We start from the raw sequence: 57,671 nt of genomic DNA, 5'->3' as shown, positions 1-57,671 counted from the left end.
TGCGCGGCCGCGACATGGGCGGCGTCGTCAGCGAGCTCCAGAAGCGGGTCAAGGAGGAGGTGGACCTGCCCGCCGGCTATTTCGTCGAGTACGGCGGCCAGTTCGAGAACCAGCGGCGGGCCATGGCGCGGCTGTACATCGTGGTGCCCATCACCCTGGCGCTGATCTTCCTGCTGCTGTTCATCGCCTTTTCCAGCATCCGCTACGCGGCGCTGATCTATCTCAACGTGCCGTTCGCCATCACCGGCGGCATCTTCGCCCTGTGGATCTCCGGGCTGTACCTGTCGGTGGCCGGCGCGGTGGGCTTCATCGCCGTGTTCGGCGTGGCCGTGCTCAACGGCGTGGTGCTGGTGTCCTACATCAACCAGCTCCGGGGCCGGGGCATGAATCGCGACGAAGCCGTGCGCACCGGCGCCGAGCATCGTCTGCGGCCGGTGCTGATGACCGCGTCGGTAGCCATCCTCGGCCTCCTCCCGCTGCTACTGGCCGACGGTATCGGCGCCAACGTCCAGCGGCCGCTGGCGGCCGTGGTGGTCGGCGGGCTGATCACATCGACCTTGTTGACCTTGCTGGTATTGCCCGCGGTTTATCGGTGGTTCGCCGAGCCGCGGCGCGAGGTGAAACTGTAAGAGAGGAGGATATTCGCCATGCGTTATCGGACATTGACATTGAGCCTGGGGGCGCTGGTTCTCGTGTCGGGCTGCAGCGCGTTCTGGAATGACGAGGTCGGCCATACCGGAACCCCATCGTTCATGGTCGCCGACCAGAACATGGACGGCTACGTCAGCCGCAGCGAGGCGGCGAGCCGCGCCTCCCTGTCCGCGATATTCGACGATCTCGATGCGGACGGGGACGGGAGGATCAGCCGAGAGGAATATCGCTGAACCGTTTGATCGCAATCTAATCGAGGGTCATGCCATGAAAGAGATCAAGGCCTATGTGCGCGAGCACATGTTGGACCAGGTCATCGATGCGCTGGCGAGGGTTCCGGAGTTGCCCGGCATCGCCATCGTCTCGGTGCGCGAGTTCGGTCATGCGGTCGAGAACGGTCGGCTGATCAAGACCGAGATGGTCAAGCTGGAGATCGATGTCCCGGACGAGCTGGTCGCGCCGGTGGTCGAGACCATCGTCGAGCATGCCCGCACCGGCGAGGGCCATCCCGGCGACGGCAAGGTGTTCGTCTCCGAGCTGCGCGAGGCCATCCGCATCGCGGATGGCACGCGCGGTGACACCGCGGTGCGCCGATGAGCGGCTTCCGTCCGTGCCGGCGTGGCGCATTCGCCGTTCTCTTGTCCGCGGCCCTGGCATTGGCGGCGTGTTCCGATGGCGTAGCCCCTTGGGCGCAGACCGAAATCTGCTATGAGCTGACACCGGCGACCTTGGAGGTTTTGCGCCGCGCCCAGGACGGCGACGCCGAGTCGCGGAACGAGATGGGGGTGGTGTACGCCACGGGCCGAGGAGGACTCCCACAGGACTACCGGCGGGCTGCCGAATGGCTTGAGAAAGCGGCAGCGCAGGGGCTGCCCGAGGCGCAATACAACTACGCGCTGTTGTTTGAACTGGGCAAGGGCGTCAAGAAGGACCCGGTCGAGGCGGCCGAGTGGCTGGAGAAGGCCGCGAATCAGGGGCTTGCCGAGGCGCAGTTCGAGCTCGGCAATCTCTATCGTCGCGATGTCGGCGTGCCGCAGGATGTTCGCCATGCCGTGGCGCTTTACTTGCGTGCCGCCAAGCAAGGGCATGCGCCGGCCCAATACAACCTGGGCTTGTTGTACGACTACGGGCGCGGCGTGCTGTTGGATACGGAAGAGGCCGTCAAATGGTACCGGCGTGCCGCCGAGCAGGGCCTGGCGGTGGCGCAGGTCAAGCTGGCCAACAAGTACGAGCAGGGCCGCGGAGTCCCCAAGGACGACCAGCAAGCCTTTGCCTGGTTCGAGCGCGCCGCCCGCCAGGGCTTGTCCATGGCGCAGGTGAACCTGGCGGTGATGTCGTTCAAGGGCATCGGTGTCGAACGGGACCCGGTCAGCGCCTATGCGTGGTTCAGCTTGGCCGCGGACCAGGGCGTCGGTCGGGCCATGCGTTACCGCGAGGAGGTCCGTGGGATGTTATCGCCCTCGGAACGAGAGAGGGCGGAATCGCTGGCCGAGCGTCTGGCCGGCCTGTATGAGTCGGCCGCACAGCAATCCGAAGGCCCGAGGTTTGTCTTGCGAGACGCGGCATCCGATTAGCGGCGTGCGCTGGTATTGGATCGTGCTGAGCATCCTGGGCCTGTGGGCGGTTTCGATGCTTATGAAATGGGCGGTTTTCGCATGGCTGTTGGCCCCTTCTTAGGCGCATGTCGGCGTTGATGGGGGCAATAGCGTTCGCGTTGGCCGGGGCCGCGGCCTTCCTGTCGCTGCGCTGGGTCGAACGTCAAGCAGGGCGGCCATCCGCCGTGTCGCCACGCACCACGGCCCTGTTATGGCTGGCCTGGCTGGCCCATGGCGCATTGACGCTGTCGGCCGCGTCGCAAGGACTGGCCGAGATGCCGTTGGCCGCATTCCATAGCCGCCTCTTCGGCTATGCCGCGATGGCCGTGGGTGGGGGTGTCTTGATAGCCGCTGCCGTAAGCACGACTTCCTGGCAGCAATTCCTGGGCATCGAACCGAGATCGATCCAGGTCCGTGGCGTCTATCGATTCAGCCGCAATCCGCGGTTGGCGGGATGGGGGCTTTATCTCCTGGGTGCGGCATTCGTCAACCGCTCCGGGATCGCCTTGTTGTTGGTGCTCGGATATTGGGTATGGCTCATCGCATATCTGCGTCTGGATGAGCGGCTCTTGGCGCGAAACGAAGGTTCGTCTCGCTGGTCGTCCTATCGCGACAGCGTGCCCCGTTTCTTCGGCCGCACGCCGAGGGGACGACGTTGATTGATCCGCTGCACCGGATTCTTCCGCAATGACGGGCAAAACCGGGTACCACTCATGCCGAATCGCTTCGATTTCTCGCTGATCATCCCCACCCTCAACGAGCGCGACAACATCGAGTCGCTGTTGGCTGCGGTGATCGAGGCATGCCGTGTGCGCTTATTGCTTCCGGAGATCCTGGTCGCGGATGGTGGCTCCAGTGACGGTACCGTGGAAACGGTGAGCGCGCGATTCCCGACCGAAGTGGTTCGTGTGATCCGGGCCGCAAGCCCACGCGGTCTGGCCGGTGACGTGCTGGCGGCGGCCGAAGCGGCGAATTGCGAGGTGGTGGCGGTGATGGATGCCGATTTCAGCCATCCGCCGGAGGCCTTGCCGGACCTGCTCGCGCCGGTGCTGGCCGGGCAATGCGATATCGCCCTCGGCAGTCGCTATTGCCGCAACGCCCGCGTGTCCGACTGGCCTTGGATGCGTCGTCTGATATCGCGCCTCGGCACATGGATCGCGCTGCCCCTGGTTGGCATCAATGACCCCCTGAGCGGGTTTTTCGCCGTGCGTCGCGATACCTTGCTGCGACTGGGCGGGCAGGTGCGGGGCTTCAAGCTGGCGCTCGAGGTGCTGGCACGCAGCGACGATTGCTTGCGGGTCCGCGAGATACCGATCCACTTCCGGGACCGGCGGGCGGGACGCTCCAAGCTGGGGTGGCGCGAATCGCTACGAACACTGGGCCAAGTCATGGAACTGGCTGGGGGATCGGTCCGCCGTGCTAGCGCCGTGCGTTTCGCTCTGGTCGGCCTGCTCGGCGTCGGGGTTGATCTGGCGGTCTTCCGCGGGATGGCGGCAGCCGGGTACGGAATCGATGTGGCCTACCTGGCCGGGTTCCTGGTCGCCACGGTGTGCAATTATCTGCTGAATTCGCGCTGGAGCTTCCGCAACCTTCCAGGTCGCGGATGGCGCGTGGAGCTGCCCGTTTACAGTCGTTATCTGCTTTCCTGCGTGTTCGCGCTGATCATGCGCGAGGCGGTATTCAACGCTTTCGCCGATGGCGCGGGCTGGGGCATGACCGTCGCCGGCTTGGCCGGCATCGCCGCCGGCGCGGGGGTCAACTACATCGGCGCGGCGTTCTTTGTCTTCCCGCAGCCCAGCCAACGCAGCGTTCCCGCCATCCGCTGGCGCTCGCTGGCGTTGGCGTTCCTGCTGTATTCCGTCGCCCTGCGGCTGTTCACCGCCGGCGGGATCGATCTTATCCCCGAGGAGGCCTATTACTGGAATTACGCCCAACGCCTGGCGCCGGGTTACCTGGACCATCCGCCGATGGTGGCCTGGATGATCGCCGTCGGCACTGCGCTATTGGGCGACACCGAGATCGGCGTGCGTGCCGGTGTCCTGGTGCTCTGGGTCGTGGCGGGCGGTTTCGCGTTTGCCCTGACCCGACAACAGTACGGTCGTAACGCTGGTATCTTCGCGCTCATGTTGGTCGCCACCCTGCCGGGATTCTTCGGCTTCGGGCTGTTGGCCACGCCGGACGCGCCGGTATTCGCCGCCTGGTCCGGGGCCCTGTATTTCCTGTATCGGGCATTGGTCGAACAGCGTGAGCGGGCTTGGTATGGCGTCGGTCTGTTTGTCGGACTGGGGATGCTGTCGAAATACACCATCGTGTTGCTCGGTCCGGCAGCGTTGGCGTACCTGCTGCTCGCTCGCGACGCTCGTTTCTGGCTGCGTCGTCCGCAGCCTTATCTGGCGGTCCTGCTGGCGCTGGCCCTGTTTTCGCCGGTGATCTACTGGAACGCGACGCACGATTGGGCCTCCTTCTGGTTCCAGGGTGCGCGTCGCTGGAGCGGATCGGTCGAGTTCGGCGCGGACGAGCTGGCTTTGCACATCATGATCTTGCTGACGCCGATGCTCGCGCTGGTGACGCCGGTGCTGTTGTGGCCGCAGGCTCGGTCCGACGCGCGCCACCGGTTTGCCTACTGCTTCACGTTGGTGCCGTTGGCGGTATTCGTTCTGTACAGCATGCAAGGCGAACCCAAGCTGAACTGGACGGGACCGCTCTGGCTGGCGTTCGTGCCCTGGCTTGCCGCCGGGATCGCCTGCCCCGGCTTTCACCGTTTTCAGGATCTGGCACGAGGGGTCTGGCAGGCGGCGGCGGTGTGTTCGTTGCTGCTGTGGGGTGGACTGGTTTCGACCAGCGGGGCTGCCTGGTCACCGGATCGCGATCTCTCCCTGCCCGTGGCCTGGGAGGAGTTTGCTGCCTCGGTGGCCGATCTGGAGGACACCTGGGCTACGGACGCTCATGGACCGGTCCGGCTGGTGGGCATGGACAAGTACTTCATAAGCAGCGAACTGGCCTTCTACGACCCGCATCACGACAGCTTGTCGGAGGTCACTGGCCAGCATCTGTTCGGCGCGGACAGCCTGATGTGGCGATGGTGGGCGCCCTGCGCTGCCGTGCGCGGCCGCGACTTGCTGCTTATCGCCTTTGAATGGGATGAGTTGGTCAAGGACGACCTCACGAGTTATGTCGCCGAGCTTGGCCCCATACGGTCGCGCGAAGTCCGCAAGAATGGCCGGATAGTCGCGCGCTATTTTTATCGATTGGGGCATGGTTACAGGGGTCATGCCGCACATGGCGCTGGCGATACCGCGCCGCTCGCACGCGCCCCTATCACGATGTTTAGGGACATCTCCAGTCATCTTGAAGGCGCCGGTTAGGCGCAATCGCGGGCGACATGCCAACCGCAGGAGACACTTTGGCTGGGCGATTGGGGCGCCCGCTTCGGCGATTTGCCGCCTACGAGCCGTCCAGCGGCTTCCTCTTGGTTGCGGCCACCCTGGCGGCGCTCGTCTGGGCCAATCTCGAGTCGTTGCCCGCCTACGCCGGCTTCTGGGACACGGAACTGGCCGTCCGGCTCGGCGGCTGGACGCTGTCACTGTCGTTGCACGACTGGATCGATGACGCGGTGATGGTGATTTTTTTCTTCCAGGTCAGCCTGGAGGTCAAACACGAGTTCGTCCGCGGATCCTTGTCGTCGCCGGACACGGCAGCTTTGCCGGTCGCCGCGGCAGCCGGCGGCATGCTGCTGCCTGTTGCGGTCTATCTCGCCCTCAACGTGCCGGCTGGAGCGGCGAATGGCTGGGCCGTGCCGATGGCCACGGACGTAGCCTTCGCGATCGCCTTGCTGACCCTGCTCGGGCCGCGGGTGCCTGCGGGACTACGTGCGTTCCTGCTGACTCTGGCGGTGATTGACGATATTGGCACGATTGTAGTGATCGCGCTCTTCTATAGCAGTCAAATAGCCATCGGCCCTTTGTTTGTCGCGGGCGGTGGCTTGCTGGGGGTGTGGGCGATGCGAGCCGCCGGGGTTAGGGCTTTTCTGCCGTACTGGGTGGCGGGAGCGGCGATCTGGCTGGCCATCGAGAAATCCGGCGTGCACCCGACCGTTGCGGGTGTGTTGCTGGGGCTGATGACCCCACTTTCGGTCCCCGAGCACAAACGGGGACAGGATGAGCAAGCCGCTGTGCGCATCCCGCACCTGCTGCGTCAGCAGGCGCCGCCCGGCCGACGGTTGCTGCAGGAACTCGCTGTCGCCAAGCGCAGCGCCGTAGCGCCGCTGGATAGTCTGCGGTACCGGCTCGAGCCCTGGGTGCTGTACCTGATTATGCCCGTATTCGCCCTCGCCAACGCAGGCGTGGACCTGGGGGCGATGAATCTATCCGTGGGCGATGGCGTCTGGGTGTTTTCCGGTGTCGGCCTGGGTTTGTTGGTGGGGAAGCCATTGGGAATCGTGGCCTGCGCCTGGCTGGCCGCGCGCCTGTCGCGCGCCAAGCTGCCCGTCGGCGTCACCTGGCCGGCCATGATCGGTCTCGGCCTGTTGGCCGGAGTCGGCTTCACGGTGGCCTTGTTCCTGACCAGCCTCGCGTTCTCCGGGCAAACGCTTGTCGCCGCCGCACGGCTTGGGGTTATGGCCGGCTCGTTCGCGGCGGCGATAGCCGGACTGGCCGTGCTGTGGATGGTATTGCCTGCCAACGGGGAACGGGCGTGAGCATGGCGGCCCTCAGCCTTGCCCGCATACGTCCGGGGCCAGTGCATGGCCTTTATCCGCTAAAGGAGGGTTCTAGCCGATGCGTCAGTATGTCCTGTCGCTAATCGCATGGCTGCTTTATCGGTTGTTGTCCGCCAGTTGGCGCAAGTCCGTCATTGAGCATGCCAGCGTCACTCGCGCACGCCGGCAGGGCCGGCCTTGCGTTTTTGCGCATTGGCACGGTGACGAACTGGCCCTCGTGCACATGGTGGGCCGGCTGCATATCGTGACGATGACCTCCCGCAGCGCCGATGGCCGTCGAATGGATTTCGTCATCCGCAAACTCGGTGCGCGCACCGTGACCGGCTCGTCATCGCACGGCGGTGTGCAGGCGCTCAAGGGGTTGGTTCGTCATTGCCGCTCGGGCTGCAACGCCTCCATGGCGGTGGATGGGCCGCGTGGTCCCCGGCATGTGGTGAAACCCGGCGTCATACATCTCGCTCAACTAAGCGGCGGTGTCATCGTCCCTGTCGGCGTCGCCTGCAGCAAGCGGCATGTCTTCGAAAAGTCCTGGAATCGGGCGGTTCTTCCATGGCCCTTCGCCCGGGTGATCATCTGTTTCGGCCCCACGCAAGAGATTCATGCTTCGCGCCCACCAGACCGTGCGCTGGCAATCGAGACGCTCAACCAGGCACTCGACGACGTGCATGAGCAGGCTCGCCGCACGTTGACTATGAGCCGGTGACACGTCTGGTGGCGCATATGCTGAGGTAACTCTTATGTCCGATCACGATCACGGCCACGGCAGTGGCAAGACCCTTTTATTCAGTTTGGTCTTCACGACCGCCTTCGCGGTGGTGGAAGTGGTCGGCGGGATTCTGGCTGATTCCCTGGCCCTGCTCTCCGACGCCGGTCACATGCTCACTGATTCGCTGTCGCTGGGCGTCGGCGCCTTCGCTGCCTGGCTGGCGACCAAGCCGGCCTCGCACAAGCACTCCTTCGGTCTGCAGCGGGCGGAGGTGCTCGGTGCGCTGTTCAACGTGCTGTTCATGTTCGGCGTGATCGCGTTCATCGGCTACGAGGCGATCCGTCGGATGGCCGATCCACCACCGGTGGCGGGCGGCGTGGTGCTGTTCATCGGCGGGCTCGGCTTGTTGGTCAACATGATCGTCGCCTGGGTGCTGATGCGCGGCGAGCGGACTATGAATGTGCGTGGCGCACTGCTCCACGTGATGGGCGACCTGCTCGGCTCGGTCGCGGCGCTAGCCGCGGGCGCCATCATCTATCTCGGCGGGCCGTTGATCGCGGATCCGCTGCTGTCCCTGTTCGTGAGCCTGCTCATTCTTATATCGGCCGGCCGTTTGTTGCGGGAAGTGCTGCGCGTGCTCATGGAGGGGGTGCCGCGTGATGTCGACGCGCGGGAGGTGGGTCGGGCCCTGGCCGAGGTCGAGGGCGTGCGCATGGTGCACGACATGCATATCTGGAGCCTGTCCTCCAGGCGCTATGCCATGGCCGCGCATGTGGACCTGGACAGGATGACCTGCTGGGAACGAGTGCTTCCTCGCCTGCAGGCAATCTTGCGCGAGCGTTTTGGTATCGTACACAGCACCTTGCAACCCGAGGACACAGCTATACGGCGGGCTTGTGATGCCCAGGCGGGCTGCGGCATCGACGAATCAGCCCCGGCAGGTCAGTCCGAAACATCAAAGGGCAGCGATTAATGACGGAGCAGATAGCAAGTCGCGTTATGGACGAATCGGCACCGCAGGTCAGCGAGTTCTCAATGCCAAAAATGGACTGTCCCTCCGAGGAGGGGCTGGTTCGCATGGCCTTGGACGGCATGGAAGGAGTGCACGGCATGCGCTTCGACCTCGATCTGCGCCAAGTCCAGATTCTCCACAAAGGCAACCTGGAGGCTATTACCAGCAAGCTGGAAGCGTTGGGCCTAGGCGCGAACCTGACCCGGAACCGACAGGCTGATCCGGAAGATTGGCGAGCGCTGGCAGAGGCCGCGGAAGCGGACGCGCGTGAAGCCGGCACGCTCCGGTTGCTGCTGGGCATCAACGGCTTCATGTTCATAGCCGAATTCACGCTGGGGTGGCTGGCGCAATCGACCGGGCTGATCGCCGACTCGCTGGACATGTTCGCGGACGCCGCCGTCTATGCCCTGGCCTTGTATGCGGTCGGTCGCAGCCTGCATCTGAAGCGGCGGGCCGCCCATCTGGCCGGTTGGCTGCAACTGCTGATGGCGTTGGGCGTGCTGACCGAGGTCGGGCGGCGTTTCCTGTTCGGCAGCGAGCCGATGTCCCAGCTCATGATGGCCGTCGGCGCCGTGGCGCTGGTGGCGAACGTCGCTTGCCTGGCGCTGATCCACCGTTATCGGCACGGCGGGGCCCACATGAAGGCGAGCTGGATTTTCTCCGCCAACGACGTGCTGGCCAATCTGGGCGTGATCACCGCAGGCGTCCTGGTGGCCTGGACCGGCTCAAACTACCCGGACCTGATCATTGGCACGATCATCGGTCTTGTCGTGCTCTACGGCGCGCGCCGGATTCTAAGCCTCGAGCGGTGACACCCAAGACGCCTTGAGCCACCTTCAGGCGGTGTCCTCCAGCAGACGGCGCAAGTCGGCGGCGATATCCGCGACCGGTACCGACTGGTTGAACAGCAAGCGGACCTTGCCCTGAGGGTCGAATACGAAAACGGCGCCACTGTGCGATACCGCGTAGGCGCCATTCTCATCCGGCTCGGCGTAACCATAGGTTACCCGGTAACGCTTGCTCAGCTCGGTGAGCTGCGCCTGGGTTCCGGTAAGCCCGACGAACCGCGGGCCGAAGTAGCCGGTGTACTCGGCCAGCCGCTCGGGCGTGTCGCGTTTAGGGTCGACACTGACGAACAGCACGCGGACACGCTCGCGCTGTTGTGCGTCGAGCAGGGTCATGGCGGATTTGAGCCGGCCGAGCGTTGCCGGACAGATGTCCGGGCAGTGCGTGAAGCCAAAGAATAGCAGCCGGACTTTGCCAGAATAGGCGCCGGCGATCATGGTCTCGCCGTTCTCGCCAGTGAGCGTATAGCGCAGATCCGGCATGACGCCGGTGATGTCGTGGCCACGCCATTCAGGGGCGGTATCGCCACAAGCGGCGAGCACGGCCGTGAACAATGGCAACAACAAGGGCAGGCACAGGCGTCGACCCGTCATGTGGCCTCCGTGGTGGCAAGGGAAGAATCGGTTACGGTGCGCTGCGCGCGCTCGTATCGGAAAAGCAGACGCAACAGCGCCAACGTCGCAAGCACGCTCATCATGGCCGCCGGGATCCAGGTGAGCAGTCCGCCGAGCTGCTGGTCCAACATGGGCGGAATCGGCCAGGCCCGGCCGCAGACGGCATAGACATCGAACAGGATATCGCGAGACAGCGCGATCCAGGCGCCCAACACGATCTGAGGCGGCATCACCGCGCACAAGACCATAATGCGCACGCCGATGCTTCGCGTGACCGGGGTGGCGCCCGGCGGTCTCGGGTCGAGCATGAGCCACCAGAACAGCAGGCCGTCGATGGCCATGCTGAGGTTCATCACCCAGTAATAACGGGCGCTCAGCATGGCCTCGAAGTGCACCGACGGAATCAGCCAGAAGTAGATTAGGCAGACGAACAACAGGCCGGCGATCACCGGCTGTTGCACGACCCGGTAAATGGCACGTGCCGGCAGGCTGCCGGCCAGTCGCTGCCACGCAGTGCGCAGCCAATTCGGCGATCCCGCGGCCAGCACCGCCGAGGGCGCGCTCAAGGCGATCAGGAACGGGCCCACATGGTGCAACACCAAGTGCTGGCCGCGATGCACGAAGAACATGTACTGCGCCAGATAATCGAAATGCGTCTGCATCACCGCGTACATCATCGCCAGCCCGGTCAGAAAGCCGAGCGCGCCCGGTATGTCGCTAAGCTGCGTACGTCGGCCCAGACCGCGCAGATAAATCGCAAGCACTAGTATGAAAGCCGCGATCAGCGGCCACAACGGCTCCCACGGCAGTAGCAACCGCAACCACGACAGGAGACCCTCGTCCACCATGGCCGGGTTAACCGTCCCCGTTTTCCGGCGAGCAATCGCCGCGTTCGGGTCCGCGTTCCAGCAGCAATACGAATGCCACCACGCCCATGACTATGAACATATCGGCCAGATTGAAGGTGGGCCAGCGCAGGCTGTGTACGCCAACGTCGATGAAGTCGGTGACCCGGCCGTCGACTAGTCGGTCCAGCAGGTTGGTGATGCCGCCACCTAAAAACAGGCCGGCGCACAATCCGGCGCCAGGTCCCAGGGGTTGCCGCCGCAACAACAGCCCGAGCCAGACGCAAAACCCGGACAGCACCGCCAGATTCAGCAGGGGCACGAAAAGCCCGCCGCCGGCAAACAGGCTGAAGGCGACGCCGGTGTTAAAGCCCAGGTGCAGCCGGAGGGTCTCGCCGAGCAGCGGGACCGGCGGCTGACCCGCCAGCATGGCCTGCGCCCAGCTTTTGGTCACGAGGTCGGTGCCGGCGGCCAGCAAGGCCGCGGCGAGCAGCAATGGGAGGGTTCGACGCATGGGTCGGTTGTGGGGTGTCTCCGTCATGGCGCGTCGGCCTGCGCGCGGACGGTATCCGGCGTCAGGCAGCGTCCGCTGTCGTGGCACGCCTGTACCTGTACTTCAACGCTCAGAGGCTCGGTTGCACTTGCTTCGGGGAGGGTAGCGGTGATGACGCTGCCATTGTCGTATACAAGCCAGGGCGCATCGCCGAGCCCGCTGTCGATGTCGCGGCCGGCGGGGTAGTCGACCGTCAACGGCACGGGCGCCCCGGCGTCCGTGTCGGCGGAAAGCACCGTGGGGATCAGAAAGTCCAGCGAGGCCGGGTTGGCGTTGACGTGCCAATCGCCGACGATATCCAGCGTAACCCGCAGGGTGTGCGCATCCGTTCTCACGGCGCGGATAGCGACCAGATCGGCGGTGGTCTTGGCTGCCTTATCGTCCAGCCCAGACTGGGCAACACCCTCGCCGGCGTCAGGCGCCGGCCATTGCCATGCCAGCAGGACGCCCGCCACCGCTAAGGCGGCCAGACCGGGGATGACCCAGCCGAGAACCACTGACTTATTCATGGTTTGTCTCCCGCAGCGCGCAGCGCCGCTGCCAGGGTGTCCGCGGTGAACAGATCGGGCAGGCGCTTGTGGATACGTCCCTGACGGTCCAGCACCACCGCGAATGGCAGCCCGGCGCCGCCGAATTCACGCAAGTACGCTTGTAGGCGTTCGTCCGGCTGGCTCAGGTCGGCGCGCAAGGTTGCCGCCCGCGCGAGCCGGGCGGCTTCGATCACCCGGACATCCCGGTACACGGTTTGCTCCAGCACCTTGCAGTTGATGCACCAGTCGGCGGTGAATTCGATTAACACCGGGCGCCTGGCCGCCCGGGCGTCCTGCAAGCTCTGTTCGGTAAGCGGTTGCCACGCCAGGGAGGCATCGGTGTCGGCGCCGGGTTGCGGCCAGGCCGCAACCGCGCTCACCACGGTGCCCGCCAACACCAGCCCCGGCACCAGCCGCGCGCCCAGGTCGGGCCCGACAATCAACGCGCGCAGCAGCCAAAACGTCACTAGGCCGGCCCAGCCACTCCACAAAAATGCCGCCGCATGACCGGGCAAAACGGTGGCGGCGAAAAATGCCGCCCCGGCGAGCAGGATCAAGCCCAAAAACTGGTGGATGCGCACCAGCCAGGCGCCGCCGCGCGGCATTTTCGCGATCAGCCCCGGTCGCGCCAAAAGCACCAGATAAGGCAAGGCAAGGCCCAGCCCAACGGCCAGGAAAATGGCGACGATGGCGGCGGGCGACTGGGTCAGCGCGAAGGCCAGCACCCCGCCCAGAAACGGGCCGGTACACGGCGCCGAAAGCACCGCGGCCAACAGGCCGGCCAGATAGGGTTCGGCGTAGCCCGCGCCCTGGACTCGGTAGGCCCATTGCGGCGGCTGAATGCCGCGCGCGACCAGGCTCCACACGCCGAGGCCGCCCAACACCAGCGCCAATGCGACGCGGAAGCCGGGCGATTGGAAGATCGTACCCCAGGTCCAGTTGAGCCAAGCCGTGGCAATCGCCAAACCGCCAAAAAATGTCAGCGTGCCGGCAAGCAGCGCCGCGCCCGCCAGCAGCCGCCTGCCGTGGCCGTCGCCCACCACGCGGCCGATGCTACGCAGCTTGATCGGCAGCGCCGGCAGCACGCAGGGGGTGAGATTCAGCAGCACGCCGGCGGCGGTGGCCAGCAGCAGGTATTGCCACAGGGTCATACCGGACCTTCCCGTCTACGGGCTAATCCGAAGACCGCCAACAGTATGCCCAATACGAGTGCCTGGCCGGCTATGCCTTCCCAGGTTGGATACATTCCCAATATTTCCAGCCGAGGCAGTTCGGCGACAGGGTTGATGCTGAACCAGCCCGATTCCTGCAGGGCCGCGATGCCCTTGCCGGCGAGGACGACCGCCAGCAGCGCGATCATGATGGAGCTCCAGAAAAAGAACCGGGCAATCGGCAGACGCTTGCTGTGGCTCAAAAGCGCCCAGGCGCTTGCCGCAAGAACCGCCGCGGCGGCACCCACGCCGGCGACAATGGCGGATGCCTGGTCCGGTCTCCAGAGTGCGGCGAAGAATAAAATGGTTTCGAACACCTCACGGTACACGACGACGAAAGCCAGCAAAAACAACAGCCAAGCGGATCGGCGGGACAGCGCATGAGACATCTTTTGCTGAATATAGCGTTGCCAGGCACCGGCCTGGCTTTTGCCATGCATCCAGATGCCAACGCTGACGAGAACCACGGCCGCGAGCAGTGCCCCGATGCCCTCGCTAAGCTCCCTGCCGGCCCCGCTGATAGCCGACGCTGGTGGCGCGGTCCGCTTTGTCGAGAAGCGCAAGACGAAACACCGGATGCGCGGCAACGCCACTCTACTCGTTCCTTGGTAGTTCTCTGTGTATTTTGGCTAGGAGCAACCCAGCCAGGGCGCGGCGCGCGCCCTGGCTGGGCCGGTTGGCGCCGAAGCCTAGCGGTTCGGCTGCTTAGTCACCCGCAGGTAGGGCTTCAAGGTCTTCCAGCCCTCGGGGAAGTGCTGCTTGGCCTCCTCGTCGGACAGCGACGGCAGGATGATGACGTCGTCGCCGTCGCGCCAGTTCACGGGGGTGGCGACCTTGTAGCCGTCGGTGAGCTGGATCGAGTCGATCACCCGCAGGATCTCGTCGAAGTTGCGGCCGGCACTCTTGGGATAGGTGAGCGTCATCCGGACCTTCTTGTTGGGGTCGATCAGGAACACCGAGCGCACGGTCGAGGCGTCGCCCTCGCCCGGGTGCAGCATGTCGTACAACTCCGAGACCTTGTGGTCGGTGTCGCCGATGATCGGGAAATTCACGGCGCAGCCCTGGGTCTCGTCGATGTCGCCGATCCAGGCCTTGTGGTCCTCCACCGAGTCCACCGACACCGCGATCACCTTGCAGTCGCGCTTGGCGAACTCCTGCTGGAGCTTGGCGGTCTCGCCCAGCTCGGTGGTGCACACCGGTGTGAAGTCGGCCGGATGCGAGAACAGCACGGCCCAGCCGTCGCCGATCCAGTCGTGGAACCGGATGCGGCCTTCGGTTGTGTCCGCCGTGAAGTCGGGGGCGGTATCGCCTAAACGTAAACTCATGGTTTTCTCCTAGAGAGAGTGAAATGCTAAAGGAGTAGCGCACTGCACCGAATGAGTGGGTGCGCACTACTGACACGCGAGAATGTCGGTTTCCGCGAATGGGCATGCCTTCGCGGCAAATGCGATTCGCGCGTGCGGTCGAGTTTGTGGCTAGGCTACGTCCGGAGGACGGAGCAGGCCGGTATCATGGGGCGGGAGCGTATCGGGATTCTGCCGGCGGACCACGGGTTGCGGCCGCAAGATAAGGTCCATTGCCAAGAACCCGTTGCCAGGCGCCATCGTGCCGCAACTGGCGCATGGTGCCTGGCAGGTGGGGTCGATATCCAAACACCCGGTCTGCTGGCAAGACGATTGTGAGCCGGCCTGGATCGAATAGGCACTGGCTTGGCTTTCCTGCATGCAGGCCGACGTACCCATTGCGACGACGGCCGCCTCGACCGGCAAAGCCAGAGCCGCGCTAACCAGCATGATGACGCGCAGGTACCGCATGGGTGCGTATGTTAAGCCCTGAGATTCCGAATTCAAATGAATGTACCGGGCATTTGGCCGTTCGTACATGCCTGGACACCGCCAAGCCGGAATAGTTGCACGAGCCCCAGAATAGATCGAATTATGCGCTCGGGTTGGCGCCGTTCATCGCGGCAAGAATCCAGCGGTTCGCGACGCTTGTTTCGGGATAAGACTTCAACCCTCGATCACTGTCGCGGAGTCGATATTGCTGACATAAATCCAGCCGCTCTCGGTCTGACCGGTTCGTGCCTGTTCGCGGATAATTTCCACCGCCGCCGGGACACGCTCGTCCTGCATACACACGATCTCCAGCTTGACTTCGGTAATGACCGCCGCGCCGATTTCCACCGAATAACGTTGTTCCTCACTGCTCAGGGCGTGTAATAGCCCCTGCACATCGATGACGGAGAGCTTTTCGTAACCGGCGGCGTGCAGCGCGTGCACCACATCCGCTATCCGATTGCGGTGGATGAAGGCCTTGATCTCTTTCATGTCTGTCTCCTTGCGTTGTGGACATCCGGAATGAGGCGCGGGACCATCCGGATGTATACGAGTTCGCCGGCCAGTTCCACCAGGGTCTGGGTTACCACGACCGCCGCGACCAGTGCGCCCTGCTCAGGCACTGCCAGCGCCAGCGGCAATACCACCAGCGAGTTCCGGGTACCGGTACTGAACACCAGTGCGCGGCCCGAGGAAACGTCGAGCTTGAGACCGCGCGCGGCCACCGTGCCGAGCAGCGCGGCGCCCGCGCCCACCGCGCCACGGCCGGACGGCGCGCCGCCTCCCGCTCCGTCAGCGCGGCGCCGGCGAGCGGCAGCAGGATATAAAGGACGAAGGCTGCAACGAAGGGCGCCGGATCGATCACCGCCCCGAAATCGCCGCCCAGGAACAGACCCAGGTAGACCGGCAGCAGAACAAGCTGTACCAGCAGCAGTACCGGCGTGGCGGCGAGCAGGCCGGCCGCATCGCCGCCGCCCGACCGGGTGAAGGCGACCACGTAGTCGATGCAGGGGGTGAGCAGCACCAGCAGCACACCGAGGCGCACGGCCGGTTGGGCGGGCACGAGTGCCAGCAGCCCCCACACCAGCAGCGGCACCGCCAGGAAGTTGATCGCCAGCAGCCCCCCCAGGAAACGCTTCGCGCCCAGCGCCGCGCGCAGCCGCACCAACGGAACCTGCAGGAAGGTGCTGTAGAGCAGGACAACCAGCGCCGGGACGACGAGGGGATCGAGCCGGACCGCCGCCTGAGGTAGACCGAGGCCCGCCGCCGCCCCGAGCACGACGCCGGCGACGAGAAACCACGTTTGGCGCTGTTCGAGCTCGGCAGGCGTCACTCTTATTCGCCTCCTCCTCATTTGTTGTGCCGCGTTTCCATCCACTCGTAGATCACGGGCAGCAGAACCAGCGTCAACAGGGTTGAGGTAATCAGTCCGCCGACCACGACCGCGGCCAGCGGGCGCTGGGTTTCAGCGCCGACGCCGCTGGAGAGCAGCATCGGGATCAGGCCCAGAATGGCGACACTGGCGGTCATCATGACGGGTCGCAGGCGCAGCTCCGCGCCGCGGCGCACGGCTTCGCCCACCGGAAGGCCCTTGTCGCGCAATTCGTTGATGAAGCTCACCAGCACAATGCCATTCAGCATGGCGACGCCGAACACCGCGATGAAACCGATGGCCGAGGGCACCGACAGGTATTGACCGCTGATGAACAGCGCGACCAAACCGCCGATGGTGGCGAACGGCACATTGGCGATGATCAGGGTGGCGTACTTCACTGAACTGAACGCGGTATAAAGCAGCACGAAAATAAAGAAGATGGTCAAAGGTACGATCAGCGCCAGGCGCGAGAGCGCCCGCTGCTGGTTCTCGAACGCACCGCCCCACTCGATCCAGTAGCCCGGCGGTAGGTCCACCTGCTGTTCGATGGCGGCGTTGGCGTCCTGCACAAAACCATCCACATCCCGGCCACGGACATCCATTTGAATTACGGCGTAGCGCTGCAACTGCTCGCGGCGGACAAAGGAATAGCCCTCGGCGGTGCTGACCTCGGCCACGCGCGACAGCGGCACGATAGCGCCGCTGGCAGTGCGCAGCGGGATATCATTGATGGCTGCCACCGACGCCTTGGAAGCGTCCTGAATTCTGGCGGTGATGTCGAAACGCTTGACGCCGTCGATCAGCGTCGAAACCGGCTGGTTACCGATGCCCGTGCGGACCACGGTCAGCACGTCGTCGGCGTTCATGCCATAGCGGGCCAGGGCCTCGCGGTCGACCTTGATCTGAATCTGAGGCTTGCCGATGTTGGCCTCCAGCGAGAGGTCGGTCACACCGGGGACGTTGTCAATCGCGTCCTTGATCTGGGCGCTCAAACGGTCGAGTTCGGCCAGGTCCTCGCCGTATATTTTGGCCGCCAGCGTGGCGCGCACGCCCGAGATCAACTCCTCCACGCGCATCTGGATCGGCTGGGTAAAGGCGATTACCGAGGTCGGCACGGCTTCTTCGAGCGCCTCGCGCATGGCGTCAGCCAACTCGCCAATGGAACGGTCCCACTCGCTTTTGGGCGTGAGGCCGGTATAGATTTCCATGTAATTGACATCCGCCGTCTCGCCTTTTTCGGCGCGCCCGATCATGGCGATGGTGGTTTGCACCTCCGGAAACTGGCCCAGCGCGCGTTCAATATCCTTTGAAATCTCGATGGATTGTTCCAGCGAGGTCGAGGGGATGGAGGTGACCCGCCACATGATCGAGCCCTCCTGCAATTGCGGCATGAATTCCTTGCCCAGCAAGGGAAATAACGCCAGGCTCGCGAGCAGCGCGGCGCCGGCGCCGGCCACAATGGTTTTCTTGTGCGCCAGCGACCAGGCAAGGCTGGGCAGGTAGACGCGTTTGATGCCGCGCACCAGCAAGGTGTCGCGCTCGGCCTTGGGCTTGAGGATAACCGCCGCCAGCACCGGGATGATCGTCAGCGTCAGCAGCAGGGAACCGGCCATGGCGAAGCTGATGTTGAATGCCATGGGCTTGAACAGCTTGCCCTCTAGCCCCTGCAAGCTGAACAGGGGCAGAAACACCACGATGATGATGAGAATGGCGAAGGCGATGGGCTTGGCCACCTCGCGCGCCGCCAGCAGCACCGCCGCGCTGCGGTCAACCTCTTCGCCTTTTTCACGCCACTCGGCCATGATGCGGAAGGCGTTCTCGGTCATCACGACCGCGCCGTCCACCATCATCCCGATCCCGATCGCCAGACCCGCCAGTGACATCAAATTGGCCGACAGGCCGGCCTGCTCCATGCAAATGAAAGCGATCAGCATGGCCAGCGGCAGGGCCGAGATCACCACAATGGCGGAGCGGAGTTCGCCGAGAAACAGGAACAGCACGAGCGCGACCAGCAGGGAGCCTTCGATCAGCGCCCGCTCGGCGGTAGAAACGGCTTCTTCCACCAGTTCCGTGCGCTCATAGACCGGGTTGATGGCGACCCCGTCGGGTAGCGCCGATTTGACGATATCGACCTTCTCCTTGACGGCGGAGACCACGTCGTCGGCATTGGTGCCGATACGTGCCAGCGCCATGCCCAGTACCACCTCCTTGCCATCGCGCGTTACCGCGCCAAAGCGCAGGGCCGGGGCCTGCTTGACGGTGGCTACGTCGCGCAGATACACGGGGGTGCCGGCGACGGTTTTCAGCATGATATTGCCGATGTCCTGTTCATCGGCCACCAGGCCCAGGCCGCGTACCAGATACTGCTCGGGACCAAGATTGACGTACTGCCCGCCCACCTGGCGGTTGTTCGACTCGATGACCTCCATGACATCCTTGTAGCCGAGGTCGTACTTGATCAGCTTCAACGGGTCGATCACGACCTGGAACTGGCGCTCTTGTCCGCCCCAGGACATCACATCGTCCACCCCCGGCGCGGTGCGCAGGATCAGCCGCACCGTCCAGTCCTGGATGGTGCGCAGGTCCATGTCCGAAATCTCTTGCTCCAATTGCTCGTCGGCGCGTTCGACGGTGTACCAGAACACTTGCCCCAGGCCGGAACTGTTGGGCCCCATCTCGGGCTGGCCGTACTCGGACGGCATACGGTTTGACACTTCCTGGAGACGTTCGAGCACCAGCCGGCGCGCGAAGTAAATATCCACGTCGTCCTCGAAGTAAACGGAAACATAAGACAGCCCGAACAGGCTGACCGAGCGGATATCGGTTACCCCGGGCAGGCCCGCCATTCCGGATTCCACCGGAAAGGTCAGTAGCTGCTCGACGTCTTCGGCGGCCAGGCCGGGGGATTCGGTATAGATGTTGACCTGTACCGGGGTGACGTCCGGAAAGGCGTCGATGGGGATGTTGTTGACCGCGCGCACCCCGAGGTACCCGAGCACCAGAAACGCGATAATCACCAGAAATTTGTAATGCAGCGACGCTTCGACCAGTTTATTCAGCATGGGGATGATTCTCTGTCTATTAGTCGCTGTCGCCAATCTGCGATTTCAGCGCCAGTGATTTGAGTAGGAACGCACCTTGGGTGACGATTTCGTCCTGCCGGGTCAGGCCGCTTTTGATCTCGGTCCAGCCGCCACGGGTGGCGCCGGTAACGACCGGCCGCGGCTCGAATTCGTCGCCCTTGAGCGTGAACACCGTTTGCGCACCATTCATCAACACCAGCGCGTCCGTGGGCACGGCCAGCGCGGCGTCCTCGCCCGCGGTTTGCAGTTCTACGTCTACATATTCGCCGGCGGCAAAGGTGGTGGCGCCGGGTTCAATTTCGATACGCACGGCGCGGGTGCGGGTGTCGGTATCCAGGTTGTAATGCAGTTGGACGATGCGGCCGTCGATCCATTCACGGCCGTCGCGGCTCACCCGTGCCGGCGCGCCCACCGCCAGTCTGGCGACCACCGCCGGGTCGAGCTGCGCCTGCACCCAGGGCGCACTGGTGTCCGTGACCTCGAACAGTACATGGCCGGGTTCCACGTACTCGCCGCGTACAAAATCATCGCTAATAACCCGCCCGTCCTGGGGCGAGAACAGCTCGAATTCGCCGGTGGCGCGCGAGGCATCCGCGCCTTGCAGCAGCGCGTTGATCTGTGTCTTGTTCATACCGTAGGCCCGCAGTGCGGCATACGCCCGCTGGCGCGCCACCTGGGCCTCGACATATCGCCGGTCGGACACAACCTGCTTGCCGAGTTGTTTCACCCTCTGCCACTCGCGGTCGGTTTCGATCAAGTCGGCCTGGGCGACCCCGACCTCTACGCTAGTCAGGGTGACCAGCGGCTGCCCCTGCTTGACCTCATCCCCCAGGCGCGCGTGCCGGGCCGCGACCTGCGCGCTGACGCGCGGGGTGATTTGCGCCGACTGATACGCATTGATACGCACTTCGCCCGGCGCGGTAATGGTGCCGGTGAGCGCGCGCCGGCCTACCGCTGCCGTTTCAATGCCCTTTTCCTGCCGCTGCGCGGGGCTCATGCGCAAGGGCTGTTCCTCCACATGCCCCGCGTCCGATTCGCTATCCGCGAATACGCTGCCAATGGGCAGCAACAATGCGCCGGCCCATGCCGCAATGATCCATTTGTTCATGTACTTTGACTCCATAGTAATTGGTAAGGGATGCGCGCTAGGGTTTGCGGGTCAGCCAGTCATCGACCTCGCCGCTGGCCACCAGCCAGTCGGCCCAGGCGTCCCACAGCCGGTTCTGGATTTTCAGTGCGGCGGCCCGTGTTTCCAGCGTCTGGTTAAGCTGCACCAGGTAATCGGCGGTGCTCATCTCGCCGTATTTCCAGATGCGATCGAGCTGCGAAACCTGGCTGCTCAGACTCGGCCGGCCGCTGCGCTGCCAGGCCTGCCATGCCGCATGGCTCAGCCGGTAGCGCTCGGCGGCCGAGAGCAGGCGCGCCTGGGCGCGGCGAAACGCCTCATGTTTGGTTTGTTCGGCCTCGGCCAATTCCGCGTTCGCGGTATCCACTTCGGCGGCAAAACTGTTGCGCACGAACAGGGGAACACTCAGGTTCAGGCCGACGACGCCGAAGCTATCGTCTTCGCCGTTGCGAAATGTGCGTTCCTGACCCACGGTAGCGCCCAGGGTGGGGTCCGGACGGCGCTCACGCCGGCGCAATTCCACCCGCGCCCGGGCGGCGGCACTGCGGGCCTGAAGTGCGCGGATTTGCGGCAGGGCGGTCAGCAGGGCCTGCGCGTCAAAATCGACGGGCGCGGGGATATCCGCCGGCAATTCGGGCCAGTCCTGAACCGCCTGACCGGTCACCGCCGCCAGATTTTGGCCGGCCTGCGCCAGATCGGTGGCCGCCAACGACAATTCCAGGTCCGCCTGGGTGCGGGCGAGACTCGCGAGGTCCAGTTCGATCTGGCTCAGATCGCCGGCGCGGCGGCGCTTTTGGCTGAGATCAGAGAAATCCGTCATCAGGCGCGCGCGCTCCTGCGCAAGGGCCTGCGCCGCCTCGGCGGTGTGGTAGTCCGCCAGTCCGCTGAGCAGTTCACCGGTGAGCTGCTGACGTCTGACGATATATTCAGCGCGCGCAACCTGTAGCTCGGCGCTGGCAATGTTGATGTTGGCACCGCGTTTGTCAGACCAATCCAGGGCCTGTTCCAGGCCCACGGTTCCCAATCGGGATTCCGACTGTTCCGCTTCAATTTGCAGTTGCGGGTTGTAGATCGGCCGATCCGCGGCGGCAACCCGGCCCCCGGCGGCCTCAATCTCGGCGCGCGCAGCGAGTAGGCCGGGGTTGGTTTCCAGGGTTGTTTGAATAAACCGTCGTAAAACCGGGCTCGTGGCTTCGGTTTCCGGCGAGGTCTGTGCAAGCGCGAGGTTTACCGACGCAGCGGCAATAACCGCCGCCAGGAAGACACGCGGCACCCGCCGCAAAAAAATGCTTGACATGAAAATTCAGTCTCCAGGCAAGGATCAAAGAAACAACAGCCCACGGCGCGCAGGCTGCATCGTCAGATCACAACTGGGGACTAAATATTAGGGGGGAAGGGGGGTGCGTCGGCCGCGCGTGTGCGGTAAGCGGTGGCCGCGGTGGTGTTGAACGCGACGATGGGCGTCGGCGCCAGGTTTTGGATATGGGGGGTCAGGGCTGAGCAGCAGACGCTGCCGTGGCAGCATAGGTCGTAGCAAAAATTGGTTTGTTCGGGAACAGCCGACTCCTGCGTGTCGCATACGAAATCTTGTGAATTCGTTAAATGCGTTACGGAGGTCTGCTGGCTTGCCGAGGTTGCGAAGCCCTGGTCAAGATCAGCCGCCCACGCCAAATTGCCGGTAATGACCAGCAGCGTGAGTATTTGGCAGATCAGGGTACGCATCGGAGCGCTAGGATAATAGAAGATATGCAATTCGCGGACAAGTTAGTGCACTACGCCCGCCGCGGTTCTCCCGGCCGATTGGAAGCGAGACCGTCGCCGTTCATCGCAGCAAGGATCCGGCAGTCCGCGGCGATGCCCCCGGAACAAGCGCCAACCAACTGCTTCAGTGCGGCTTGAAGCGATCTGAGTTCGCGCATGCGCTTTTCTATCTCGCGGAGCTGGGCGCGGGCCAAGGCGCACACTTGCTCGCAGTCGGCGTCGGGCGCGTCGCTGAGCGTCAGCATCTCGCCGATACCCGGCAGGCCGAAGCCCATGGCTCGCGCCGCGCGGATGAACTGCGCGCGTTGCAGGCCGGCCGCGTCGTACAGGCGTTGGCCGCCCGCCGTATGGGCGGCGGGCTGTAATAGTCCAAGCGCTTGATAATGCCGCAGCGATTGCACGGAGCAGCCGCAGCGGCGGGCAGTTTCGCCAATACTGAAATACATGATGATTGCCGGTTGAACCTATAACGATTGTAGCGATTAAGCTAATGGTTTTCATGCGCGGAGCCAACATGGCTGAAAACAAATCAGATCGCCGGATCAGCGAATTTTCCGTGCCCAAGATGGATTGCCCCTCAGAGGAAGGCATGATCCGCATGGCGCTGGATGGCGTGACCGGCGTGCATGGCCTAGCATTCGATCTGGGCGAGCGCCAGGTCCAGGTGTTACACGATCAGGATGTGGACGAGATCACGCCCAAGCTCGAATCCCTGGGTCTGGGGGCGCGCTTGCTGCGCACCCGGGATGCGGACGACGATGATCTGCAAGCGCTGCAACAAGGCCGCGAGGCGGATGCGCGGGAGTCCGGCACGCTGAAAATACTGCTGGCCATCAACGGCTTCATGTTCTTCGCCGAATTCACGCTCGGCTGGCTGGCGCAATCCACCGGCCTGATGGCCGATTCGCTGGACATGTTCGCCGACGCCGCGGTCTACGGCGTGGCCCTGTATGCGGTGGGCCGCAGCCTGCAACTGAAAACCCGCGCCGCGCATGTGGCCGGCTGGCTGCAATTGCTGATGGCCCTGGGCGTGCTCTTCGAGGTCGGCCGACGCTTCCTGTTCGGCAGCGAACCCGTGTCGTTGCTGATGATCACCGTGGGTTCGGTCGCACTGGCCGCCAACGTCACCTGTCTGTTTCTCATTTATCGTCACCGCCACGGCGGCTCGCACATGAAGGCGAGCTGGATATTCTCGGCCAATGACGTGATCGCCAATGTCGGCCTGATCCTCGCCGCGGTCCTGGTGGCTTGGACCGGCTCGCGTTATCCGGACTTGATTATCGGCACCATCATCGGCCTGGTGGTGCTCGACGGCGCCCGGCGCATACTCAAATTGCGGAACTGACCGCCGATGGCCAAGGCCCTGTTGCATCTCGGCCGACCCAGGCCGGGTTCGCTCGCGCCGTGGCTGAGCACTACGGCGGCCGGCGCGGCCCTGCCGCTGGCCTTCGCGCCCTGGTCCTGGTGGTGGCTGGCGCCGTTCTGCGTCGCGGTGCTGTTTCACAACGCCTGGACCGCGTCCCCGGGCCGGGCGTTTGCCCTGGGCTACTTGTTCGGTCTGGGTCTGTTCGGGGTCGGGGTATCCTGGATACACGTCAGCATGACGCAGTATGGCGGCGGCGGGCCGGTGACCAGCTTTATCGCCACCGGCGGCCTGATCGCCCTCCTGGCCTTGTTTCCGGCCCTGGCCCTGTGTCTGGCGCGCAGGTTACGGCCGCAAGCCGATGCCTGGGCATTATGGGCATCGCTGCCCGCGGCCTGGCTGGCACTGGAATGGCTGCGCACCTGGCTATTCACCGGTTTTCCCTGGCTGCTGCTCGGCTACAGTCAGGCCGATGCGCCACTGGCGGCGGCCCTGGCGCCGGTGACGGGCGTGCTCGGCCTGAGCGCTGTGGTCACCCTGCTGGCCGCGGCCCTGGTCTGGTGCGCCGCCGGACGTGGCTGGCGACGCTGGGCCGTAACCGCCGTTGCCGTCGCGGCCCTTGGCGCCGCCACTCATGTCGGGCTGGCACGCGACTGGACCCGGCCGGCCGGGCCACCCCTGGAAGTCGTGCTCGTGCAGGGTAATTTCGACCAAGCCGAGAAATGGCGGCCGGAAAATCGCAGTAAAACGCTTGCACGCTACGCCGCGCTGAGCGCGCCCTTCTGGCAGGCGGACTTGATCGTATGGCCCGAGACGGCTCTGCCTCAGCTTTACGAGATCCTGCCGACTGGCTATCTGGCCAGGCTCGCCAAGCGCATGAACGAGGCCGATACCGCTCTAATTCTGGGCGCCCCGACGCGCCGGGACGCACGGATTTTTAACAGCGCCATCGCGGTCGGCACGGATACGGCGTACCACAAGCGCCACCTCGTTCCCTTCGGCGAATACGTGCCGTTGCGCGGATTATTCGGCAACCTCCTCGACGTGCTGAGCGTGCCGGAGTTCGACTTCACCCCCGGCACCGAAATCACGCTGTTACCGGTGGCCGGATACCGTGCCGCCATCGCAATTTGCTACGAGATCATCTTCCCCAGGGAGATCGCCAAGCTGGCAGCCGGCTCGAACTTTCTCGTCAACATGAGCAATGACGCCTGGTTCGGCGACACCATTGGCCCCTGGCAGCACTTGCAGATTGCGCGCATGCGGGCCATGGAAGCACAACGCTATGTGTTGCGGGCCACCAATACCGGCGTGACCGCGGTGATCGATGACCGTGGCCGGGTGAGCGTTCAAGCGCCGCAATTTGAGGCGGTCTCGACGACGTCGCGGCTGGTGCCGCGCACCGGACTCACGCCTTACATGCGATGGCGGGACGCCCTATTGATCATAGTGACTGTTTTACTGTTCGGCTTGGTGATCCGGCGCAGTGTGGGTTCCGCCGCCTAATATTGGCACTCAATCAAAGGGTGCTCGATATCGGCTCCGGCGCGGGCACCCCGGCTCTGACAGCGGAGGGGAGGCTGACAACGCGGTCGTGGTCGACGTGGCGTCGCACCACGGCGGCCACGTGCACGACTTCGAGGGCGACGGTGCCATGCTTTACTTCGCCGGCCCCGGCGAAGCGCTACCCGCAGCCTTTGCCTTGCGAGCGGCGCTGGCTGAGTACCGGCGCGAGCGGCCGTCGCTGCCGCAGGCCCGTTTCTCGGTGGACGCCAAGCCCTTAGTCATCGGAAGGATCGGCACTCGGTTTCGGCGCGGCCCATCCTTTATCGGCCCCAGCATTAACCGCACCGCCCGCATCCTGCCGACGGCATTATCGTCACGCAAGGTGTATCGGAGCACGCGCGGCGCAGCGATCCGGACCTGCATGCCGAATTTGTCGAATTGAATGACCGGCAGCGACTGAAGGGTTTTGGCCGACAACCAGTTCGTTTGTGGGTGACCCAATTGAACTAAGGTTAACATGTAATTAAGCATGTGCTAAATTAATCAGCATATACTTAACACGAATCGGCATCACGTGAAGCAATCGAGCGGGTGGTTTCCCGGATTTTCCCGGCGCAATTTTCTGCGCCTGGGCTTGGCCGGATCGTTGGGTTCTCTGTTCGGCCCCTCGGCGGCGCATGGCCGCGTGGACCACGGCCTACATTCGGACGACATGACGACCGTCGGCGAAGTCGATCACCGGCGCAACGGCTTCGACCCGCATGCATTGCTCACCGACTGGGACGGCGGCATGGTGTCCCGGCTGCCGGACGGGCGACGCCTGCGCGAATACGAGATCGTGGCCGTAGACCGGGAGATCGAGATTGCGCCGGGCCTGTTCTTTCCGGCCTGGACCTATGCCGGCCGGGTGCCGGGGCCGACCCTGCGGGCCACCGAGGGCGATCTGGTGCGTATCGTGTTCCGCAATCAGGGCAGCCATCCCCACACCATTCATTTTCACGGCATCCATCCGGCGCGCATGGACGGCGTGCCCGGCGCCGGCGAGGTTTACCCCGGCGGCCAATTCACTTACGAGTTCGAGGCCCTGCCGTTCGGTTGCCATCTCTATCACTGCCATTCGGTGCCCTTGAAGCGGCATATCCACAAGGGGCTGTACGGCGCCTTCATCGTGGATCCGGAGCCGGCGCGGCATCCCGAGCACGCCGAGGCCGCGCGCTCGCGGTTGCTGGGGACCCCGGAAAACACCCGCTGGCAGGAGATGGTGATGGTGATGAACGGCTTCGACACCAATTTCGATGAGGAAAACGAGGTCTACGCGGTTAATACCGTCGCCCATGCCTATAACGAGCGCCCGATCCGAATCGAACGGGCCCGACCGATTCGCGTGTATCTGATCAACGTGACCGAGTTCGATCCGATCAACTCTTTCCACGTGCACGCCAATTTCTTCGATTACTACGACCACGGCACCACGCTGACGCCCACCTTGCGTACGGTGGATACCGTCATGCAGTGCCAGGCTCAGCGCGGGATTCTGGAGTTCAGCTTCGCCGAGCACGAGCCGGGCCTGTACATGTTCCATGCCCACCAGAGTGAGTTCGTGGAGCTCGGCTGGATGGGGCACTTCGAGGTGGCATGAGCACCGCGCGCTATTGGCTGCACTGGCTACTGCCGCCGGCCTTGCTAGCGGTGGCCATCTTCGCGCAGTTCAAGGGCGATTGGCTCGTAGAACTGGGTGGCGCGCCGGTGCCGTTCGAGGACGTCGTGGTCGAGCGGGTGGTGCTTGACGAACAGGGCATCGCCCTGAAATACCGGGTCGACAGCCCCGACCCGGTCACCATCGCCCAGGTTCAGGTGGACGGCGCCTATTGGCGATTCACGCAACAACCGGAAGGCCCGCTGTCCCGCGGCGAGGCCGCCTGGATCCGGATTCCCTACATGTGGGTCGCCGGCGACGCCCATCACCTGACCCTGGTGAGTTCGACTGGGGCAACCTTTGAACATACCATTGAAGTGGCTCAGGCCACGCCCCAGCCGACCCCGGCGAAGTTCGGCGCGTGGACCTGGGTCGGTCTATACGTGGGGCTGTTTCCGGTGGCGCTCGGCATGTTGTGTTATCCGGCGCTGCGCCGCTCCGGCCGGGGGATTATCGATTTCGTGCTCGCGGTGACCCTGGGGCTGCTGGCGTTCCTGCTCGTGGATACCCTGCTGGAGGCATTGGAACAGGCCGATCAGGCGGCCGGCTTGTTCCAGGGGCCGCTGCTGGTGTTGCTCGGGGCAACGGCGGCTTTCGTTGGCCTGCGTGCGGTCTCCGGCGGCGGCGCGGACGGCGTGTCGCTTGCTTGGCGCATCGCCTTGGGCATCGGCCTGCACAATCTGGGCGAGGGTCTGGCCATCGGCAGCGCTGTGGCCGCCGGGGAGATCGCCCTGGGTACCTTCCTGGTGGTCGGTTTCACCTTGCACAACGTCACCGAAGGCATCGGCATCGCGGCGCCGCTGACCGAATCGCGGCTAAGATTGCCGACTTGGGTGGGTCTGGCCGCTCTGGCCGGGCTGCCGGCGGTGGCGGGCTGCTGGATCGGCGCCTACGCCTTTTCGCCGCAGTTTGCGGCCCTATGCCTGGCGCTGGGGGTCGGCGCCATCCTGCAAGTGCTGATCGACGTCGGCTTGTATTTGCGCGGTCGCACGGCCTCGGCGCAGGGCCTGACCGGCCAGCCGCTGCTGGCGGGCGGCCTGCTGACCGGCATCGCGGTCATGTACACGACCGCGCTGGTATTTTCGGGGTAGTACTCGGGCGGGTGGGATACTGCACTGGCAACCATCCCATTATTCGATGCCGTCACCGAATTGACGAAGCTTGCCGAGGGCGGGGCGTCAGGGCCGGATCCGTCGATGCCGGATCCGCAATCGGCCAGTGCAAGCATCGCACACGCCCCGGCAGGATCGGACAGACTTCTTCGGCGCAAAGGGTCACGACGAGGTCTACCTCTTCGGGATCGACCTCGCTAACGAATTTGGACCGGTGGCCGGAGATATCGATACCGATTTCGGCCATCGACTCGATGGCGAGCGGGTTCACGCACGACGGCTCCGAGCCGGCGCTGATCACCATCGCCTTGTCGCTAAGAATTGAACGCGCCAGTCCCTCTGCCATCTGGCTACGCGCGGAGTTCGCGACACACAGGAAAAGTATCCGTTGCATAGCGTTTACCTGGCACCCTCTTCGACGGGGATTGCGGGCTTTTCCTCGAACCAACGTTTCCGGAGCCAGAGCGAAACGGTCACCAGCGAAATCAGCACCGGCACCTCGACCAGCGGGCCGATGACCGTGGCGAACGCCACCGGCGACGCCAGCCCGAAGGTGGCGATGGCGACCGCTATCGCGAGCTCGAAGTTATTGCTCGCTGCGGTAAAGGCAATGGCGGTGGTGCGGGGATAGTCGGCCTGGATCAGCTTGCCCATCCAGAAGCTGACAACGAACATGACGACGAAGTACACCGCCAGCGGCGCCGCGATGCGCAGCGCATCGAGCGGCAGCTCGAGGACCATGCCGCCCTTCAGGGAAAACATGGCGAGAATCGTGAAAAGTAGAGCGACCAGGGTCAGCGGCCCTATCCGAGGCAGAAAGCGCTCCTCGTACCACGCCGTCCCCTTGCGTCGGGTCAGCATGCGCCGGGTCAGATAGCCGGCCACGAACGGAATGCCGAGATAGATCAGCACGGCCTCGGCTATGGTCCAAAAGCCGACATCCTAGTGCATTGGTGGTGAACAAGTTGTGCGGTCGAGCGGATAGTCACGTCATTTGCCTCCTGTGGCTGCGATGAGGGATTAGGCACGCACGCGGTAATAGCGCATCATGCCGGCGTCCTCGTGTTCCATGTTGTGGCAGTGGTACATGTAAAGCCCCTCGAAATCCTCGAAGGTCAGCGCGATGCGCACGCGCTCGCCGGGCAAGACCAGCACGGTGTCGTGCCAGCCGGCATCCACCAGCCCGTCTTCGAGCCCGCCCCAGCCGTGGCGCCCGCCGGTCTGCTGGCGGCCTACGACCGTGAACTGCAAGCCATGCACGTGCATGGGGTGAGGCATCATAGTGTCGTTGGCAAACTCCCAGATCTCGGTGTCGCCCAGGCGCACGACCTCGTCGTCGGCCACATTGGTGCCCTCGAACCGGCGGCCGTTGATGGTGAAGCCGCGCATCATGGCCATGCCCAACTCGAAGCGGCGCACCAGCGTGTCGCGGTTGACCGCCGGTGTCTGCAGGTTGTCAACCAAGCGTTCGGGGAGCGGCTCGCCGCCACTCTCGCGGCGCGTCACGCGCAGGGTGAGCAGAGGGAAACGGGCGCCCGCCGGGAGCTCCGAGCCGCCCATCATGTCTCCCATCATCCCGCCTCCCATCATTCCGTTCATCATGCCCGCCTGATAGCCCTGGCTGAGCAAGCGCAGCTCGTCGCCCGGCTCGGAGCTAGACAAATCCAGCCACAGGTCGATGCGCTGCGCGGGCGCCAGCGTCACGAAGGGCTGCTTTAGCGGGGCTGTCAGCAGGCCGCCGTCCGTGCCGAGCACGGTCATGGGCCGGCCGTCGCTCCAGGCCAGCTTATAGATGCGCGAGTTGGAGCCGTTGACGAGCCGCAGGCGATAGGGCCGGGTAGCGACCTCGCGCACGGCATCGGGTTGGCCGTTGACCAGCACTCGGTCGCCGAGAAAGCCGCGCATGCGCCTCATCATGGTGCCCATGCCGCTGCCGATGTAGGTCAGCTCGTTGTCGCCGGCGAAGCTCCGGTCCTGAAGGACCAGGATCATCTCTTGATCCCCGGCGGGCAGCCCCAAGGAGCGCTCGCTTTCGTCCTCGATGACCAGCGGGCCGGTCAAGCCCGCATAGCTCTGGAAGCCGACCCGGCCGCCGTCCGGCCCGTGCGGATGCGGGTGATACCAGTACAGTCCGGCGCGGTCGCGCACCTCGAAGGCCACCGTCATGGCCTCGCCAGGCTTGATCGGCAGCCGCGGCTGGCCGTCCACGTCCGGCGGCACATGCAGGCCGTGCCAGTGGACGGTGGTGTCCTCCGGCAGGCCGTTCTCCAGCCGGGCGCGAAAGCGCTGGCCGCGGCGCAGCCGGATCAGCGGACCGGTGTAGCTGTCGCCCACCGGGGCAACGGTATCCGCGGGGCCGTTGCGCAGTTCGGCCGTGTAGCGCCAGACCTCGCTGGGCGTGCCGGGCAGAATGGGCGCCGTGCCTGGCTGCGCGCGCAGCCGCAGATCGACGTCGAACGGGCCGCGCTCGAGCCCGTGGCGAGCCGCCGTGGCGCTGCGCGTGCCGGCGCTCGTGCCGTTGCCGCAGGCGCTTAGGAGCAGCCCCGGAAACAGTGCCGTGGCGACGGTGGTGCCACCGATGCGGCGCAACAGCGTTCTGCGGGCTGGGTCGATATCGTTCATGGTCGCTTCCTCCATTGCGAGTCGCTGTCATCGATGCCGTCCTGGGAGGCATCGGCAAACCTTCGCCACTGGCCCCAGCGGGGGATAAACATCGGCACCCGGCGCTGATAAGCGCGATAGGTGTCGCCGAACTCGGCCAGCATGTGCCGCTCCTCGTGCCGAGCCAGCCGGTAATAGGCCAGCACGATCAGCGGAAACAACCCGACCGAGAACAACGTGGGCCAGTGCACCACACCCTCGCCGAACAAGGCGAGGAACAGGCCGGTGTACTGGGGATGGCGCACGAAGGCATACAGCCCATGGGTGACCAGCCGATCTTCCTTGCGCGCGCGGTGCACCTGCCGCCATCCCTGGACGAACAGGCCAATGCCGATAAGGGCGAGCCCGAAGCCGAGCAGCATGGAGATCAGCATCCCGGTCTCGCCTAGCCCGATCAGCGTGGACCAGAGGTTGGCGCTGACGTACGCGCTGTCGAGGCCGAAGAAACGCACCAGCAGATAGATGGTGAGCGGGAAGCCGTACATCTCCGCGTACAGCGCGATGATGAAGGCCTGCACTAGCCCGGCGCCGGCCCATTCACGCCATCGGATGGGCGCGAAGTAACGGTAGAACAGCCAGGAGACCAGCACGATGACGATCAGCGCGATACCCCAGGCGCCTGAATGGGCAATGGATTCATTCATCCGCAACCTCGCGTGGTTTGCGTGTGCGGGAGCCTCACCCGCCTGAATCGCGGCCGCCACTGCCGCCGCGCATGGCGATGGCGCACATCGCCAAGCAAGCCAGCAGGATCAGCACAATCCCGAGCAGGCCGGTGGCGGCGAGCCAGTCCCAGCCCAAGGCCAGGCCGATGGCGACGGCCGCGGCGAGGGTGAGCGAGACCCGGTATCGTGGCCACCAGCTTGCTGATCCTCGGTCGGCGTCGTCCTGGGGTTGCTTGTCGTTCGATTCGCGTTGCATCGATGGGGCTCCTAGGGTGTCAGTGGGTCGTATAGACCCGCGGTTCCCCCTTGTCGATAGCGTAGATCACAAACGGCTGCTGCTTTTCGCCCGTCATCCCGGGCGAGCCGGGCGGCATGCCGGGCAGTGACACGCCTTGTATGGCCGGACGTTCACGCAGCAGCTTCTCGATCACCCCGATGGGGACGTGACCCTCGACCACGTACTCGTCGATCGTCATCGTGTGGCACGCCGCCAGCTGGCGGGGCACGCCATGCTCACGCTTGACCGCAATGAGATCGCTGGTGGCGATCACCGTCACCTCGAGGCCGTGCCGCCGCAAATAGGCCGCGTAGGCGTCGCAGCACTGGCAGTCGGGGTTCTTGTACAAGGCCGCCGTAACCGGTGGCGCCGCGGACAGCGGTTGCATACTGGCGAGACCGATCACGAGGGCCAGAGTCAACTGCACGAGGTGCCGAGCGGTTTTCGTGCTTGCGCGGCTCATGACTTGTCGCTCCGCAGATACTTGATCAGCGCCAGGATTGCGAGAATCAGGGCAATGAGGATAAGCAGGCCGAACAGAACGCAGACGAACATGGCGGGCCCGCTCATCATCATGCTGCCGTTCATCATTCCTCCGTCCATCATGCCGTTATCGCCCATCTGGCCGGGTCCGGCTTGTTCCGCGGCGTTGGCGATGCCGGCGAATGCGCTGAGCAAGGTGAGGAAAATGCTTTCAAGTGTTTTCATGGTCTTAATGTCCTTTGCGTGGTTGAGAAGAATTCACGGATGACGGAATCCGGGGCAGTGCCGGCGGACCGCGAGGCGGCCGGCGGCATCGCTGTGCCCACCGTCCTTCCTTGCCGCTATCACCGTCGGTACGGGAACTTCCCGGGTGGCCCGGAACGCCGGCGGGTCCGGTTTCCCTCGGGGTCATCCGTCCTGGCCTGGCCCTCGGCCTGTTTCGAGCGTTCTCGATGTTTATGGCGATGAACGGTGCCCTTGCCGGGCGGGCCATGCCGATGTCGCTGTCTGGCCTCCTCCGTCAGAACGGGCTTTGCCTCAGTCGCCAGTTGCGTGGCCGGTGCGCCCGCGCCGGCCAGGCCGGCGGTCAAGCCCAGCGACGCGCCGGCGATGAGGGCCGGCCATAGGTTGCGTTGTCGTGCTTTCACGGTTGGAACCTCCTGTTGTCGGGGCTGGGCCCGGGGTCTGTCGCCCGCCGGTTTATCCGGCACGCGAGTCTCTGTTTCGAGTAGCGGCGATCATGCGCCACGATGTCCTCCGGATCTGGTTGTGCCCGACTCCGTATCGGCCACCTGCGGCAAGCCGCGCCCCCGCCAGAACGAGTAGATGGCCGGGAACACGATCAGCACCATGATCAGCGCCGAGGCCACGCCGCCGAGCATGGGCGCGGCGATGCGCTTCATGACGTCGGCGCCGGAGCCGGTGCTGAGCATGATGGGCACCAGGCCCATGAACAGCGCCAGGCCGGTCATCAGCATGGGGCGGATGCGGTGGCTGGCGCCGACCTCGATCGCCGCGAGCAGGTCGGTGCGGCTGTGGATCAGATCTTCGTTGCGGTAGCGCAGCCAGGCGAGGTCCAGGTAGACCATCATCAGCAGGCCCAGCTCGACGGCCAGACCGGAGACCGCGATGATGCCCACGGCCACCGCCACGGACAGCTTGTAACCCAACAGCCAGAGTAGCCAGACGCTGCCGACCAGCGAGAACGGCAGGCTGAGCATGATGATCGCGGTCTCGATCAGCGAGCCGCGGTGCATGAACAGCATGAAGAAGATCAGGCCGATGGTCAGCGGCACCAGGATCTGGAGGCGCGCCTTGGCCCGCTCGTAGTACTTGAACTGGCCGGCCCAGGCCAGGCGGTAGCCGGGCGGCATGTCGACCTTGTCCTCGACCACCCGCTTGGCTTTCTCCACGTAGTCGGCGATGCCGATGTCCGACTTGACGTCGACGAACACGAAGCCGGCGAGCTGGCCGTCCTCGTCGCGGATGCTGGGCGGGCCGGTGGTGAACTCGATATCGGCCACTTGGGAAATCGGGATTTGCGCGCCGTCGGCCGTGGTGATCAGGGTGCGCTCCAGCGACTGGATGTCGTCGCGGAAATCCCGCGCGTAACGCACCAGGATGTCGTAGCGTTCGCGGCCCTCCACCGTCTGCGACACGGCGCGACCGCCCATGGCGGCGACGATTACGTCCTGGACGTCGCCGACGTTGAGCCCGTAGCGGGCGGCGGCCGCCCGGTCGACGGTGAAATCCAGGAAATAGCCGCCGGTTGTGCGCTCCGCGAAGGCGCTGCGCGTGTACGGCGCGGTGCGGGGATCGGCCTGCAGCGCCTGCTCGATGGCGATGCCGGTGGATTCGATCTGCTCCAGGTCCGGGCCGAGCACCTTGATGCCCAGCGACGAGCGGATGCCGGTGGCCAGCATCTCGGTGCGGGTCTGGATCGGCATCCACCAGATGTTGGGCATGCCGGCGAAATCCATCGCCTGGTCCATCTCCTGGATCAGCTTGTCCCAGGTCATGCCCTCGCGCCACTGCGCCTTGGGCTCGAGCATCACGTTGATCTCGAACATGGACAGCGGCGCGGGATCGGTGGCGGTGGTCGCGCGGCCGACCTTGCCGAATACCCGCTTGACCTCGGGGAACTCCATCAGCCGCCGGTCCATGGTCTGCAGGGTCCGGTTGGCCTGCTCGATGGACATGCCGGGCAGGGCGGTGGGCATGTACAGGATCGAGCCCTCGTTGAGCGGCGGCATGAATTCGCTGCCAAGCTGCTGGTAGACCGGGACGGTGGCCACCAGGGCCGCCGCGGCCAGGCCGATGACGAACCAGCGGGCGTGGACCGCCGCCCGGATCACCGGCATGTAGGCCCGCTGCAAGGCGCGGTTCAGCCGGCTCTTGTCGCCGCGGATCTTGCCGCGTATCAGCAGCACGGCCAGCGCCGGCACCAGCGTGACCGACAGCAGCGCGGCGAAGAACATGGAATAGGTCTTGGTGTAGGCCAGCGGTTTGAACAGCCGCCCCTCGCTGCCTTCCAGGGCGAACACCGGCAGGAACGACACCGCGATGATCAGCAGCGAGAAGAAGATGGACGGACCCACCTCCTGCATCCCCTCGATTATCACTACTGTGCGTGACTTGGCGCGCTCCTCGGGGGGCGCCTCGCCGGACTGCCAGGCGGCCAGCCGCTTGTGGATGTTGTCGATGATCACGATCGCCGCGTCCACCATGGCGCCGATCGCCACGGCGATGCCGCCCAGCGACATGATGTTGGCGGTCAGTCCCTGGTAGTACATGGGGATGAAGGCCAGCAGCACCGCGATCGGCAGGGTGATCACCGCCACCAGGGCCGAGCGCAGGTGCAACAGGAACACCAGGATCACCAGGGAGACGATGAGCATCTCCTCGGCCAGGATCCGCGTGAGCGTGTCGATGGCGCGCTTGATCAGATCCGAGCGGTCGTAGACCGGCACGATCTCCACGCCCTCGGGCAGCGAGGCCCGGACCTCGTCCAGGCGCTGCTTGACCCGCTCGATCACGTCCAAGGCGTTCTCGCCGTAACGCATCACCACGATGCCGCCCACGGTCAGGCCCTCGCCGTTGAGATCGGCCTGGCCGCGGCGCATGGCGGGCCCGAGCTGGATGTCGGCGACCTGGTCGAGCGTCACCGGCGTGCCGCCGGGCCCGGCGCCGAGCGCCACCTTTTTCAGGTCGTCGACGGATTGCACATACCCGCGGCCGCGGATGAAGTGCTCGTGCCCGGCGACCTCCAGCACCCGGCCGCCGACGTCGTTGTTGGAGTCGCGGACCGCGTCGATCACCCGGTCCAGGGAGAAGCCGTAGGACGCCAGCTTGTTGGGGTCGACGTTGACCTGGTACTCCTTCTCGTAGCCGCCGACCGAGGCCACCTCGGCAACCCCGTCGACCGCCTCCAGGGCGTAGCGGATGTTGAAGTCCTGGAGGCTGCGCAGCTCGGCCAGGTTCTGGTTGCCCGAGGTATCCCGCAGGGCGTACTGGTAGACCCAGCCGACGCCGGTGGCGTCCGGGCCCAGGGTGGGATTGACGCCCTCCGGCAGATCCTTGGATGCCGAGTTGAGGTATTCCAGCACCCGCGAGCGCGCCCAGTAGATGTCGGTGCCGTCCTCGAAGATCACGTAGACGAAGGACAGGCCCATGAAGCTCTGGCCGCGCACGAAGTCGACGTTGGGGGCGGCCAGCAGGGTCGTGACCAGCGGATAGGTGATCTGGTCCTCGACAAGATCCGGGCTGCGGCCCGGCCACTCGGTGAACACGATCACCTGCACGTCGGACAGGTCGGGGATCGCGTCCAGCGGCGCGCCGTCCAGCGAGCGCCAGCCCCAGACGGTGGCCGCGGCCACCAGCATCAGAACCAGCAATGGATTGCGGGCGCAGTACGCGATCAGTCGCTGGATCCAGTCCGGCCGGTCGCCGGCGCCATGTGTCTTTTCGCTCACCATTGCTTGATCCCCGTCTTCAGGCGCGTCTCGGCGTCGATCAGGAAATTGCCGGAGGTCACGACGGTTTCGCCGGCCTCCAGGCCCGAGGCGACCTCGATATAATCTTCGGTACGCTGGCCGGTCTCGATGCGGCGGGGTTGCAGGCGGCCGTCGCCCAGATCGACGAACACCACGCGCGCGTCACCGGAGAACAGCACCGCCGACTCCGGTACCGCCAGGCGCTCGCCCAGATCCGCCTGAAGGCGGACTTGCGCGTACATGTCCGGCTTCAGGCGCCCGTCCGGGTTGGGCAGGGACAGACGGAGCTGGCCGGTGCGGGTCTGTCCCTGTAGGTAGGGATAGACGTAGTCCACCTTGGCCTGATAACGGGCGTCCGGCAGGTAGGGCAGGGTGACCTCGGCCGTCATGCCCGCGTGGACCAGCGGCAACTCGCTGTCGTAGACCTCGGCGTCGACCCACACGGTGGACAGATCGGCGATGCGCATCAGGGTCTGGCCCTTGTTGACGGCCGAGCCCTCGACCACGTTTTTCTCCACCACCGTGCCGGTGGCGGGCGCCTGAATGGGCAAGTACTTGATTGGTTCGCCGCGCCGCTCGATCGCGCGTACCTGCGCCGGTGCGATATCCCACAGCATCAGCCGCTGGCGGGCGGCCTTCAGGAGGCTGTCGCCGGGGCCGCGGCGGGACAGCCGCTGGCGAGTCTCCAGGTACTCCTGCTGGGCCGAGAACAGCTCCGGGCTGTAGATGCCGAACAGCACCTGGCCGCGCTCGACCTGGGCGCCGACGTAGTCGACCTGCAGATCACCGACCCAACCGTCGTACTTGAGCGTGACATCGCTTACGCGGGTCTCGTCGTAGACGATCTCGCCCACGGCGCGGATTTCGCGCACCAGTCGCTGCCGCTCGACTTCCGTCGTTTCGAGACCGATGAGCTGGCGCCGGCGGTTGTCGAGGTTGATCGTGGGCATGTCGGAAGCCGCATCGGCTGCTTGCCCGCCTGAATCCGTTTCGCCCGCGGCCCCGCCGTCGATGCGCCGGCCGCCGGTGTCGAGCTCCAGGCCGGTCCGGCCGGTCGCCATGTCGAAGGCGATCTGCGTCTTGCCGAGGCCGTCTTTCGCGATCTTCAGCGTCAACGGCCAGGCGCCCTTCATCGAGAGCTCGAAGGGGCCCGTGTAGCGTCCCGGCTCGGTCTCTTCGAGATCGGCGGGGGCGTGCATGGCGGGCATGCTGCCCATCGCCGGCATGGTGGCCACGGCCTTGATCCTGGCCCCGGAGACGGGGTTGCCGTCGGCGTCCTCCAGCAGGACGCCCAACCGGTTCTCGCCCACCACCGGCGTCTCGGGGGAGACGGTCACCGACAGGCGGAATGGCCCGGATTGATAGGTGGGCGCCTCGGCCAGGGACACGGATCCGGCGTCGCCGCCCGTGTCTCGCAAAAGCGACCAGCCAACGATGCTGGCAGCGATGACCAACAGGGCCGCCAGGCCCAGGGCCAGGACTTTCTTACTCATAGGAGGGCTCCAGGGTATTCATGGGACCGGGCGTCGACGTGGCCGGCAGGTCGGCGGCGGTCCAACGCTGCAGATCGCCGATCGCGGCGAAGTGGTCGGCGCGCACGCGCGCCAGGTTCAGCTCCGCGTCCAGCTTGTTCCTTTCCGCATCGATCACGGCCAGGAACGAGCCGCCGCCGGCGCCGTACTCGGCGCGCGCGGCGCTCAGGTTCTCCCGCGCCAGCGGGACCAGCTCGTTCTCGTACAGGGCGATGCTGTGTTGGGCTTCTTCGGCCGCGGCGTGCGCCTGCTCCAGTTGGCTGAGCAGTTGCGCGCGCCGGTCGGTGAGTTCGAATTCGAGGCGCAGGGTGTCGGCCTTGGCCTCATCAAGCCGGGCGCGGTATTTGTCCCGGCTCAGCGGCAGGCTGATGCCGGCGCCGACGATCCAACGCTTCTCGTCGGCGTCCCATAACTTGTTGTAGCCGCTGAAGACCTTGAAGTCCGGGTAGAACTCCTTCCGCGCGACGGCCTCGCGATCCTGGTTGGCGGCGATACGACGTTGGATCCGCGCCAGCTCGGGGTGGGACGACAGCGCCTGGTCCCGCATTCTTTCGTAGGGAGGAAGGCTTTGTGGCTGCGGCAATCCGGCGGGCTCGGCCAGCGATTCGGTCGCCGGGCGGTTGAGCAAGGCGTTGATCTTTGCCCGCACCCCGCGCTTGGCGCGCTTTAGCTGGATGGCTTGGTGCTCGAGACGCTGCAACTCGACCTCGGCCTGCAGGACATCCTGTTGCCGGGTCAAGCCGGCGGCGTAGCGTTGCTCGGCCACCCGTCTCAGCTCGTCCACCAGCTCCCGATTGTCGGCGTTGATCGCCAACGCCCGGTGCACGTAGCGCCATTCCGCGTAGGCGGCCTTGGCGGCCGCGGCCAGGCGCAGGCGCAGGGCGGCGACGTTCTCGGTGGCGGCGGCCGCCTCCTCGCGTGCAGCCTCGGCGCGCAGGCCGAGCGTGCCCGGCCAGGGAAAGGATTGGCTGATCTCGACGCGGAAATTGGTGCCCCGGTCGCGACCGGTCGGGGCATCGAGCCCGTCGATCGTCTCCGGCGCCACGGCCCCCGACAGCTGCGGATCGGGCAGCGAGCCGGCGGGCACGACGCGCGCCTCGGCGGCGTCGACGGCGGCACGCAGGGCGTCCAGGCCCGCGTTGTCGGACAAAACACGTTCGACGAGGTGATCGGCGTGCAGACGCTGTCCCTCGGGGAGCGTCTCTTGTGCCGCCGCTGTCACGCTCACAAAGACAAGAGCGATCAGGGCACCTAGGCCCCACGGGGAAACAGAGCCGGCCGTCCCCCTTACAGGATTACGTGCGGCATAGCGCCGCGTCGTATTGCCATGAGGCATGGTTCATCTCCAGAACTGGCGAAAGCTCGGCACGAGCCAATCGTGCCGACGCGCGGGTTAGCTCTGGAGACGTAGCGGAGGTCGGAGCAGCTCGGCTTCGTGGGCGGGTAGAGCACTCGCGGGCTTGGGGCTGAGGCGCTCGCCGGAGGGAACTAGGTTATGAGAGGACAGAAGATCGGAATCAAGCACGGCTATGCCACCGACGGCGCAGGGCATCGTGCAGGCCGAGCCATCGTCGCAATCGCACGTGTCGTCGTCCATCGCCGGTTGGTTCAGTGCCGTGCCTTGCGCTGGTGAGGCGGCGTCTGCCGCGACATCACCTCCGGCCTGCTGCATAGTCTGGCAATGCGGCATGCCAAGCGAGGAGGCCAGCGCCGGCAGCGGCACTGAGGCCGCCAAGACCAGGATGAATAGCAATCGCAAGTGTCGCAAAGGTTGGCGCTGCTGCCTCATAATGCGTCGCATATTACGCCTGGACCATAGTACGGAGTCAATAGCTGTACGCCACACTCGATTAATCCAGGCACGCGATCATTGGTCGAGGCGATCGCGTAGGCGCACCGGCCCTGGCGGGGCCGATGATGCCATCTCGGGCGGCGCGGTGTCACTGTTCAAGGCCTCTATGATCGGACAACCCGTGACAGGGCCGCTCCCGGAGCAGTGAGCAAGGAGCTCGGTGAGCACGGAACGCATGTGTTGCAAATCCTTGATCCGCGCCTCGACCTGTGAAAGCTTGGTTTGCGCAATATCTTTCACTTCGGCCCGGTCGCCGCCTTCCTGCAAACGCAGGAGTGTAGCGATTTCACGAAGCGTGAAGCCGAGCGTTTTCGCGCGACGAATGAAACGGAAACGCCGCACCTCATCCGGCGAATACTTCCTATAACCGGCCTTGGTGCGGGGCGGTTTCGGCATCAAGCCGCGCCGCTCATAATAGCGAACGGTTTCCACATCGGAGTCTGCCATCTTTGCAAGTTGGCCAATCGAATAAGTCATGGCACGACGCCTCCTGATTTGATAACTAAGTTACAGCAAGCCTTACGTTTCGGAAGAATGTGGGCTCCCGACAGAAAGCCACCGTTGACCAGCGCGCCGAGGATCTTGGTCCGATACCAGCCGAATCTGTGCACGTCACACTTCCTGACGGCGTAAGCGTAGGGCGTTGCCTACCACCGACACGGAGCTGAACGACATTGCTGCCGCCGCGATGATGGGCGAGAGCAGAATGCCGAAGAACGGGTAGAGGATTCCGGCTGCGACGGGCACCCCCAGGCTGTTGTAGACGAAGGCGAAGAACAGGTTCTGCTTGATGTTACGCATGGTTGCCCGACTGAGTTTGATCGCGCGCACGATGCCTCGCAGGTCCCCCTTGACCAAGGTCACGCCGGCGCTTTCCATGGCCACATCGGTGCCTGTGCCCATGGCGATGCCGACCTGGGCCTGAGCCAGGGCGGGTGCGTCGTTGATGCCGTCACCGGCCATGGCCACGAACCGGCCTTCGGCCTGTAGCGACTTGACCTTCTCGGCCTTTTGCTCCGGCAAGACCTCGGCGAGCACTTCGTCGATACCGAGCCGGCCGGCGACCGCACGCGCGGTGGTCTCGCTGTCACCCGTCAGCATCGTGATGCGCAGCCCGGCCTCGTGCAACGCCCGTATCGCATCCGGGGTGGTCTCCTTGACGGGATCGGCGACGGTGACAAGCCCGGCTGGCCGCCCGTCCAGGGCCACGAACATGGCTGTCTTGCCTTCGGCGCGAAAGGTTTCCGCGCGCTCAGCCAGCGCCTCGGCATCCACGTCCAACATGCGCATCAGGGCGCGGTTACCCAACGCCACCTCGTGACCGCCGACCTGGCCCCGGACGCCCTTGCCCGTAATCGACTCGAAGCCCGTCGCGCGCTCCGGTGAGACGCCGCGCTCTTCCGCGCCCTGGACGATGGCCGCCGCCAGCGGGTGCTCACTGCCGCGCTCCAGTCCGGCTGCCCAGGCCAATACCTGCTCCTCGTCGAAGCCAGTGGCTGCGAACACGTCCTGAAGATGCGGCCGGCCCTCGGTGAGCGTGCCGGTCTTGTCCACGATCAAGGTGTCGACCTGGCGCAGGGTCTGGATGGCCTCGGCGTTCTTGAACAGCACGCCCAGGGAGGCGCCTTTGCCGCTGGCCACCATGATGGACATGGGGGTGGCCAGACCCAGGGCGCACGGACACGCGATGATCAGGACCGCTACGGCATTGATCAGGGCATAGGCCATCGCCGGCGCGGGGCCCCAGATCCCCCAAACGATGAAGGTGATCACGGCGGTAACGACCACTGCCGGCACGAAATAACTCGCTACCACGTCCACCAGGTTCTGTATGGGTGCTCGGCTGCGGCTCGCCTCGGCGACCATCTGCACGATTTGCGAGAGCAGGGTGTCGCTGCCCACGCGCTCCGCCTCGATCACCAGTGAGCCCGTGCCGTTCACGGTGGCGCCGATAACCCTGTCGTCTGCGCCTTTCTCGACGGGGATGGGTTCGCCGGTGATCATTGATTCGTCCACCGAGGAGCTGCCTTCGAGCACCACGCCGTCCACCGGCACCTTCTCGCCGGGGCGCACCCGTAGCTTGTCGCCGAGCTGCACCTGTTCCAGTGGTATATCTTCCTCGGTGCCGTCCGAGTTGACGCGGCGTGCGGTGTTGGGCGCCAGACCCAGCAGGGCCTTGATGGCCGCATTGGTCTGGCTGCGTGCGCGCAGCTCCATGACCTGGCCGACCAAGACCAGGGTGACGATCACGGCGGCGGCCTCGAAGTACACCGCCACGCGTCCGGATTCGTCCTGGAACGACGGTGGGAAGATGTGCGGGAAAATGGTGGCGACAACGCTATAGACGTAGGCCACGCCGACCCCCAGGGCGATCAGCGTGAACATGTTGAGATTCCAGGTCGCCACTGAGCGATAGCCACGCTCGAAGAATGGCCAGCCACTCCACAGCACCACGGGTGTGGCCAGCGCCAGCTCAAGCCATATCCCGATCTGGTGGGGAACGAATGCCTCCATCTCGACGCCCGGGATATATCCCCCCATGGCCAGAATTACCACCGGCACGGTCAGCAGCGCACCCACCCATAGGCGCCGCGTCATGTCCTTGAGCTCAGGGCTCGCCTGATTCTCGGCGGTGACGGTCTTCGGCTCCAGCGCCATCCCGCAAATCGGGCAGTCGCCCGGCTCTTCCCGCTCGATCTCCGGATGCATCGGACAGGTATAGATCGTGCGCGTGAGCTGCGGGGTCTCCGGCTCCAGCGCCATGCCGCACCTGGGGCAATTGCCGGGCCGGTCCTGCGCGACGCCCTCGCACATCGGGCAGACGTAACGCGTGCCGGCCGGGGCGGGTTCGGCATCCCGGGGTGCAGGGTGCAGATAGCGCTCGGGCTCGGCCGAGAACTTGTCCCGGCACCGCTCGCTGCAGAAAAAATAGGTCTTGCCGGCATGTTCCAGACTGGGCGCGCTGGCCGGGTCGGCCACCATGCCGCACACGGGGTCTACATGCTCGGAATCGTTTGGCTCTTTCATGCCGAATCTCCCAAAGTGATCAGTCCGTGGCCTTGATGGAATGGCCGTCACTGCCTCGAGCCACTAGTCCTGATAATCACGGATGTGCCATACCATCTCGGCCGGCAAGACCGCAACGATGCCGTCGGTCTTCAATCCCTTGTGCGCGGTCCGGGCGATCGTTCTCGCGATCTCGGTGGCCCTGTCGGCGTCGGTGAATATCTCCACGCGCACGCAGTCCGTCATGGTGTCCTTCGCGAAGTAATTCCGGTATTCCCCGAAGCCGTGTGTGGCTGAGACCGACATGCCGGGCACGCCGAGTTCCATCAGCGCCTGTTCCACATTGTCCAGCTCCAGGGTGGGGAAGATCGCGGTCACTTTCCGGTAGTTCATGGTTTCACCTGTCATTTCGATGACGTGACGTCGTTGCCGTCCGGCGTCATGAGTTCAGGGAGTATCCTTTCCAGACGTAGTACACCGTCGGCAGCACCAGCAGGGTGAGCAGGAAAGCGCTGACCATGCCACCGACCATGGGCGCAGCGATGCGCTGCATGACCTCCGAGCCGGTGCCGCCGCCGTACATGATCGGCAGCAGACCGCCGATGACCGCCGCGGCGGTCATCGTCACCGGTCGAACGCGCAGCACGGCCCCCTGCAGGACGGCGTCCCGCAAAGTGTCCTTATCCGGTCGTATCCCTTGCCCGTCGCATTCGGTGCGCATGCGGGCGTGCGCCTGATTGAGGTAGACCAGCATGATCACGCCGATCTCCACGGCCACGCCGGCCAGCGCGATGAAGCCGACGCCCACCGCGACCGAGAAGTTGTAGCCGAGCAGGTACATCAGCCAGATAGCGCCGATCATCGCCAGCGGCAGCGTGCCCATGATGATGGCGACTTCCCAGGCGCTGCGGAAATTCAGATATAGCAGCACTGCGATGATGGCGAGTGTCAAGGGCACCACGTAGGTGAGCTTCTCCTTGGCCCGCTCCATGTACTCGTACTGGCCGGACCAGGTCACGGAATAGCCCGCCGGTAGATCGAGCTCGTCGGCCACCGTGCGACGCGCTCGCTCGACGTAGCTGCCCACATCCACCCCGTCGATGTCGACATAGGTCCAGCCGTTCAGGCGGGCGTTCTCGGTTTTGATGGCGGGTGGGCCGTCCTCGATGTAGACCCTGGCGACGTCGCCGACGGCGATGCGCTGGCCGCTCGGCGTGACCAGCGGCATCCGTGCCAGCTGCTCGGGAGAGTCCCGGTAATACTGCGGATAGCGCAGGTTGACCGGGAACCGCTCAAGCCCCTCGATGGTTTCCGTGAGGTTCATGCCACCGATAGCCGTGGCGAGGACCTGCTGAATATCGTCGATGTTCAGACCATAGCGCGCCGCCTTGGCGCGGTTGATATCCACTTTGATATAGCGACCGCCGGACACCCGCTCCGAATAGACCGAGGCGGTCCCGGGCACGTCCGCGAGAATCGTTTCCAGCCGCTGTCCGATGCGCTGGATCTCGGCGAGCTCCGGTCCCGCGACCTTGATGCCCACCGGGGTCTTGATGCCGGTCGCCAGCATGTCGATGCGGGTCTTGATCGGCATGACCCAGGCATTGGTGACGCCGGGGAAGCGCACCAGCCGGTCCAGCTCCTTCCTCAGGTCCTCGGTGGTCAGGCCCTCCCGCCATTGCTCGCGCGGCTTCAGCTGGATGAAGGTCTCGATCATGGTCAGGGGCGCCGGGTCGGTGGCGGTCTCGGCGCGCCCGACCTTGCCGAACACGGTCTCGACCTCCGGCACCGTGCGGATGAGCTTGTCGGTCTGCTGCAGCAGCTCGCGCGCCTTACCGATGGAGATGCCGGCGTAGGTGGTTGGCATGTACATCAGGTCGCCCTCATCCAGTGGCGGCATGAACTCGCTGCCGATCCGGTCTACCGGCCAGAACCCGACCAGGGTGATGGCCAGCGCCCCCGCGAGCGCCGCTTTCGGGTGGCGCAGCACCGTGCGGAGCACGGGCCGGTAGGCGCCGATCAGCAGGCGGTTGACCGGGTTGGCATGCTCGGGCATCACCCGCCCCCGGATGAAATAGCCCATGAGCACCGGCACCAGGGTGACCGCGAGCGCGGCGCTGGCCGCCATCGCGTAGGTCTTGGTGAAGGCCAGCGGCGAGAACATGCGGCCCTCCTGCGCCTCCAGGGTGAACACCGGCAAAAAGCTCACGGTGATGATCAGCAAGCTGAAGAACAGGGCCGGTCCCACCTCCGATGCCGAGTCGGCGACCACGCGCCAGCGGTTCTCGGGGGTCAGCGGGGTACGCTCCATGTGTTTGTGCATGTTCTCGATCATCACGATGGCGCCGTCGATCATGGCGCCGATGGCGATGGCAATGCCGCCCAGCGACATGATGTTGGCGTTCAGCCCCTGCCAGTGCATGACGATGAAGGCCACGAGTATGCCCACCGGCAGGCTGAGGATCGCGACCAGCGACGAGCGCACGTGGAACAGGAACACCACGCACACCAGTGCGACAACGATGAATTCCTCCAGCAGCTTGTGCCAGAGCGTCTCCACCGCACGCTCGATGAGGCCGGAGCGGTCGTAGACGGTGACGACTTCCACCCCTTTCGGCAGGCTGGCTTCGAGCTTCGCCAGCTTGTCCTTGACGCCGGCGATGGTTTTCTGCGCGTTCTCCCCGAAGCGCATGACCGCGATGCCGCCGACGGTCTCGCCTTCCCCGTTGAGCTCGGCCACGCCGCGTCGCATCTGCGGGCCGACGCCGATGTCGGCCACGTCCTTGAGCAGCAGCGGCGTGCCGTTCACGTCGAGCCCAAGTGGGATATCGGCCAAGGCGTCGGTGCTCTGGATGTAACCCGTGGCCCGCACCATGTATTCGGCCTCGGCCATCTCCACGACGGAGGCGCCCACTTCCTGGTTGCCGCGCTGGACGGCCTTCTGAATGTGCGACATCGGGATGTCGAAGGCGCGCAACTTCTCCGGGTCGACCGTGATCTGGTACTGCTTCACCATGCCGCCGACCGTGGCCACCTCGGACACGCCCGGCACGGTCTGCAACTCGTATTTGAGAAACCAATCCTGCAGCGTGCGTAGCTGACTGAGGTCGTGCGCGCCGGTCCGGTCCACGAGGGCGTAGATATAGACCCAGCCGACGCCGGTGGCGTCCGGTCCGAGTTGTGGCCGTGCGTTTGCGGGCAGATCGGGTGCCACCTGGGACAGGTACTCCAGCACGCGCGAGCGCGCCCAGTACATATCCGTGTCCTCGTCGAAGATCACGTAGACGTAGGAGTCGCCGAAGAAGGAGAAGCCCCGCACGGTTATCGCCCCCGGCACCGACAGCATCGCCGTGGTGAGCGGGTACGTCACCTGATCCTCCACGACTTGCGGCGCCTGGCCGGGGTAGCTCGTCTTGACGATCACCTGCACGTCGGAGAGGTCCGGTATCGCGTCGACCGGCGTGTTTTTCAGCGAGTAGACACCCGCCCCGACCAGGATGACGGTGGCCAGCAGCACCAGAAACCGGTTGCCGATCGACCAGCGGATGAGAGATTCAAGCATCTCGGGGCTCCTTAGCTGCCGTGGCCGTTATGTGCGCTGTCCGGTTCCGGCTCACGCTCGTGACCGGCCCCCGGAGCATCGGACGACTCCGGCTGGCGTGCTGCCCCGGATCCGTCCTGCGCGGCAGGGCCGCCCTCGTTGCCGGGAACATGCAGGCCCGTGATGCGGTGCTTCCCCTCGTCGTCCTCGGTGATCTCGACGTGCACCCGCATCCCCGTCTCGAGTAGGGAGAGGTTGACCGCCTCATCGACGGTGAAATCCATACGCATCGCCGGCCATTGCCAGGCCTCGATCGTCTCGTGCTCGAGCGTGACCATGCGATGCGCGGGCATCAGCGCCTCGACGCGCGCCTCGGTCCAGACCGAGCCGGGGCGTTCGTTGCCTTCCTCGCCGTGGTGCAGTCGCTTAAAATCCGAGGTCTTGCTGGATTCCGAGTCGATCAGGAACTGGGCCGAGGTCACGACGAGCTCACCCGCCTTCAGACCGGCCAGGATCTCCACGCGGTCGTCACCGATGCGGCCCGCCTCCACCTCGATCGACTTGAACCGACCGTCGCCCAGTGCGAGCACGACCCGAGGCTTGCCGCCGGTGCGGATCAGGGCCTCGCGTGGGATCAGCAGAGCCTCGTCGCGCCGGCGGGCGCTGATGGTGATCTGCGCGAACATGTCGGGTTTGAGCGCGTGGTCCGGATTGGCGAAGCGCATCCGCACGCGGGCGGTGCGGGTCTTGGGGCTGATGTCGGGATAGATGTAATCGACCTCACCGGTCCATCGCCGGTCCGGCAGGTAGTCGAGGGTCATGGTCACCGGGTCATCTTCCTCGATCAGGGAGACTTGACGCTCGAACACCTCGCCGACCACCCATACCTCGTCCAGGACGCCGATGGACATCATCGTCAGGTCCGGCTTGACGAACATGCCTTCGCGAATCCTGAGATCGTCCACCACGCCGGATTGCGGTGCGTACACTGTGACCATCTGCCGCACCTGCCGGTCGGTTTTCAGCTTTGCGATGGTGGGCCCAGGCACCTTCAACGCGGCAAGACGCTCCTCGGCGGCACGGATCAGGCGCGTGTTGTTGCGGCTCAAGGCAAGCAGCAGCTCTTCTTGGGCGTTGACCAGAGTAGGGGAGTAGATCGCATACAGCGCCTCGCCCTGGCGGACCGGATCGCCCTCGGCCTTGATGTGGAGTTTCTCGATCCAGCCGTCCACCCGGGAATGGATGTGCGTCAGGCGATCCTCGTCGTATTGGACATACCCCACAGTCCGGATCGAGTTGTCAAAGGCGCCGCGCTCAACCGGTGCTGAGCGTACACCCAGGTTGTTGATCACGTCGGGCGAGATGCGCACCGTCCCGGGGCTGTCCGCAGCGGTGCCGTCCTCGTACACAGGGATCAGATCCATGCCCATGGGCGACTTGCCGGGCTCGTCACGCCGGTAGCTCGGGTCCATCGGGGCGACCCAATACAGTGGCTCGGGTTCGCCGTCGACATCGGCCGCGGTTCCCGAGGGTCCGGCGGGCCACAGCCATGCGCCGGCGGCGCCTGCCAGTGCACCCAGTGCGATCAGCAGGGGATAGGTCACGCGGTTGCTCATGGGGCAATTCCTCGGTTCAATTCGGAAACGCGCTGCGCGTCGCTGGGCGCTTGCGCGAGCAGATAGTTGATCTGGGCGATGGTCTTCAGGCGTTCCACCGTGACCGTGAGCGCCTCGATCTTCGCGTTGAGCTCGTCGATATGCGCACGGACCGCCTCGGCGAAGTCGCCGTCGTCGTTGTAGTAGGCGGTCAGCGACGCCTCGGCCTGTTGGCGCATCTGCGGCAGGAGCCGGCGGTTGAAAATGGCCTCGCGCTGGTCGAGGCGTACCAGCCGGTCCCGTGCCTCGTCGAGCTGTGCCACCAATTCACGGACCAGCAGCGATCTATCGGTCATGGCCTCCTCGGCGCGCGCCCTGGCGGCCGCCAGCTCCCGGTCCTGACGCTTGTCGGTGAAGATGGGGAGATCGAAGGTGACGCCGACCGAGAACAGGTCGGCCCGATCCCGACCGGTGGGCTCATCGTCGCGGTAACCGTACTGCGCCGTGATGTTCCATTCCGGACGGTATTTCTGTCGGGCGAGGTCGACATCGGTGCGCACTGCGTCGATGCGGCGATCAACGGCAAGCAGGGCCGGATGCCGACGGACATGCTCGTACCAGGTTTGACGGGAGGGCGAGCGGGAATCGGTCAGCAAATCCGGGGCGGCGGGCGCTATCCGGGGCAGTGTCGTATCGAGATCGCCTCCCGCGACTGGGCCGATCCATTCGGACAATCGCTGCTGCGCGACGTCCTTTTGCTGGCGCAGCGCAGTGAGCCGGTCCTCAAGGCGGGTGAGCTCCAGCTGCGCGCGTATCACGTCATGTTGGCGCGTGCGCACGAGGGCGGCCGAGTACTTTGCCTCGGCGGCATCGACCAGATGCTCGAACAAAACCCGATCGCTCTCGATCAACCGAATGCTCTCCTGGGCTCGAAACGCATCCAGCCACAGCCGGGAGACGCTGGCGGCCACCCTGGCCCTGCGGTCCGCGCGCAGCAGCGGCTGCTGTGCGGCAAGCTGCTCCTTCCGGCGCCGGGCCAGCGACCGGCTGTCGCCGCGCGGCAACGTCTGACTGATGCCGACCGAAAGCTGCGTCATCGCCTCCTGGTCGAGATCGAACGTGTCGGTGGGCAGGTTGCGAGCGGCTAAATTGACCTTGGGATCCGGCAGCTGCGCGGCGGCCACGGCCTCGTTCGCCAGGGCGGACTCGCGCTGCCGGCTGCCGGTCAGCCACGGATCCTGCTCGATCGCGATCCGAACCGCCTGATCCAGGCCCAAGGCGTTGTTGCCGGCATACGCCGGCAGCACGGCCCCGCTGAGGCCGAGCGCCAGTAGCAGGGCAGACGCGGGGAATCTCATCGTTGTCGCTCCGTCGAGTATTGCTGGTCCGGGCTTGTCACCGAGGCATACACCCGGCTCGTGCCCCCCTTTTCCAGCAACAGCACGTCGTACGGCATGAACCTGTCACCGGACTCCATGCCCGGACTGCCGAGTGGCATGCCCGGCACAGCGAGGCCGATGGCGTCGTCGGGAGGATCCGCAAGGAAGCGTTGGATGAGCCGTGCGGGAATATGGCCCTCGAAGACGTAGCCGCTTTCGGATATCGCGGTGTGGCATGAACGGTAACGGGGCTCGATACCGAATTGCCTTTTGACGGCACTCATGCGCCCTACAGGCCGGCTCACGGTTGCAAATGCAGCGTGTTCCACGTGGGCCATCCACTGGCCGCAACACATGCACGAGAGACTTTTGTATACCGTCAAGGCTGACCGGTCGGTCGCCTCCTGAGCGGCCGCCTGCGTCAATGTCTCGTTCTCGCCTGCGATATCGCACGCAGCGAGGGCAAGCGGCATGATCAGGCTCAACCGGAGCCGGTTCTTGCGTAAGATCGCCATGAGCATCTCCGAGGCTGCACTGGCCGTTAAAAGACCGCAGCGTCTTGGTTGGTCGGCTAATGCGACCCGGGTTGACGTGCGTTGCTACGCGTCTGGCGGACGGATGCCGCCCGAGAAGTCAGGCAATAGGGGGTCGGAAGGGCGGGGAGATGTGGGTCGCGGGCGATAGGACGTAAAGACAAACGGGAGCGGTCGCCGCGGGCCGGATCAGGCTGGAGGTGAAACGCGAGGGCAGTGCGACCGCCAGACAGCCTTGCATCAGGCAACCGTCGTTGACTCCGGTCCCGCAACACGATGACGAGTGCACGGCACTGGCCTGAACGGCCAGCTCCGGTGCCGAATCCGAGGCCGCCATTCGGGAATGGTGGTGATCGCTTGCAGGAGGGGCCTCGGTCACGGGATCGGGACCGACATGGTTCTTGTCGCAGGCATTGGGCACCGCCGACTGGGCGGCTTGGCCAAGCAAAGCCAGCGACAACAGCAATGTCCCTGCAATCCGTTTCAATGGGTCGTCCACGACATCAATTTCACGATGGCAGTATCGCTTATTGCCGGAGGGAAGGAATTGACATGGATCAAATCCCCGTCAACCGATCCAGATAGCTGACGCAAGGCAGGCTCAGTTGGCTGGCGTTCAGGATCGGATCGCACTATAGAAGCCAAGCGTGCCGAAAATCGTATTCAACTGCCCTTGCTGGCTCACGGCTGTGAGGCCGGCGTTCGCAAGGTATGTCGGCAGTTGCCCCTTCACGTTGTCACGTGTGGTCTCGAAACCGTCCAGGAGCTGGATGGCGAAGAACAGTCCGCGCATGAGGGCGTTGGCCGGCTGCCCCCAATCGGCGATGTGTAGCTCCCCTCCAGGCCTGAGCACCCGCCGGATCTCATTCAGAGTGCCCTGCTTACCGTCCTGGTCGAGGTGATGGAAGAACAGGCTAGAGACGACTCGGTCGAAACTCGCATCCTGGTAAGGCAGCGCGTTGGACAGGCCCTGATCGAACCGTATGTCGATTGCGGCAACCTGCGCCTTGCGTCGGGCGCGGTCAAGAATCTCGGGGTCGCCGTCGAGCCCGGTAACTTCCGCGCCCGGGCATGTCTGTTTGATCAAGATCGCCAGGGTGCCGGTTCCGCAGCCGATATCAAGTACTTCGTGGCCACTTTCGATGCCCGCCAGAGCGATCAGCCGCTGCTTGAAGGTCCGCTCGCGCACAGTGAGCGCAACCACGGGGTCGTAAAAGCGCGTGAGCCAGGCGAAGCGCAAGGCGTGCAGGTAGGCGACGTTCGACTCATGCTCTTTCATGCGTGTTTCCTCAAGATATGGGGCGGCATGGCGTCAGTACCACATCCGGACACCGATCACGAACGATGTGCTCGAGGTGGGCTCGCCCTCGCGCTCCGCGATGTCCTTGGTATCGCCATAGAGCTGTTCCCAGCGCACGCCGATGTAAGGTGCGAACTCACGTTTGATCTCGTAGCGCAGGCGTAGGCCGGCCTCGGTGTCGTTGAGTCCGCTGCCCAGGCCCAGCTCGGGGACGTCATCGGCGCTGGCGTTGATCTCCAGCCGCGGCTGCAGGATCAGCCGCTGAGTGAACAGCAGCTCGTACTCGAACTCGCCGCGGAAGCTCAGGTCGCCGTCCTCGCTGAGGAACAGGGCGGTATCGGACTCGAACCAATAGGGCGCCAGGCCCTGCACGCCGAGCACGGCATAACCGGTGTTCGGGTTGGGGTTGGTGTCGTAGCGCAGGCCTACCTGGGCACCCCAGAACGGAGCGATGGTGCGGTTGTACAGGGCCTGGAACTCGGTGTTTTCGGGGCCGCCGCCATGAGTGGGCCCCTCGCCCTCGGTCTTCCACCAGAACTTGTGTATATCGCTGCCGATCCAGCCCTGGGCATCCCAGAGATAGGTATTCGCCTCGTCGCTGTCGCCGTATTCCAGCCGGTCGATCAGACTGAAAGCGAAGGGCTTCGAGTCCTTGATGAAGTTCGTCCACTCGGCCGGTGCCCCGCTAAACGGCGTTCGTGCACCGGGCGGCGCGATGACATCGGGGTCTGTGACCTTGCCGGGCAGCTCGCGCTCCTCGTCGCCCGTGTTGGTCCGCTCGGTCGCCTCGACCCCGGCGGCTGCCGTGGCCAGCGTAATCCCCAGCAGCAAGGCCGTGCTCATGGAAGAGAAAATCGTCTTACGCATTGTTCTCTCCTTTTTTCTCGGCAGGGATCACGCGGACCACGCGGAACATGCCCATATCCATGTGATAGAGGAAATGGCAGTGGAAGGCCCAGCGGCCGGGCTCGTTGGCCGTTACCAGGAGCGAGACCCGCGATCCCGGCAGCACGCTGATGGTGTCCTTGAAGGGCAGATATTCGCCCTGGTCGTTCTCCAGCTCCATGAACATGCCGTGCAGGTGGATGGGGTGCTCCATCATGGTGTCGTTGACCATGATCAGCCGCACGCGCTCGCCGTAGGGGAAGTCGATCGGGCTGTCGGCGTCGGTGTACTTGACGCCGTCGAACGACCACATGTAGCGCTCCATGTTGCCGGTCAGGTGGATCTCGACGGTGTGGCTCGGCTCGCGCCGGTCCACCATGCGCTTGGTATTGCGTAGCTGGCTGTAGGTGAGTACCCGGTGGGGGGCGTCCTGCAGGCCGGTGCCGCGCTCGGCCAGGCGGTCGCGCTGGACTTCCGCAACGCTGATATTGCCGGGGCCATGCCAGTCCGGGCCATGGCGGGCGACGATCGGGCCGGCCGGTTCCATCATGGCGACGCTATCGTCCGCGCCCATGCCCGACATCGGGTGGTCGCCATGCTTCATGGCGCCCATGTCGTGCCCCTTATGTTGCATGCCGGGCCTGGCTTTGTTGCCGTGCTGCGATCCGCCCATGCCTGCCATGTCCATGTCGTCCATGGCCATGCCCATGTCGATCATGGTGCGGGATGGCGGCTCGCGCAGTGACGGCACCGCCGCGCTCATGCCGGGGCGGGGTGCCAGGGTTCCCCGGGCATAGCCGCTGCGGTCCATGGATTCGGCCATCAGCGTGTAGGCGGAGCCGGTCTTGGGCTGCACGATCACATCGAAGCGCTCAGCCACCCCGATCTGGAACTCGTCGGTCTCTACGGGCTCCACGTTCTGGCCGTCCGTGGCCACCACGGTCATCGGCAGGCCCGGGATGCGGACATTGAAGTAGCTCATGGCCGACGCGTTGATCACGCGCAGGCGCACCTGCTCGCCCGGCGCAAACAGCCCGGTCCAGTTGGCCTCCGGGTGCATGCCGTTCATCAGGTAGGTGTAGGTGTAGCCGGTGACATCGGCGATGTCGCGCGGGCTCATGCGCATGTTCCCCCACGCCAGGCGATCGTGCAGGGTTGCGCGCCAGCCCGCCTTGGACACGTCCTCCACGAAGTCCCCGACGGTGCGCTTATTGAAGTTGTAGTAGTCGCTCACCTTCTTGAGCTTCGCCATGACCCGGTGCGGATCCTCGAAGGTCCAATCACTGAGCACCACGACGTATTCGCGGTCGGCGGGGATATGATCCTCGCGGCTCTTTGGATGGATGACCAGCGGGCCGTACTGGCCGAGCTGCTCCTGCACGCCGGTGTGGCTGTGGTACCAGTAGGTGCCGTACTGGCGCACCGGGAAATGCGCCTCGAAGGTGTCGCCCGGGTCGATGCCGGGGAAGGCCACGCCCGGGACCCCGTCCATCGTGAATGGCAACAGGATGCCGTGCCAGTGGATGGAGGTCGACTCGTCCAAGTGGTTGTGCACGCGCAACAGGGCATTCTTGCCCTCCCACAGCTCCACGAGGGGGCCGGGCAGGGAGTGGTTCATGGTGATTGCGGAAGCCTGGCCGCCGGCGATATCGATCGTCTCGCGGCGGATGTGAATATCCATGGCCACGTCCCGCGCGGCGCCGCCGGGCACGCGCGCGGCAGTCCCGGTGAGGTGGCGGCCGTCACGGGCGCGGGCATAGGCCGGCAGCAAGGCCTCCAGGCCGGCGAGCACGCCGGTGCCGCCGAGTGCCTGCAACAGGCGTCGGCGGTGAGTGTCGTGGTGTCGATGCGTCATCGCTCACTCCGTGATGGGAACAAATCGATCGTTAACTGCGACTTGATTTCGGACTCAGTGTTGGTGGTCATGACCATCGTCGCCATCCGCATGAGGACTCGCTTTCTCGTGGTGTTCGTCAGACGGGCCGGCTGATCCTTCCTCATGCGGATGCGCCTCGGCAGGGGAATCCTGTGGGTCGTGATGGCCCGGCGCGCTTTGCGTTTCGCCCATGGCGTCGTTGCTATGCCGATGCCCGTGGCCGTCATCGGCGGGCGCCGTGTGCTTTGCCTCGGCCACGAGGGTCTCGTAGGTTTGCGGCGATGCACCCGCGATGCGGTCCAGAAAGGCCACCAGCGCCCACAGTTCCTCGTCCTCGTGGGTCGGCCCGAAGGCCGGCATGCCCGTCATGCGCACGCCGTTTTTAATCACCCAGAAAGCCTCTGCCGGGCTGCGGTGTGGGATCAGTTCCACTAGGTTCGGCGGTGGCGGGTACAGGCCCTGGCTGACCGGTGTCGGCGACTGTCCCGGCGGCGTATGGCAGCCGCTGCACATAGCGAGATAGCTGCGTGCGCCGCGCAGCACCTGCTCGGAGGCACCCAAATCTGCCGGCACTTCGATATTCGTCGAGCGGCGCTCGACCGAGCTGGCGTAGGTGCTGTGGAGTAACCACGCCACGGGCGGCGGGTCCGGGTAGGTGGCGGCCACGTTCATGAATCCGCCGAGCGCCCAGGTCAGGGCAACCGCGCCGACTAGGGCAACGGAGAATAGGCCACCGAGTGCATACTTACGCATGATTTACTCCTGCAAAGGGTTCGAAGCGGTCAATGGCGACGTGCCGGCGCCGTGCCTAATGCGGGCAAGAGGTGCTGGCAATCCGCATCAACGCCCCGCCCGCTGCTCAGGCAGGGTCATGGGGCCGAATAGAAGCTTGAGTGGCGCTTTCCCTGCCATATGGAGTTCGACGATCACGCGAAACGGGGTGGTCGCCGGGGGAGAGGCCGCCGCGGTCAAATGCGTGCCCTCACGGCTCAGTGGCATGTCTTTCGAGCCGTCATCGCTCCAGATTAGGATTTCACCTGACACGACTTCGTCGACGACCGACTGATTGCCGGGATCGCGGAGGTAGATGTCGAGCCGCTCGGGCTTCGCCACGAGTTCCACTCTGACGTCGCCAGCGGTTTGGACCAGGCCGCCGTGCTTCGGCCAGGCGCGGTCGGGCCAATCCGGGGTATGAGCATGAACCGGGCCCATCGCCAGGCTTGTAAGCGCCAGAGCCAGAACAACTAACAGGCCCGGGCGTCGGACCGGAGTATTAGGCTGGCGGATGCTCCTGTGTTCCGGCTCGACAAGCCGTTTCTTCCCGGGTCGTCCGGGCAAGCCTGCCGCCCGTCGGGCAGGGGATGTAGGGGGCATGGTCGTCTCCCGTCGTCAATGATCGTTGGTCATGCGCCAAAGCGCACGACCGCCGGCAGATCACGAACGGGAGATAGACGGGGGTCTCTCGAGAGGGTCCTTGTGAGCCAGGGCGAGATTTGCGGGCGAGCGCGGACCCAACTTTTCGGTGGTCGTCGATTGCGTCTCTTCGCTGACCATCTTGCCGACCGACGCGGCGCAGTGTCCGCAGTGCATGCCTTGCGGGCAATGGCAATCGGCCGTGTCGCCGTCGGCGTCCTGCGCGTGCGTGGCATGCCCCATGTCCGCATGGGAAACGTTACCGGGGGAGGTGCCGTGGCAGTCGGGCAACGCGAACGCTTGCCCGGCGACGGCCAATTGGCCGGCTAGCACGAGCACAACGGCGACTATTCGAACGGCCCGGCTCATGTTCGGCGATGAATCGTGAACGCTTTCATAGCTTGCGCAGTATAAACCCTAGACTATGGTTCGGAGTCAAATGCCATCCATCTAGGCGTACTGCCATCGCTAGGCAGTGACCGCGTCCGTCGGAAGTGCGGGTGACAGGAAATCACCCTGACAGGCTCAGGCACCCACCCTCGCCACCGCGTCGAAGAACACCCCGGACGTTCCCACAGCGAGTTCACGAAGATGGCGGTAACGCTGGCCGCCATGGCCCATACGGGATAGATCAGCCCCATATCGCCAGCTGGGTGCCGATGCCGTTGAACAGGAATGCCAGGCTTACGTTCTGGAGCATCTTCCGATAGCCCCAGCGATGTCACCCGGAGCAAACTTTAGGTCAAGAGGCGGTTTCTCGATCCTGGAGGAAATCGGCAAGGAATGGCCGATCACCGTCGGCTGGATCGTCGAACGGGGGTGGTCGTGGCCACCGAGGTGCTGGTTTACCGGGAGTCGCGCGGCTGGGAGATACGCTATCCGTTCTTTAAGCCGCAGCATCAACGACCGCCAGCTGATACGGCTACGATCATGAGCGCAAGCGCGGCTCTACCCGACTGGTTGCGGCTTCTGGCGCCCTGGGAGCCGTTCTGGTCGCTGATCGCAGCCTTCGGCCTGGTACTGTCGTTGTATCTGCGCGGCCTGCGCCGACGCGGCCGACCGGCGGATGCGCCGAGCGCCATCGGCTTTTTGACCGGCTTGGCGGCGATGTACGCGGTGATGCAGACGCATCTGGATTATCTGGCGCAGTACATGTTCTTCGTGCATCGCGCCCAGCACTTGGTGTTGCACCATGTGGGCCCGTTCCTGATCGCCCTGAGCGCGCCCTCGGCGGTGCTGGCCGCGGGGTCGCCGAATTGGCTGCGCACTGCGTGGCGGAGACTGGCCGGCAGCCTGCCGGCACGCGCAATCTACCGCGTCGTGCAACAGCCGGTGGCAACATGGCTGGCGCCGGCCCTGTGCCGACGCATCGGCGAACCCTTCGAACAATTCCAGGTGCGCGGCGCCTAATCGCTCCCGGCAGCCCACAGAATCCGGAATGACTCCTGCCTAGGCGGCAGCCGGGGGTGGCACCGTTGAGGATGGGGCTCAGCAGGCCACTGTCCGATCGCAAATGGCATCCGGCATCCAATTTGACAGCCCGCCCAGGTCACAGTAGACATGCGCGTACGGGGGCGCGGGCGTCGGCTGCCTTCTGGGGTACGCAGAGGGAGGCAGACCGTCGCCCCGCCCGCGACCCAAACCCGCCGGTTCTCCGCAGCAGGGGGTAGGGTCAGCCGATCGTTAGGCGCCTCAATACGAAAGCGGCTTGTGCATCATGCGTTGCTCGTGGCGATACTAGCGAAAACGGTGAGCAGGGCGAGGTCTATGGCTTCAAGTGCTTTCATGGTCTTTTGTCCTTTGCATGCGTTGCGAAGTAGCTCTTCGGCACTGATGTGCGCTAGAAAGAGGTGACTGCTGCCGGGGTTAAGGCCCCGCAGTGGGCCACCCTGCGCTGGTGGCTTTACTCTTGTCCAAAGGTCTCACGCATGTAGCAGATCGCGGCACGAATCTCCTGCTCGGTGAGGCCGGGTTTGCCGCCTCTTTGGTCAGCACCCGTCCTCGGCGTTGAAGTTCGGCGCGCCGGGTACCAGCCCTCGCCATTGTCCCCGTGGCATGCGATGCACTTTGATGATAGACCTCTTGGCCGCGTTCTACGCCGTCGCCGCTCGCGCCCATGGCCACTGCCATGCCGGCAGTGGCCAGGACGACTGCGACCAGCCTCAAGGTAACGTGCCGACTCGGCTCGACTTTGGCCATCGCGTTGCCCTCAGTCGCTAGATTTCAGAAAGGCCTTGATATCCTCCGCGGTCTGGCCCGGGCTGTTGCCGATGATGCGCATGCTCGCCGCGCTTGAGCGTCGAGGCGATCCTGCCGTACACCTTCCGCGATCCCGCAGCGAAGACGCCTGGACGGCACCGAGGTCGCCCTCAAGTACGCCAACTTCGCCTTCGCCGACGAATATCTCCCATTTCACAGGTACTTGGGCCAGTAGGATTTATATAAAGTTTCTTTTGAGACGATACACTAGGGCGTTGACGGCACTGACCGTGGTAAAACACCCGGCGTAGGCTCTCAGTGACTCTATGGATACTTCAACAGCAG

52 protein-coding genes and 2 pseudogenes (1 of these 54 cut by a window edge) are annotated in these 57,671 nt (G+C 64.8%); 16 read left to right on the top strand and 38 right to left on the bottom strand.

Going from position 1 to position 57,671, the window contains the following annotated elements; translation table 11 throughout:
• From PC39_RS10740 to PC39_RS10695, 10 genes are all read left to right on the top strand, one after another.
• On the top strand, positions 1-629 hold the 3' end of the coding sequence (locus tag PC39_RS10740) for an efflux RND transporter permease subunit (protein WP_353253383.1). The gene continues 2,476 nt to the left of window position 1, outside the view; 629 of the gene's 3,105 nt are visible here — the last part of the coding sequence; its start codon lies off the left edge, out of view; the stop codon is at positions 627-629.
• A gap of 18 nt (positions 630-647) precedes the next feature.
• On the top strand, positions 648-884 hold the full coding sequence (locus tag PC39_RS10735) for an EF-hand domain-containing protein (RefSeq protein ID WP_353253382.1): 237 nt from the start codon (positions 648-650) through the stop codon (positions 882-884).
• A 34-nt stretch (positions 885-918) separates the two neighbouring features.
• Complete coding sequence (locus tag PC39_RS10730; protein ID WP_353253381.1) at positions 919-1,248, top strand: P-II family nitrogen regulator; 330 nt, start codon at positions 919-921, stop codon at positions 1,246-1,248.
• Positions 1,245-2,225 (top strand): tetratricopeptide repeat protein, encoded by a 981-nt coding sequence (locus tag PC39_RS10725; protein WP_353253380.1) that lies wholly within the window; start codon positions 1,245-1,247, stop codon positions 2,223-2,225. Before PC39_RS10730 ends, PC39_RS10725 begins: the two co-directional genes overlap by 4 nt.
• Before the next feature lie 107 nt (positions 2,226-2,332).
• Entirely contained in the window at positions 2,333-2,905 is a 573-nt protein-coding gene (locus tag PC39_RS10720; protein ID WP_353253379.1) for a methyltransferase family protein, read from the top strand.
• Positions 2,906-5,611: a glycosyltransferase family 39 protein gene (locus PC39_RS10715; RefSeq protein ID WP_353253378.1), complete on the top strand. Its 2,706-nt coding sequence runs from the start codon at positions 2,906-2,908 to the stop codon at positions 5,609-5,611.
• Between the two features lie 38 nt (positions 5,612-5,649).
• Complete coding sequence (gene nhaA, locus PC39_RS10710) at positions 5,650-6,942, top strand: Na+/H+ antiporter NhaA (RefSeq protein WP_353253377.1); 1,293 nt, start codon at positions 5,650-5,652, stop codon at positions 6,940-6,942.
• A gap of 79 nt (positions 6,943-7,021) precedes the next feature.
• On the top strand, positions 7,022-7,666 hold the full coding sequence (locus PC39_RS10705; protein ID WP_353253376.1) for a lysophospholipid acyltransferase family protein: 645 nt from the start codon (positions 7,022-7,024) through the stop codon (positions 7,664-7,666).
• Positions 7,667-7,700: 34 nt separating this feature from the next.
• A complete protein-coding gene (locus PC39_RS10700; protein ID WP_353253375.1) occupies positions 7,701-8,642 on the top strand; it encodes a cation diffusion facilitator family transporter in 942 nt (313 codons plus the stop codon).
• Positions 8,642-9,493: a cation efflux transmembrane domain-containing protein gene (locus PC39_RS10695; protein WP_502950875.1), complete on the top strand. Its 852-nt coding sequence runs from the start codon at positions 8,642-8,644 to the stop codon at positions 9,491-9,493. The genes PC39_RS10700 and PC39_RS10695 overlap by 1 nt, the downstream gene beginning before the upstream one ends.
• Positions 9,494-9,517: 24 nt before the next feature.
• Here PC39_RS10695 and PC39_RS10690 read toward each other — a convergent pair whose 3' ends face one another.
• The 14 genes from PC39_RS10690 to PC39_RS10625 form a co-directional block, all read right to left on the bottom strand.
• Positions 9,518-10,120 (bottom strand): SCO family protein, encoded by a 603-nt coding sequence (locus PC39_RS10690; RefSeq protein ID WP_353253374.1) that lies wholly within the window; start codon positions 10,118-10,120, stop codon positions 9,518-9,520.
• On the bottom strand, positions 10,117-10,989 hold the full coding sequence (locus tag PC39_RS10685; protein WP_353253373.1) for a cytochrome c oxidase assembly protein: 873 nt from the start codon (positions 10,987-10,989) through the stop codon (positions 10,117-10,119). Before PC39_RS10685 ends, PC39_RS10690 begins: the two co-directional genes overlap by 4 nt.
• A gap of 7 nt (positions 10,990-10,996) precedes the next feature.
• The gene (gene lspA, locus PC39_RS10680) at positions 10,997-11,500 is read right to left on the bottom strand and encodes a signal peptidase II (RefSeq protein ID WP_353253372.1); all 504 of its coding nucleotides are present in this window, start codon (positions 11,498-11,500) and stop codon (positions 10,997-10,999) included.
• Positions 11,501-11,523: 23 nt separating this feature from the next.
• Positions 11,524-12,048: a protein-disulfide reductase DsbD domain-containing protein gene (locus tag PC39_RS10675; RefSeq protein ID WP_353253371.1), complete on the bottom strand. Its 525-nt coding sequence runs from the start codon at positions 12,046-12,048 to the stop codon at positions 11,524-11,526.
• Complete coding sequence (locus PC39_RS10670; protein WP_353253370.1) at positions 12,045-13,220, bottom strand: protein-disulfide reductase DsbD family protein; 1,176 nt, start codon at positions 13,218-13,220, stop codon at positions 12,045-12,047. The genes PC39_RS10675 and PC39_RS10670 overlap by 4 nt, the downstream gene beginning before the upstream one ends.
• Positions 13,217-13,873 carry an FTR1 family iron permease gene (locus tag PC39_RS10665; RefSeq protein WP_353253369.1) on the bottom strand — a complete coding sequence of 219 codons (657 nt, stop codon included), beginning with the start codon at positions 13,871-13,873 and terminating at the stop codon, positions 13,217-13,219. Before PC39_RS10665 ends, PC39_RS10670 begins: the two co-directional genes overlap by 4 nt.
• A 96-nt stretch (positions 13,874-13,969) precedes the next feature.
• A complete protein-coding gene (locus tag PC39_RS10660) occupies positions 13,970-14,605 on the bottom strand; it encodes a peroxiredoxin (protein WP_353253368.1) in 636 nt (211 codons plus the stop codon).
• 684 nt (positions 14,606-15,289) lie between these two features.
• Entirely contained in the window at positions 15,290-15,607 is a 318-nt protein-coding gene (locus PC39_RS10655) for a P-II family nitrogen regulator (RefSeq protein WP_353253367.1), read from the bottom strand.
• Positions 15,608-15,698: 91 nt separating this feature from the next.
• The gene (locus tag PC39_RS10650; protein ID WP_353253366.1) at positions 15,699-16,448 is read right to left on the bottom strand and encodes a bile acid:sodium symporter; all 750 of its coding nucleotides are present in this window, start codon (positions 16,446-16,448) and stop codon (positions 15,699-15,701) included.
• 17 nt (positions 16,449-16,465) lie between these two features.
• Positions 16,466-19,552, bottom strand: a complete 3,087-nt coding sequence (locus PC39_RS10645; RefSeq protein ID WP_353253365.1) for an efflux RND transporter permease subunit — start codon at positions 19,550-19,552, stop codon at positions 16,466-16,468.
• 19 nt (positions 19,553-19,571) lie between these two features.
• Positions 19,572-20,681: an efflux RND transporter periplasmic adaptor subunit gene (locus PC39_RS10640; protein ID WP_353253364.1), complete on the bottom strand. Its 1,110-nt coding sequence runs from the start codon at positions 20,679-20,681 to the stop codon at positions 19,572-19,574.
• A gap of 37 nt (positions 20,682-20,718) precedes the next feature.
• Entirely contained in the window at positions 20,719-21,996 is a 1,278-nt protein-coding gene (locus PC39_RS10635) for a TolC family protein (RefSeq protein WP_353253363.1), read from the bottom strand.
• 80 nt (positions 21,997-22,076) lie between these two features.
• Complete coding sequence (locus PC39_RS10630) at positions 22,077-22,421, bottom strand: hypothetical protein (RefSeq protein ID WP_353253362.1); 345 nt, start codon at positions 22,419-22,421, stop codon at positions 22,077-22,079.
• Positions 22,422-22,471: 50 nt separating this feature from the next.
• Positions 22,472-22,906: a MerR family DNA-binding protein gene (locus tag PC39_RS10625; protein WP_353253361.1), complete on the bottom strand. Its 435-nt coding sequence runs from the start codon at positions 22,904-22,906 to the stop codon at positions 22,472-22,474.
• 44 nt (positions 22,907-22,950) lie between these two features.
• Between PC39_RS10625 and PC39_RS10620 the strand changes: the two genes are divergently transcribed.
• The 5 genes from PC39_RS10620 to PC39_RS10600 all read left to right on the top strand — a co-directional run bounded on the left by PC39_RS10620 (position 22,951) and on the right by PC39_RS10600 (position 28,116).
• Positions 22,951-23,805, top strand: a complete 855-nt coding sequence (locus PC39_RS10620) for a cation efflux transmembrane domain-containing protein (protein WP_353253360.1) — start codon at positions 22,951-22,953, stop codon at positions 23,803-23,805.
• 6 nt (positions 23,806-23,811) lie between these two features.
• Complete coding sequence (gene lnt / locus PC39_RS10615; protein ID WP_353253359.1) at positions 23,812-25,329, top strand: apolipoprotein N-acyltransferase; 1,518 nt, start codon at positions 23,812-23,814, stop codon at positions 25,327-25,329.
• Between the two features lie 88 nt (positions 25,330-25,417).
• Positions 25,418-25,771: a hypothetical protein gene (locus tag PC39_RS10610; RefSeq protein WP_353253358.1), complete on the top strand. Its 354-nt coding sequence runs from the start codon at positions 25,418-25,420 to the stop codon at positions 25,769-25,771.
• Between the two features lie 270 nt (positions 25,772-26,041).
• Positions 26,042-26,968: a multicopper oxidase domain-containing protein gene (locus PC39_RS10605; protein WP_353253357.1), complete on the top strand. Its 927-nt coding sequence runs from the start codon at positions 26,042-26,044 to the stop codon at positions 26,966-26,968.
• Positions 26,965-28,116 carry a ZIP family metal transporter gene (locus PC39_RS10600; protein WP_353253356.1) on the top strand — a complete coding sequence of 384 codons (1,152 nt, stop codon included), beginning with the start codon at positions 26,965-26,967 and terminating at the stop codon, positions 28,114-28,116. The genes PC39_RS10605 and PC39_RS10600 overlap by 4 nt, the downstream gene beginning before the upstream one ends.
• A 52-nt stretch (positions 28,117-28,168) precedes the next feature.
• On the opposite strand, the gene PC39_RS10595 is transcribed toward PC39_RS10600, so the two are convergent.
• From PC39_RS10595 to PC39_RS10480, 24 genes and pseudogenes are all read right to left on the bottom strand, one after another.
• Positions 28,169-28,531, bottom strand: a complete 363-nt coding sequence (locus PC39_RS10595; RefSeq protein WP_353253355.1) for an arsenate reductase ArsC — start codon at positions 28,529-28,531, stop codon at positions 28,169-28,171.
• 5 nt (positions 28,532-28,536) lie between these two features.
• Positions 28,537-29,070 (bottom strand): annotated as a pseudogene (locus PC39_RS10590) (arsenic resistance protein); the annotation flags it as partial.
• 87 nt (positions 29,071-29,157) lie between these two features.
• Complete coding sequence (locus PC39_RS10585; RefSeq protein ID WP_353253354.1) at positions 29,158-30,759, bottom strand: multicopper oxidase family protein; 1,602 nt, start codon at positions 30,757-30,759, stop codon at positions 29,158-29,160.
• Positions 30,756-31,442, bottom strand: coding sequence for a methyltransferase family protein (locus PC39_RS10580; protein WP_353253353.1), 687 nt, complete (start codon positions 31,440-31,442; stop codon positions 30,756-30,758). Before PC39_RS10580 ends, PC39_RS10585 begins: the two co-directional genes overlap by 4 nt.
• Positions 31,443-31,476: 34 nt before the next feature.
• Positions 31,477-31,719 carry a hypothetical protein gene (locus tag PC39_RS10575; RefSeq protein ID WP_353253352.1) on the bottom strand — a complete coding sequence of 81 codons (243 nt, stop codon included), beginning with the start codon at positions 31,717-31,719 and terminating at the stop codon, positions 31,477-31,479.
• 19 nt (positions 31,720-31,738) lie between these two features.
• The gene (locus tag PC39_RS10570; protein WP_353253351.1) at positions 31,739-32,203 is read right to left on the bottom strand and encodes a DUF411 domain-containing protein; all 465 of its coding nucleotides are present in this window, start codon (positions 32,201-32,203) and stop codon (positions 31,739-31,741) included.
• On the bottom strand, positions 32,200-32,448 hold the full coding sequence (locus tag PC39_RS10565; protein WP_353253350.1) for a hypothetical protein: 249 nt from the start codon (positions 32,446-32,448) through the stop codon (positions 32,200-32,202). The genes PC39_RS10570 and PC39_RS10565 overlap by 4 nt, the downstream gene beginning before the upstream one ends.
• 512 nt (positions 32,449-32,960) lie before the next feature.
• Entirely contained in the window at positions 32,961-36,197 is a 3,237-nt protein-coding gene (locus PC39_RS10560) for an efflux RND transporter permease subunit (RefSeq protein WP_353253349.1), read from the bottom strand.
• A complete protein-coding gene (locus PC39_RS10555; RefSeq protein WP_353253348.1) occupies positions 36,191-37,708 on the bottom strand; it encodes an efflux RND transporter periplasmic adaptor subunit in 1,518 nt (505 codons plus the stop codon). Before PC39_RS10555 ends, PC39_RS10560 begins: the two co-directional genes overlap by 7 nt.
• On the bottom strand, positions 37,701-39,083 hold the full coding sequence (locus PC39_RS10550; RefSeq protein ID WP_353253347.1) for a TolC family protein: 1,383 nt from the start codon (positions 39,081-39,083) through the stop codon (positions 37,701-37,703). Before PC39_RS10550 ends, PC39_RS10555 begins: the two co-directional genes overlap by 8 nt.
• Before the next feature lie 531 nt (positions 39,084-39,614).
• Complete coding sequence (locus tag PC39_RS10545; protein ID WP_353253346.1) at positions 39,615-40,076, bottom strand: MerR family transcriptional regulator; 462 nt, start codon at positions 40,074-40,076, stop codon at positions 39,615-39,617.
• 135 nt (positions 40,077-40,211) lie between these two features.
• The gene (locus PC39_RS10540) at positions 40,212-42,626 is read right to left on the bottom strand and encodes a heavy metal translocating P-type ATPase (protein ID WP_353253345.1); all 2,415 of its coding nucleotides are present in this window, start codon (positions 42,624-42,626) and stop codon (positions 40,212-40,214) included.
• A 63-nt stretch (positions 42,627-42,689) separates the two neighbouring features.
• Positions 42,690-42,998 carry a P-II family nitrogen regulator gene (locus tag PC39_RS10535; protein ID WP_353253344.1) on the bottom strand — a complete coding sequence of 103 codons (309 nt, stop codon included), beginning with the start codon at positions 42,996-42,998 and terminating at the stop codon, positions 42,690-42,692.
• A gap of 46 nt (positions 42,999-43,044) precedes the next feature.
• Entirely contained in the window at positions 43,045-46,167 is a 3,123-nt protein-coding gene (locus PC39_RS10530; RefSeq protein ID WP_353253343.1) for an efflux RND transporter permease subunit, read from the bottom strand.
• An 11-nt stretch (positions 46,168-46,178) separates the two neighbouring features.
• Complete coding sequence (locus PC39_RS10525; protein WP_353253342.1) at positions 46,179-47,762, bottom strand: efflux RND transporter periplasmic adaptor subunit; 1,584 nt, start codon at positions 47,760-47,762, stop codon at positions 46,179-46,181.
• On the bottom strand, positions 47,759-49,099 hold the full coding sequence (locus PC39_RS10520) for a TolC family protein (protein WP_353253341.1): 1,341 nt from the start codon (positions 49,097-49,099) through the stop codon (positions 47,759-47,761). The genes PC39_RS10525 and PC39_RS10520 overlap by 4 nt, the downstream gene beginning before the upstream one ends.
• On the bottom strand, positions 49,096-49,635 hold the full coding sequence (locus PC39_RS10515) for a DUF411 domain-containing protein (RefSeq protein WP_353253340.1): 540 nt from the start codon (positions 49,633-49,635) through the stop codon (positions 49,096-49,098). Before PC39_RS10515 ends, PC39_RS10520 begins: the two co-directional genes overlap by 4 nt.
• Positions 49,636-50,269: 634 nt before the next feature.
• A complete protein-coding gene (locus PC39_RS10510) occupies positions 50,270-50,932 on the bottom strand; it encodes a class I SAM-dependent methyltransferase (RefSeq protein WP_353253339.1) in 663 nt (220 codons plus the stop codon).
• A gap of 33 nt (positions 50,933-50,965) precedes the next feature.
• Positions 50,966-51,820 (bottom strand): copper resistance protein B, encoded by an 855-nt coding sequence (locus PC39_RS10505; RefSeq protein ID WP_353253338.1) that lies wholly within the window; start codon positions 51,818-51,820, stop codon positions 50,966-50,968.
• On the bottom strand, positions 51,813-53,693 hold the full coding sequence (locus tag PC39_RS10500) for a copper resistance system multicopper oxidase (protein ID WP_353253337.1): 1,881 nt from the start codon (positions 53,691-53,693) through the stop codon (positions 51,813-51,815). Before PC39_RS10500 ends, PC39_RS10505 begins: the two co-directional genes overlap by 8 nt.
• Before the next feature lie 54 nt (positions 53,694-53,747).
• Positions 53,748-54,467: a c-type cytochrome gene (locus PC39_RS10495; RefSeq protein WP_353253336.1), complete on the bottom strand. Its 720-nt coding sequence runs from the start codon at positions 54,465-54,467 to the stop codon at positions 53,748-53,750.
• Between the two features lie 87 nt (positions 54,468-54,554).
• Complete coding sequence (locus tag PC39_RS10490; RefSeq protein WP_353253335.1) at positions 54,555-54,836, bottom strand: hypothetical protein; 282 nt, start codon at positions 54,834-54,836, stop codon at positions 54,555-54,557.
• A 312-nt stretch (positions 54,837-55,148) separates the two neighbouring features.
• Complete coding sequence (locus tag PC39_RS10485) at positions 55,149-55,496, bottom strand: hypothetical protein (RefSeq protein WP_353253334.1); 348 nt, start codon at positions 55,494-55,496, stop codon at positions 55,149-55,151.
• Positions 55,497-55,652: 156 nt separating this feature from the next.
• A pseudogene (locus tag PC39_RS10480) lies at positions 55,653-55,845 on the bottom strand (hypothetical protein); the annotation flags it as partial.
• A gap of 65 nt (positions 55,846-55,910) precedes the next feature.
• Between PC39_RS10480 and PC39_RS10475 the strand changes: the two are divergent.
• Positions 55,911-56,537, top strand: coding sequence for a cytochrome c oxidase assembly protein (locus PC39_RS10475; protein ID WP_353253333.1), 627 nt, complete (start codon positions 55,911-55,913; stop codon positions 56,535-56,537).
• Positions 56,538-57,671: the final 1,134 nt, after the last annotated feature.

Source organism: Salinisphaera sp. PC39 (genome assembly GCF_040361335.1).
Taxonomy (GTDB): Bacteria; Pseudomonadota; Gammaproteobacteria; order Nevskiales; family Salinisphaeraceae; genus APNM01.
This window is presented reverse-complemented; position numbering and strand designations above follow the sequence as displayed.

Coding starts and splice junctions, on each gene's coding strand:
- PC39_RS10525 (WP_353253342.1), bottom strand. CDS start 47,762: ATGAGCAACCGCGTGACCTATCCCCTGCTGATCGCACTGGGTGCACTG.
- PC39_RS10475 (WP_353253333.1), top strand. CDS start 55,911: ATGGCCGATCACCGTCGGCTGGATCGTCGAACGGGGGTGGTCGTGGCC.
- PC39_RS10620 (WP_353253360.1), top strand. CDS start 22,951: ATGGTTTTCATGCGCGGAGCCAACATGGCTGAAAACAAATCAGATCGC.
- PC39_RS10510 (WP_353253339.1), bottom strand. CDS start 50,932: ATGAAAGAGCATGAGTCGAACGTCGCCTACCTGCACGCCTTGCGCTTC.
- PC39_RS10550 (WP_353253347.1), bottom strand. CDS start 39,083: ATGCCTCATGGCAATACGACGCGGCGCTATGCCGCACGTAATCCTGTA.
- PC39_RS10485 (WP_353253334.1), bottom strand. CDS start 55,496: ATGAGCCGGGCCGTTCGAATAGTCGCCGTTGTGCTCGTGCTAGCCGGC.
- PC39_RS10630 (WP_353253362.1), bottom strand. CDS start 22,421: ATGCGTACCCTGATCTGCCAAATACTCACGCTGCTGGTCATTACCGGC.
- PC39_RS10580 (WP_353253353.1), bottom strand. CDS start 31,442: ATGAATGAATCCATTGCCCATTCAGGCGCCTGGGGTATCGCGCTGATC.
- PC39_RS10700 (WP_353253375.1), top strand. CDS start 7,701: ATGTCCGATCACGATCACGGCCACGGCAGTGGCAAGACCCTTTTATTC.
- PC39_RS10500 (WP_353253337.1), bottom strand. CDS start 53,693: ATGACGCATCGACACCACGACACTCACCGCCGACGCCTGTTGCAGGCA.
- PC39_RS10690 (WP_353253374.1), bottom strand. CDS start 10,120: ATGACGGGTCGACGCCTGTGCCTGCCCTTGTTGTTGCCATTGTTCACG.
- PC39_RS10520 (WP_353253341.1), bottom strand. CDS start 49,099: ATGAGATTCCCCGCGTCTGCCCTGCTACTGGCGCTCGGCCTCAGCGGG.
- PC39_RS10645 (WP_353253365.1), bottom strand. CDS start 19,552: ATGCTGAATAAACTGGTCGAAGCGTCGCTGCATTACAAATTTCTGGTG.
- lspA (WP_353253372.1), bottom strand. CDS start 11,500: ATGCGTCGAACCCTCCCATTGCTGCTCGCCGCGGCCTTGCTGGCCGCC.
- PC39_RS10720 (WP_353253379.1), top strand. CDS start 2,333: ATGTCGGCGTTGATGGGGGCAATAGCGTTCGCGTTGGCCGGGGCCGCG.
- PC39_RS10585 (WP_353253354.1), bottom strand. CDS start 30,759: ATGAACGATATCGACCCAGCCCGCAGAACGCTGTTGCGCCGCATCGGT.
- PC39_RS10730 (WP_353253381.1), top strand. CDS start 919: ATGAAAGAGATCAAGGCCTATGTGCGCGAGCACATGTTGGACCAGGTC.
- PC39_RS10535 (WP_353253344.1), bottom strand. CDS start 42,998: ATGAACTACCGGAAAGTGACCGCGATCTTCCCCACCCTGGAGCTGGAC.
- PC39_RS10635 (WP_353253363.1), bottom strand. CDS start 21,996: ATGTCAAGCATTTTTTTGCGGCGGGTGCCGCGTGTCTTCCTGGCGGCG.
- PC39_RS10660 (WP_353253368.1), bottom strand. CDS start 14,605: ATGAGTTTACGTTTAGGCGATACCGCCCCCGACTTCACGGCGGACACA.
- PC39_RS10625 (WP_353253361.1), bottom strand. CDS start 22,906: ATGTATTTCAGTATTGGCGAAACTGCCCGCCGCTGCGGCTGCTCCGTG.
- PC39_RS10685 (WP_353253373.1), bottom strand. CDS start 10,989: ATGGTGGACGAGGGTCTCCTGTCGTGGTTGCGGTTGCTACTGCCGTGG.
- PC39_RS10560 (WP_353253349.1), bottom strand. CDS start 36,197: ATGGTGAGCGAAAAGACACATGGCGCCGGCGACCGGCCGGACTGGATC.
- PC39_RS10540 (WP_353253345.1), bottom strand. CDS start 42,626: ATGAAAGAGCCAAACGATTCCGAGCATGTAGACCCCGTGTGCGGCATG.
- lnt (WP_353253359.1), top strand. CDS start 23,812: ATGGCCAAGGCCCTGTTGCATCTCGGCCGACCCAGGCCGGGTTCGCTC.
- PC39_RS10530 (WP_353253343.1), bottom strand. CDS start 46,167: ATGCTTGAATCTCTCATCCGCTGGTCGATCGGCAACCGGTTTCTGGTG.
- PC39_RS10570 (WP_353253351.1), bottom strand. CDS start 32,203: ATGAGCCGCGCAAGCACGAAAACCGCTCGGCACCTCGTGCAGTTGACT.
- PC39_RS10725 (WP_353253380.1), top strand. CDS start 1,245: ATGAGCGGCTTCCGTCCGTGCCGGCGTGGCGCATTCGCCGTTCTCTTG.
- PC39_RS10495 (WP_353253336.1), bottom strand. CDS start 54,467: ATGCGTAAGTATGCACTCGGTGGCCTATTCTCCGTTGCCCTAGTCGGC.
- PC39_RS10595 (WP_353253355.1), bottom strand. CDS start 28,531: ATGCAACGGATACTTTTCCTGTGTGTCGCGAACTCCGCGCGTAGCCAG.
- PC39_RS10555 (WP_353253348.1), bottom strand. CDS start 37,708: ATGAGTAAGAAAGTCCTGGCCCTGGGCCTGGCGGCCCTGTTGGTCATC.
- PC39_RS10575 (WP_353253352.1), bottom strand. CDS start 31,719: ATGCAACGCGAATCGAACGACAAGCAACCCCAGGACGACGCCGACCGA.
- PC39_RS10655 (WP_353253367.1), bottom strand. CDS start 15,607: ATGAAAGAGATCAAGGCCTTCATCCACCGCAATCGGATAGCGGATGTG.
- PC39_RS10505 (WP_353253338.1), bottom strand. CDS start 51,820: ATGCGTAAGACGATTTTCTCTTCCATGAGCACGGCCTTGCTGCTGGGG.
- PC39_RS10640 (WP_353253364.1), bottom strand. CDS start 20,681: ATGAACAAATGGATCATTGCGGCATGGGCCGGCGCATTGTTGCTGCCC.
- PC39_RS10675 (WP_353253371.1), bottom strand. CDS start 12,048: ATGAATAAGTCAGTGGTTCTCGGCTGGGTCATCCCCGGTCTGGCCGCC.
- PC39_RS10600 (WP_353253356.1), top strand. CDS start 26,965: ATGAGCACCGCGCGCTATTGGCTGCACTGGCTACTGCCGCCGGCCTTG.
- PC39_RS10605 (WP_353253357.1), top strand. CDS start 26,042: ATGACGACCGTCGGCGAAGTCGATCACCGGCGCAACGGCTTCGACCCG.
- PC39_RS10545 (WP_353253346.1), bottom strand. CDS start 40,076: ATGACTTATTCGATTGGCCAACTTGCAAAGATGGCAGACTCCGATGTG.
- PC39_RS10695 (WP_502950875.1), top strand. CDS start 8,642: ATGACGGAGCAGATAGCAAGTCGCGTTATGGACGAATCGGCACCGCAG.
- PC39_RS10670 (WP_353253370.1), bottom strand. CDS start 13,220: ATGACCCTGTGGCAATACCTGCTGCTGGCCACCGCCGCCGGCGTGCTG.
- PC39_RS10735 (WP_353253382.1), top strand. CDS start 648: ATGCGTTATCGGACATTGACATTGAGCCTGGGGGCGCTGGTTCTCGTG.
- PC39_RS10515 (WP_353253340.1), bottom strand. CDS start 49,635: ATGGCGATCTTACGCAAGAACCGGCTCCGGTTGAGCCTGATCATGCCG.
- PC39_RS10705 (WP_353253376.1), top strand. CDS start 7,022: ATGCGTCAGTATGTCCTGTCGCTAATCGCATGGCTGCTTTATCGGTTG.
- PC39_RS10565 (WP_353253350.1), bottom strand. CDS start 32,448: ATGAAAACACTTGAAAGCATTTTCCTCACCTTGCTCAGCGCATTCGCC.